This window comes from Finegoldia sp. BIOML-A2, assembly GCF_009678315.1.
GTDB lineage: Bacteria > Bacillota > Clostridia > Tissierellales > Peptoniphilaceae > Finegoldia > Finegoldia magna.
The window spans coordinates 1-57,671 of record NZ_WKZE01000009.1; the positions used below are offsets into that span (position 1 = coordinate 1).

A 57,671-nucleotide genomic window follows, 5' to 3' on the forward strand; every position below is an offset into this window, starting at 1 on the left:
AAGAAGGATTAAGATTTGCCATCAGAGAAGGCGGAAGAACAGTAGGAGCTGGCGTTGTTTCTAAAATTATAGAATAATTAATATACTAAGACTATTTAGCTCTCACTTAGGTGAGGGCTTTTTTATTGCAAATTTTAAGAATAAATTTGGAAAATAAAAATCAAAAATCTTTGCGAAATTATAGTTTATAAATTAACGAATAAACCCAAAAAAGAAAGATAGATAGTATAAAAGTACTAAAATGAGATATAATCTAATTTAAAAAATTAAACTTCTATTATGTAAAAATTACTTCATCCAATAAACATCAATTATAATTACATTATAAATATATATCCCGTAAACATATCAATTTTCGAGCAAATGTGATATAATAATAAACAAAAATAGGGGAATTTTATCTGAAAAGATAACGTTTTATATAAGAGTTGATTTTTACAAATTCACTCAATATAAAATTAGGGTTCACCTGCTATTCTCTAAGTAGTTAATTGCTTGTTAGTTATTATGTTGAATGTAAATTATTTCAACAATAACTATTGATTCTAGCTGGTAGATCATGTTTTAAATACCCATGTTATGCCATGTTAGACTTTGAAAAGATTTGAAAAGAAAGGAGGAAATATGAAATAGAAACACAAGCACTTTGGAAAAATTTTGTTGTTAGTATTATTAGCTGTCGCTTTTATCGTTTTTTCTGGTATAAAGCCAATCTATGCTAACATACTATTTGAAAAAAAGCAGGAAATATGAAAGAGAAACATAAGCACTTTGGAAAAATTTTGTTTTCAGTATTATTAGCTGTCGCTTTTATTGTTTTTGCTGGTATAAAGCCAATCTATGCTAACATACTAAGTCCAAAACAAGGAATCAATGAGTATCATTTCTATAATGACACAATAGAAAACAAAGATTCAGCTAAAGAAATACAAAAACAAATCATTCTTAATGGAAAAACATTATCTGATCCTGGCCATGTATTTAAAGACAAAGATAAAGTCTTTTTAAAATGGCAAGATGAAGAAGGTAACGAAATTAAATTTGATACGCCAATAGAGATTAAAGGTAACGACAAAAAAATAATTAAAGTTTACCCAGTTTTCAAAAGTCAAGTAGTAATAACCTACTATATAGTTGGCGATAAAAATGATAGAGTTTATATGACTGACACCATCAGTGATGCTGATTCTTATAAACTACCAGAAGATCCTACAATTTATGATGCTAATAAATACTTCGTAAATTGGTCAACATCAAAAGATGGAAAATCTGTCCCTTATGATGAGGAGTCATTGAAAAAAGATATTGCAGATGGAAAAACTGACATTAAACTCTATGCGATTACAGAGCTTAAATACAAGGCAACATTTATAACAGGAGACGGCGCAAGCTTCCAAGAACAAATACTTGCAGACGATGGTAGCCATCTTGAAAAAATGCCAGAAGCTCCTACAAGAGAAGGCTATGAATTTAGCCATTGGTCTTTGAAAAAAGATGGAGATCCTGTTGACCTTAATACTTTAGAATTAAGCAAAGACATTACTGTGTATGCTGTATGGAAACCAGTTGTAGTTGACTATAAATTTAAGGTTATGACCCAAAATATTGACGATGACGGCTACACCTTCCTTGGAATAATATCAGCAAGAGGACTTAATGGAGAAAAAACAAGCCTACCATTTAAAGGAAGTGAAAATCCAGATCCTAAGGTAGCCCCAACTGGTCCAATAGTTGAAGATATTAGTAAGCTATCAAAAAAAGATGGCCGCTTTAGCGATGGCTACAATAGTAAAGACGAAAACGGACAAATGGATCACACCTATACTAATCCTCAAACCCTAGATTATGAAGGTTTCCATTTAAACGAAGAAAAAACAAAACAAGCTTTTGAAACAATAAAAGCTGATGGCAGTACAGTTGTACCTGTCTATATGGATAGAAATGTTCATACTATATGGGTCTATAAAAATGCAAATAAAATTAGTTATTATCAACCTAATTGGGTTAATGCTACAGATGAAAATGGAAATATCCACGTAGATTTGCGTTACGGTCAAAGTTCTGAAACATGGTTTGACAAGCTAAATAAAGATTATATTTATTACATGGATAAAAGGATAGGATCTTTCTATACAAGAGCACCGGCAATGGGTGATAAAGATATTTATATGTATAGAGTTTATGCTAAGGGTACAAAATACCAACTACGCTTTGTTGAATGGGATCCAAGTAAATTTAATGCAAGTATAAACGGATCAGATCTTGCAACCTTGAAATCTACCCTTGGTACCATGAAAGAAATTGGTAAAAGAGTAAGCTTCCAAAACTCTGAGTGGTACTACGGAGGCAATTCTAGAGTCCATGAGCCATACCCAGGAATGACTCAACTAAATCCAACATTTACTTGGGTAGATAAAACTGACCATGTAGATGACATAGAAGGATTTGAGCCTAAAACTGGAGATATGTCACGTGATGGTTTGCAATCAGTAAATGTAAATAATCCAGCCTTTAGAGATTATATGTTTGCCGCAGGTAAAGGTCAACAAGCTTATCAAAACTACACAGGAACACCATATATAGAAGATGGCACTTATGTAGGTTTCTTATTCTACGAACGCAAAACTTATAATATAAATTATTACTCTGGAAGTAAAAAATTAGATTCAAAACCATACAAATATGAAGCTGATACAAGCGATTTTGGACTTGATTATGTAAAAGGAGAAACTACAAATTCTAAAGGTCAAGTATTCCAAGGTTGGTATGATGACTCAGAATTTAACGTAGAACACAAACATGAAGCTGGAGCAAAAATGCCTGCTCATAACATTACAGTCTACGCAAAATGGGATTCTCGTAAATACGAAGTAACCTTCCACACCAACCAAGATGACTATAAAAAAGATATAGAAAAAATAAGTGAAATTCCTGAAGATGACACTCTTTATGATGGACAATATAACGGTGGAAAAGTCAGCGAAGAGAATTTCCCTAAACCAATTCAACCAAAAGACGCAACAGAATTTTTAGGTTGGTATGAGAAAAATAAAAATGGTAGATTTGTAAAAGCAAATCTTCACAAACAAATTAAAAATAATGATACTCACTTATATGCTAAGTGGAAATATGCTTATTTAGAATTAAAATACGATTTGAACTTAGAAGCTAATGACGAAGTCGAAGGAAAAGCTCCAATAGATTCAAGCTCTTATATCACTGATGCCAAAGCACAAGTTCAAGATATTGGAAATGTAAAAGTAAATGGTGGCAAAAAAGTTTTCGTAGGTTGGAGTGAAACAAAAGATGGTTCTAGCGGACTAATTAAACCAAGTGAAACTGTCCTAATGGATAAAAATAAAACTCTTTACGCTCAATGGAAAGAAATAAAAGATTCATCACTTACAAAGGTAACATATGATCCAAACGGTGGTAAAGGTAATCAATATACAGTTAATGAAATAGTTGTAGAAGACTTCCATAAAGTCCTAGACAATGATAAAGATGAAAATCTTAAATACAGCCGTGAAGGATATGCCTTTAAAGGCTGGAGCAGAGATAAAAACGCAACAAAGCCTGAATTCCAAGCAGACGAAGAGGTCAATGTCAACAAACTAGAAGAAGATAAAAATAATTATATCTATGCTATCTGGGCTCCTATCATCAATTACACAACTGATGGTAATGGACAAGTTAAGGAAAGCGAAAACTTTGTAGATAAAACAAAAGAAGAAGTTGAACTTAAATCAAATCCAAAGGGCACAGAAACAAAAGCAAATGAAGGATATAAATTTAGCCACTGGACAGCTGATAAAGAAATCACATTAAAAGATGGAACAAAAATTGCTGCTGGAGAAAAAATTACTGAAGAACAATTAAAACAAGCAGTAATCACAGAACCTCTTACATTTAAAGCTAATTTTGTAAAAGATGAATTTAAAGTAACACACGAATTTAAAGTTGCCGAAGATTCTCCAGTAAAAGAAATGCCAGCTGATGTTAAAAAAGCTGTCGATGCTCAACTTCCAGCTGATAAAACAGCTAAAGATGGAGAAACTGTAACACCAACTGAGCCAGAAAAAACAAAAGTAGCAGATAAAGAAAATGATGGAACATGGACATTCGAAGGCTACAAAGATCAAAATCCAGATACAGAAGCAGTAGATGCAAAAGTAAATGGAAAAGATATAAAATTCGAAGGCGAATGGAAATTCACACCAAACAAACACAAAGTAACATACGAATATGTAAGTGGAACAGAAGGTAAAGAATTACCAGAAGCATTAAAAAATAAAGCACCAAAAGAAGTAACTGGAAAAGTCAAAGGTGATACAGTAACATCACCAGTTCCAACAGGCGATGAAGCTGCATTTAGAGATGACGCAAACAAGGGAACTTGGAAATTCAAATCATACGATAAGAATGAAGTAGAAATCACTAACCAAGACGAAAAAGTCACAGGAACATGGGAATTCACCCCAGATACAGAACCAGGAAAATACAACGTAACACACGAATTTAAAGTTGCAGAAGATTCTCCAGTGAAAGAAATGCCAGCTGATGTAAAATCAGCAGTTGATAGCCAACTTCCAGAAAATAAAACAGCAGAAGATGGCAAAACAACAACCCCAGGAGAATTAAAAGATCCAAAAGACGTAGAAGACAAAACAAATGACGGAGTTTGGAAATTTGAAGGCTTCAAAGATCAAGATAAAACTACAGATGAAGTAGATGCAAAAGTAAATGGAGCAGATGTAACATTCGAAGGCGCATGGAAATTCACACCAAACGAACATAAAGTAACTTACAAGTTTGAAAGTGAAGATCCAACAAAACCTCTTCCTGATGAAGTGAAAAATCTACTTCCAAATCCAGAAAAAGGAAAGGTTAAGGGTGATAAAGTAACACCAACAAAACCTGTTCCAGAATCAATCACAACTAAAGATGGAGTATGGACCTTTGTTAAGTATGACAAAGAAAGTGAAACTGTTGATAATAAAGATCTTGTATTTACAGGAACTTGGAAATTCTCTCCAAAACCTGATCCTGTAACCTACAATGTAAACCATCAGTTTAAGTCAGCAACAGAAGGAAAAGACCTTCCACAATCAGTAAAAGATCAACTTCCTGATCAACAAACAGGCAAAGAAGATGGAAGCGTTGTTAAACCAACAGCTCCAACACAAACAGAAGTAAAAGATACAGAAAACGATGGAACATGGACATTCGAAGGCTACAAAGACCTAGATACAACTACTGATGACGTAGATGCTAAGGTTGACGGTGCTGATGTAATGTTTGAAGGAACATGGAAATTCAAACCAAACGAACACAAAGTAACATACGAATATGTAAGTGGAACAGAAGGTAAAGAATTACCAGAAGCATTAAAAAATAAAGCACCAAAAGAAGTAACTGGAAAAGTCAAAGGTGATACAGTAACATCCCCAATTCCAACAGGCGATGACGCTGAATACAGAGATGATGCAAACAAGGGAACTTGGAAATTCAAATCATACGACAAAGATTCAGTAGAAATCACTAACAAAGACGAAAACGTAAAAGGAATATGGGAATTCACACCAGATCCAGAACCAGGAAAATACAACGTTACACACAAATTTGTAAGTAAAGATCCAAACAAAGAACTTCCACAAGCAGTAAAAGATTTAACACCAGCTCAACAAACTGGTAAGAAAGACGGTAGCACTGTAACTCCTACTGCTCCGGAACAAACAACAGTAAAAGATACAGAAAACGATGGAACATGGACATTCGAAGGCTTCAAAGATCAAAATCCAGATACAAAAGATGTTGATGCAAAAGTAAACGGAGCCGATGTAACATTCGAAGGCGAATGGAAATTCACACCAAACAAACACAACGTAACATACGAATACGAAAGTGGAACAAAAGGTGTAGAATTACCAGCCGAATTAAAAGCAAAAGCACCAGAAAAAGTAACTGGAAAAGTAAAAGGTGAAAAAGTAACATCCCCAGTTCCAACTGGAAAAGACGCTGAATACAGAGATGAAACAAACAAGGGAACTTGGAAATTCAAATCATACGACAAAGATTCAGTAACAATTTCTAACCAAGACGAAACTGTCACAGGAACATGGGAATTCACCCCAGATGTAGTTACAGAATACGTAGACGAAGATGGTAAGACTATTGCTCCTAAGCAAGATGGTACACAACCTAATAAAGACATTGAAGGATATGAATTTGTAAAAACTGAAAAAGATGATAAGGGAAATACAAAACATATCTACAAAAAGAAAACTACTCCTGCACCAGCTGTAGTTACAGAATATGTCGATGAAGATGGTAAGACTATTGCTCCTAAGGAAAATGGTAAACAACCTAATAAAGACATTGAAGGATATGAATTTGTAGAAACAAAAACTGATGAAAAAGGAAATACAAAACATATCTACAAGAAAGTAAAACCAACTCCAGAAGTAGTTACAGAATACGTTGATGAAGATGGTAATACTATTTCTGATAAGGAAAATGGAACAAAAGACAAAAAAGATATCAAAGGATATGAATTTGTAAAAACTGAAAAAGATGATAAGGGAAATACAAAACATATCTACAAAAAGAAGACTACTCCTACACCAGAAGTAGTAACAGAATTTGTCGATGAAGATGGTAAGACTATTGCTCCTAAGGAAAATGGAACACAACCTAATAAAGACATTGAAGGATATGAATTTGTAAAAACTGAAAAAGATGATAAGGGAAATACAAAACATATCTACAAAAAGAAAACTACTCCTAGTCCAACTGTAGAAACAAGATATGTAGACACAGAAGGTAATCAAATACTAGCTGATAAAGCGGGTACCCATGATCCATCAACTATAGAAGGATATCAATTAGTAAGAACAGACAAAGACGAAAATGGTAATACAATCCATGTTTATAAAAAAATCGCACCTGCTCCAAAAGTTGAGACAAGATATGTTGATGAAAATGGAAATCAACTACTTCCTCCAAAAGAAGGAGAACAAGGTTCAGTAGCTATAGATGGTTACAAATATATAAGAACAAGTAAAGATAATGATGGTAACACCATTCACACTTACAGCAAAACTCCTTTTGAAGGTGTAGAAACAAGATATGTAGACACAGAAGGTAATCAAATACTAGCTGACAAAACTGGTACCCATGATCCATCAACTATAGAAGGATATCAATTAGTAAGAACAGACAAAGACGAAAATGGTAATACGATCCATGTTTATAAAAAAATCGCACCTGCTCCAAAAGTTGAAACTAGATATGTTGATGTAAATGGAAATCAATTACTTCTTCCAAAAGAAGGAACACAAGCTCAAGAAACTATAGAAGGCTACGAATTTGTAAAAACCGAAACTGATGAAAAGGGTAATACAAAACACATCTACAAGAAGAAAGCTACTACTCCTACTACAGATGTAGTAACAGAATACGTGGATGAAAATGGTAAAACTATTGCTCCTAAGGAAAATGGTAAACAACCTAATAAAGACATTGATGGCTACGAATTTGTAAAAACCGAAACTGATGAAAAAGGTAATACAAAACACATCTACAAGAAGAAAGCTACTACTCCTACTACAGATGTAGTAACTGAATTCGTTGATCAAGAAGGAAATACAATTTCTCCTAAGGAAAATGGTAAACAACCTAATAAAGACATTGAAGGATATGAATTTGTATAAACTAAAACTGATGAAAAAGGTAATACAAAACATATCTACAAGAAGAAAACTACTACTCCTACTACAGATGTAGTAACTGAATTCGTTGATCAAGAAGGAAATACAATTTCTCCTAAGGAAAATGGTAAACAACCTAATAAAGACATTGAAGGATATGAATTTGTAGAAACTAAAACTGATGAAAAAGGTAATACAAAACATATCTACAAGAAGAAAACTACTACTCCTACTACAGATGTAGTAACTGAATTCGTTGATCAAGAAGGAAATACAATTTCTCCTAAAGAAAATGGTAAACAACCTAATAAAGACATTGAAGGATATGAATTTGTAGAAACTAAAACTGATGAAAAAGGCAATACAAAACACATCTACAAGAAAGTCACACCACCTACAGATGTAGTTACTGAATATGTAGACGAAGATGGTAAGACTATTGCTGATAAGGAAAATGGAAAAAAAGACAAAAAAGACATTCCTGGATATGAATTTGTAGAAACAAAAACTGATGAAAAAGGCAATACAAAGCATATATACAAGAAAGTCACACCACCTACAGATGTAGTTACTGAATATGTAGACGAAGATGGTAAGACTATTGCTGATAAGGAAAATGGAAAAAAAGACAAAAAAGACATTCCTGGATATGAATTTGTAGAAACAAAAACTGATGAAAAAGGCAATACAAAGCATATATACAAGAAAGTCACACCACCTACAGATGTAGTTACTGAATATGTAGACGAAGATGGTAAGACTATTGCTGATAAGGAAAATGGAAAAAAAGACAAAAAAGACATTCCTGGATATGAATTTGTAGAAACAAAAACTGATGAAAAAGGCAATACAAAACACATCTACAAGAAGAAAACTAATACTCGCCCTATAACTCAAGGCAATAATACAATAAATTCAAGCTCTCCAAATAAAAAAGGCACTCTAGTAAATACTGGGGACGGAGTTAATGCATCAACATATGAAATAATAATGTTAGCTATTGGAGGAGCTTTGACAGGAATTGGTATTAGAAAAAAGAAGAAAGAGGCTTAGAGTATTGAAGAAATCAGGCTTTCTGATTAGTTTAGGAGGAGTGCTAATGATTATTTCATTAGCACTTCTTTTTATAAACTTTAACAGATTAGAATCCAAAAAAAACAGTGCTATAAATTTGGAAAATGAATTTCAAAATAATAACACAAAAAATGAAAAAAACAAATTAAGTAAAGAAATAAAAAAAGAAAAAACAAAAAATGAAACAGGCGATAAAATTACTGATGAAAAGGCTATAGGAGTGCTCAGAGTAGATGATATAAAACTAATTTTGCCTATTTATATGAATACTTCAAGAAAAGCATTATCAAATGGATGTGGAATTGTCACAGATACAGACATGCCATCAAATAAAAATAATACAATGACTGTTTTAGCAGCTCATAGAGGTGGTAGAAACGAAGATTTTACATTTAAAAAAATAAATGAACTAAAGGATGGTTCTGTAATTAAAATTACAACAAAGACTCAAATTTTGTATTACGAAGTATATGGATACGAAATTATAGAACCAGATGATTGGAGTAGATTTATTAAAGAAGAAGATAAATCAAAGTTGTATTTAATGTCTTGTCATCCATATCCATACGATTCTCAGCGATTACTAATTAAATCTAAATTAGTAAAAAGCGTTTCAAATGATTAAGTTTATTTACTAACTACTATTTGTTTATTTAAGCGATAAATAATTGCGAAAAGTCTTCTGCACTAAACAGTGTGGAAGATTTTTTTGCATTAAATGAGGAAATTATTTCTTTTAAAATAAATTAACATAAAAAAATAGAGAAGAATTAAAAAATACTTGAGAAAAAGTTTATTTAAAATTAAAAAATCATAAAATGTGATTGGAAATAAAAAATAATGGGTAGAAAGTATATGAGGAGGATTATAATAACGGAGGAAATTATGAAAAATTTGAAAAAAATATTATTTACAATAATACTTATGTGCTTAACAATAAGTCCAACTTTAAAAGAAAACGTTTCATTAGCTGGTAGCGGAGTAAAACCTGCGGAACCAACAGTCGTTTATCAAAAGGAATATGGGCAAAATTATACTTTTCCAAAAGGAAAAGCGCCTAATTCTGTAATGTATGGAGAATCATCAATTACTGGATATAAAGGGATGCTATATAGAAGAAGAAAAATAACAGTAGACGTTACTAATAATAAAGAAACTTGGTACTATAGTGGAACTGTTTATCACTGCACTGGTGGTTCAATTTGTCCATTCCAATAAAATAAGATAAAAAATCAAGGTAACTAATATTTAATTAAAAATCCTCCTCATTACATATTTGAAAGGAGACAATATGTTTGAACTGAAAAAACTTTACAAGTCGTTAATCTTTCCTGTTGTAGTTATTATTTTTTGTGTGTATTCTTTTGTAACATTAAACAGCATAAAATATGAATATACTAATCAAGATTATGCATATCTTATACAAACTAGGAATACTTTTGAAAATACAATGATGGAGTCATTTGCAATCTCCAAATCTTCTGAAAACAAAGAGGAACAGCAGAAATATTTGGATTTTAGCAAGATGAATTTTAATTCTTTGCAGTACATAAAACCTTTGGAATACGATGTGAGTATGTTGATGGAAGAGACAAAAACTGCAAAGTATTCCTCAAAGACAGAGCATAATTTCTACAATGAATTATTGAGCCAATATGATGAGATAGAATCGTTCAAACAAAAAAACAACTTAAACAAGTTGTCTAATAATGAAATGTTTAGAGAATTGGATCCTTATTTTAATTTGGTTCGTGATGAAATTAACAGATATGGATTCTACACAACTACCAACAATTTTAGTTTTTTCAAATCTTTTGGTTTCCTGATGGAAAATGTCATGAATGATATTTTCTTGTGTGTGGTTTTTCTGATAGCTGTATTTGCTAATGAGATGAATTTCAAAAGTCTAAAATTAGACACTATTTCAGTTAGTTCCAAAAAATTAGTGTATGCAAGGCTTGTAAAGTATGTCGTATTTTTTGCGGTTGTAATCTTATCCATGATTGTGGGCAACATTATTTACTCTGCAGTCAATGGATTTCCAATGGGAAGCGCGAACGATATGATATTGAAAACTGTAACAAACCTAAAGACTAATTCACTTATAACAATGAATGTAAACTCAATGGTACTTGCTTTAAAATACATAGGGACGGGGTTTTTAATTTACAGCATTGCGATGATTTTGTATGAGATTTTCAGAAGGTACATGAAACAAAGTCTATCAATTATAGCTGTTTTATCGATTTACTGGATAATTTCATTGCTATCTAGAAAATATGATCTATCGTTTAGTTTAAATAGTTTTCATAATCTTGGTAATGTTTCAATAGCTGTTCCAATTGTATTAGCGTTATTGATTGTATGTTTAATACTAATTAACAATAACAGATACAAGTTGATTTATTATAATTTTTCTAAAACATACTCCGAAATCGATATCAAAAATATCTTGCAATTGGATTTTGCTAAAATTATGAGAAGCAAATTATATAAGTATTTTTGTTTACTAACTGTAGTGGTAGTTGTGTTATTCTGCTTCAATACGATAAAATTCAAAAACATAAAATCAAAAGATGATTTGCAGACCATAGACATCAGTATTGATGTTGCAAAGATTAACGTAAAGAACAATCCAAAAGACAAAGGTGATAAGCAAGAACTAATTAAATTGGAAAATTTCAAAAAATCTTATGTTAACAGAGCTGACAATCCAGCAGAATATTACAGTAATATGCTACTTTACCTGAATACTAAAAGGGGATCAGTTGAAGAAGGAATAGATCCCAGTACTTCTCGCTCTAATGAGAACAGGGTGAATTATTTTATTGATAACCACTTAAAGCCCGATTCAAGTTATGAACTTGTTAGCAATGAGATTGAACAAAGTTTATTATCTAATAAAAAACTAAGCTTGTATAAAACAAAACAACATGATCCTACTGAACAAAAAGGACTTATAGGAAATGTTATATCTATGTATGAAAATGGGATTATTCCAGCCTTTACGTTGATTATTTGTTTGGTGTTTACTCTTGAGTTTAAAAAGGAAAGGTCCAATGGAACTTTGAAGTTGGCTTTTGTTAATGAATGGAAAGAAGATGTCTGGAAATCAAAGCAGATTAATTCGTTTGTATTATCTGTCGGAATGTATATTGTGATTTTGGCAATTAGTATGATAATTGGATTATTTAACGGAGGACTTGGTGAGAAGTTGTATCCAGTGTTTTGCTACGATTACAGTTATAATGGTGTAGTAGAGGGTGTGTTCAGGGCATCCAGTGGTTTCATCTTGCCAATGATTTTGATAAATGTTTTGATAATTTTACTTGTGGTTAGTTTTTCAAATATGATGACTACATTCATCAAGAATGAAACTGTGAATATAATTGCTACAACTTTCTTGATTGTTTTGGGAATACTTATTAGCTATTTTGGAACTTTGGGTAAGTTTTTCCTATTGAATCCATTTAGTTCGTTAGATAGTTTGATGATATTAAAAGGCGGATACAATTATTTGAATGAGTTTAGTTTTTCTAATCCGATATATAATGTGATAATGATTGTATTTTATATTATATTGTTTAATTTGATATCAATGAAAAAAATGAAGGGGGATATTAATGCTTGAGATTAAAGGTCTGAACAAATCTTACGGTGAAAACGAAGTGTTAAAGGATTTGAATTTGAAATTAGATAAACCTGGTATTTACGCGTTAGTTGGACCAAATGGTATTGGTAAGACTACTCTGATGGATATAATTTCTGATTTGACGAAGTACGATTCAGGTGAGATTAAGGTTAATGATATAGATAATAAAAATCCGGAGATTTTCAAGTATTTATCCTATGCAAGAAGCTTGGATATGCTGTATGATAACTTGACAGGGTTGGATCATTTTATTTTCGCAAAGAACTCACGTCATGTTTCTGATGAAAAGTTTGAAGAGGTGTTGAATATTTTTAAGGTTCATAATTTTATGAAGAGAAAAGTTAGCACTTATTCTCTGGGTCAAAAACAAAAAACTTTGTTGACATATTTTTTCATGGGGGATTATGATATCTACATTATGGACGAGCCTGTAACTGGATTGGATCCTACTAGCGTTATTTTGCTTAGAAATTATCTTCTGAAATTAAAAGATGATGGCAAGATAGTTGTGTTGTCATCTCATACTTTGTCAGAAGTGGATAAGTTAACAGACGATGTAATGTTTCTGGTGGATAAAAAAATAGCGTTTGAGAATTTGTCTGAGATTTCAAAGGAACAATACAAGGTTGTAACATCCGATAGTGAAAACCAAAGGGTCGTCAATATTGTGGCTAAGAATGATTTGGACGATTCTTTGAAGAAATTTATGGCCGATGGTTTAATCATCGATTCGATTGAAAAATCAGATTATACTACAGAGGACAGATATATTGAATTGTACACAAAATAATTTGATTTTTTGACAAATAAATAGTATTGTTGTATAGGTAAGTGGTTTCATTTACCTATATTTTTATGTGAAAAAGGTGGTTTTTTGGTAAATTATTCTCAGTTGTACTTAACTATAATCAATTTGTTCTGTTTAATTTTTATTGGATTTTTGATAAGAAAGTTCAACATTGTAGACGATAATACTATGACGGGACTTAACAAGTTGATTTTTAATGTGTTTTTTCCTCTAAAAATTATGATGAGTTTTTACAAGGTGGATTTTGGGCAAAATCTCAGTGTAAAATATTTTGTATATTTGAATGTGGTGTTTGTATTTCATATTTTTCTTACTTATTTTTTGGCGAAAATTACCAATAAGGACAAATCTTATGTTGTACTAGAAGCCAATGCTATGAGTAGAGGCAATTTCATTATAATGTCGTTTCCAATATTGAGTGTTTTGTTTGGAGATGAGGGGATTGTCATGGCTGGAGCTATCACAGGAATTAGTCAGTTTTTCTATAATTTCTACACTGTAAGCCTGTACGAAGGATTGGTAGGTGAGAATAATTCTAAGAAAAAGTTGTTCATTAATGTGGTGAAGACACCTTTGATGATTGGGCTTTTCATAGGAATATTTTTGTATGTAACTAAGGTTAATTTGGTTTTCTTGGAAACTCCTTTGAGAAGTTTGGGAGATATTGCAGGAACCTTGGCTTTGGTGACTATGGGATACGGTTTGAATTTTAGAATAGATTTTAGAGAGATTAAATCAATTATGAAGGTTTCCATTGTAAAACTTTTGGTTCTTCCTTTGACAGGATTATTTATTGGAAAAATGTTCGGTTTGTCTGAAATTCAAAAGGTTGTTGCGTTGATTTTATTTGGGGCTCCTACGGCTGTTAATACTTATGTTTTCGCTAAAAGATATAAGCAAGATGATTCATTGGCTGGTTATTATGTTGTGAGTACGACAATTTTGTATTTATTCACTTTATTACTTTTAATTAAGCTGATTTAGATTGCTTTTTGTTTTTTAAAATGAGATAATATAAAATGTAAAAAACTATATAAGGAGGTAATATATGGATAAAAAGATCGCAGGTTTAAAAATTCCGTATTTTATAATCGCATGCGTAATAATCGTTATTTCATTCATATTTGATGTTCTACCAAATGGTATGGTTGGAGCATTTTTGTTTTTGATTGTATTTGGGGAATTGTTAAACTTAATCGGAAATCACACACCAATTATCAAGACATATTTGGGTGGTGGAGCTATTGTATCTATATTTGTTGGTGCGGCTATAACTTATTATAAATGGTTACCAGCTGAATCCATCAAAAGTATAAATACTTTTATGACTAAAGGAGGATTCCTTGATTTCTATATCGCAGCTTTAATCACAGGTTCAATTCTTGGTATGAATAGAAAGTTGCTTATCAAAGCAGCTATTAGATATTTACCATGTATTTTGGGTTCTGTAATTATGGCATTACTTTTAGTAGGTGGTGTAGGTTTGTTGTTCGGAAAGAGTGTAGGTGAGTCTATCGCATACATCGGTATCCCAATTATGGGTGGTGGAATGGGAGCAGGTGCTGTACCTATTTCTAAAGTTTTCGAATCAGCATTGAATATTCCGTCAGAAACTATTTTGAGTAAGCTTGTTCCAGCAGTTGCTTTGGGTAATGCTGTGGCAATTGTTGCAGGTGGTTTGTTGAACAGATTAGGAAAAGTAAAACCAAGTTTAACGGGTAATGGACAATTAGTTAGAAGTAATGATGATAGTTTGAAAGCTGAAAAGAAAGAAAATATAATCTTAGAAAATGTTAAAGATTACGGCGCAGGTATTGTAATTGCAACAGCATTTTTCACATTTGGAGCGATACTAGCATTTTTGTTCGAAAAGCTCGGTATCAAAATTCATTCTTATGCTTGGATGATTATTTCTGTAGTTATCGTTAAAGCAGCAGGAATTGTTCCTGAAAAAATCGAACACGTTGCTGAAGGTTGGTACAATTTCGTTGCCAAAAACTTCACAGCAGCATTGATGCTTGGTATTGGTATGGCTTACACTAATTTGGGACAAATTTTCGAAGCATTTACACCAAGCTATGTAATTCTTGTTCTTGCAGTTATCATAGGAGCTATCATTGGTGCTGGTATCGTAGGATATTTCGTAGGATTCTATCCAATAGAAACAGCTCTTACAGCAGGATTATGCATGGCTAACATGGGTGGTACTGGTGATGTTGCTGTTCTTACGGCTGCAGATAGAATGGAACTTATGCCATTTGCGCAAATATCTTCTCGTTTGGGAGGAGCGTTAATAATTTTATTGGCATCTGTTTTGGTTCCAATATTTTTCTAAATCAATTGAGGTATTTTAAATAATACCTCTTTTTGTTTGGAATAGTTGGGCTTTAGTGTTAAAATTATATTGTAATAATGTAATTCAACAATTTTGTTGAAAGTTATATGAAAATTTATGAGGTGAAAAATGAATATCGAAGAAATCAAACAAAAAGCTCTTGAACTTCACGAAAAAAATCAAGGGAAATTAGAAGTAGTATCTAAAGTAAAAGTTAATGACGCTATGGATTTGGCGTTGGCTTACACTCCTGGTGTTGCTGAACCTTGTAAGAAAATTCACGAAGACAATGAGCTTGCATATAAATATACAAATAAAGGAAATATGGTTGCTGTTGTAACTGATGGTTCTGCAGTTTTAGGTTTGGGAAATATTGGTGGAATCGCTGGTATGCCTGTTATGGAAGGTAAATCAGTTTTATTCAAAGAATTCGGTAATGTTGATGCATTCCCAATTTGCTTGAACACACAAGACACTGAAGAAATAATCAGCACTGTGAAAGCAATTTCTCCTTCATTTGGTGGAATTAATCTTGAAGATATTGCAGCTCCAAGATGTTTTGAAATCGAAAAAAGATTAATCGAAGAATTAGATATTCCAGTATTCCACGACGACCAACACGGTACTGCTGTTATTGTATTATCTGCAGTTATCAATGCGTTGAGAATCGTTAAGAAAGATATTTCTGATGTCAAAATCGTAATCAGTGGTGCAGGGGCAGCTGGTATTGCAATTTCTAACTTGTTAACATTGGCAGGTGCTAAGAATAATTTAATCTTAAACAGCCGTGGAATTATCGATCCTGATGATGAAAAACTTGACGAAGCTAGAAGAGAAATCGCCAGAACAACTAATCCTAATAAAGTTAAAGGAGATTTGAAAACTGCTATGGAAAATGCAGATATTTTCATCGGGGTTTCCGCTCCTGGAATTTTAAAAAAAGAAATGGTATCTTCAATGAACCACGATGCTATTGTTTTAGCGATGGCTAACCCAGTTCCAGAAATCTATCCTGACGAAGCAAAAGAAGCAGGAGCAAGAGTAGTTGGAACAGGTAGAAGTGATTATCCTAACCAAGTTAACAATGTATTGGTATTTCCTGGAGTATTCAGAGGAGCATTAGATGCAAAAGCAGATAAGATTACTGACGATATGAAATTATCAGCAGCTTATGCAATAGCTCACATGGTTGAACAACCAACAGAAGAAAGAATTTTGCCAGAAGCATTTAACAAAGATGTTGCAAGAAATGTTGCAAACGCAGTTAAAAAATCTTGGGAAGAAAAGAAAGTTATTAAATAGGAGAAAATTATGATAGATATAGTTGATAGATTTATTGAATACGCGAAGATTTATACTACAAGTGATGAAGCAAGCGAAACTTGTCCATCAACATCTAGACAAAAAGATTTGGGTAATCTTTTGGTTAAGCAATTAAAAGAAATGGGAATTGACAATGCTCACATGGACGAAAATGGATATGTGTATGCATCGTTAGAATCAAACTTGGATAGAGAATCAAAATCTATCGGTTTCATTTCTCACATGGACACTGCTCCAGATATGTCAGGAGAAAATGTAAAACCACAAATCTTAGAATACAAAGGTGGAGACATCAAATTATCCGATTCTGTAACTACTACTGTGGAAGATTTTCCATTTTTAAAAGATTTGGAAGGACAAACTTTAATTCATACAGATGGAACTACACTTTTGGGTGCTGACGATAAATCTGGTATTGCAATTATAATGGATGCTGTGAATAAATTATGCGAAAACAAAGATATTAAACATCCAACAATTAAAATTGGATTTACTCCTGATGAAGAAATAGGAAGAGGAGCTGATTTGTTCGATGTAGAAAAATTCGGCGCTGATTTTGCATATACTTTGGATGGTGGCCCAATTGGAGAATTGGAATACGAAAACTTCAATGCAGCAGGTGCGACAATAACTATTCACGGCAAAAATGTTCATCCTGGTAGCGCAAAAAATACTATGATTAATTCACAATTAATTGGTATGGAATTATTCAATGAACTTCCTGTTGCTCAAAGACCAGAACACACTGAACATTATGAAGGATTTTATTTGTTGACATCATTCGAAGGATCTGTTGAAAATACTGTTATGAAATTCATAATCAGAGATCACGACAAGAAAAAATTCGAAGAAAAGAAATCTTATTTGGAAAAATTAGTAGAATTCTTGAATGTGAAATACAACAACGCTATCGAACTTGACATGAAAGATAGCTATTACAACATGAAAGAAAAAATAGAACCTGTAATGGAAATTGTGGATTTGGCTTATAAATCAATGGAAGATTTGGGAATAAAACCATTAGTTCAACCAATCAGAGGTGGTACTGATGGAGCACAATTATCATACAAAGGACTTCCATGTCCGAACATTTTCACTGGAGGATATGCATTCCACGGAAAGCACGAATTATTATCTATCGACCAAATGAAAAAAGCATCGGATTTGGTTTTGAAAATAATAGAAAATTATTCAAAATAAAATATCAAGTAGCTTCTAGTAAATCTAGAAGCTATTTTTTTATTGAAAAATGTTTTAAATGAAAATAAATTTTGCTATAATCTAATTAGGAGGGAAATATGAAAAACGATGTTTTAATTGACGATCAAAAGAAAAAATCTCTTACAGTGACCAATCTAATTTGGATGGGATTCACAGTTGTATGGGGTTTTGGAAATGTTGTTAATAACTATGCCAACCAAGGTTTGGCAGTTATTACAAGTTGGATATTCATAATGGCTTTGTATTTTATTCCTTATTCATTGATGGTTGGAGAACTTGGTTCAACTTTCAAAGAAGGACAATCAGGACTTAGCTATTGGATAAAACAAACAATGGGACCATTACTAGCTTATTTGTCCGGCTGGACTTATTGGGTAGTACATATCCCATATTTAGCACAAAAACCACAAAACTTAATGGTTGCAGGTTCATGGGCGATTTTTAGAAATCCTAAAATGGTAAAATCTTTAAATCCAATTGTACTACAAACATTAGTACTAATAATATTTTTATTATTTGTGCTTTTAGCTGCAAATGGTATTAAATCTATAAAAGTTTTAGGTTCAATTGCCGGTACTGCAAGTTTTGTGATGGGTATTTTATTTATTTTATTAATGTTGGCAGCTCCTGCATTAAGAGGAGTAGAAGTTGCATCTCCTAATATGACGAGCATCAAAACTTATCTGCCTAACTTTAATTTGCATTATTTAACCACAATATCCATGCTAGTGTTTGCCGTAGGTGGTTGTGAAAAAATCTCACCTTATGTAAATGATACACAAGATGCAGGTAAAAACTTCCCAAAAGCTATGTTGATTATGGCTTTGATGGTAACTGTATCTGCGATTTTGGGTTCAGTTGCAATGGGGATGATGTTCGATACAACAAATGTTGCAAACGACTTAAAAATGAATGGTGCTTATTATGCATTTGAAAAGTTGGGACAATATTATGGAATAGGTTCATCACTTGTGATAATATATGCTTTGACAAATTTTGCTGGACAAGCTGCAGCTTTGGTTATGAGTATCGATGCACCACTTAAACTTTTATTGAGTGAAGCAGATGCAAAATACGTTCCAAACTTCTTGAGAAAAATCAACGACAAAAAAGTTCCTGTTGGTGGATACAAATTAACTACTATTTTGGTTAGTATTTTGATAATTATTCCAGCTTTGGGAATTGGAAACTCAAATGAATTGTACAACTGGTTGTTGGATTTGAACTCAATAGTAATGCCAATGCGTTATATGTGGGTATTTGCAGCATATTTTGCTTTGAAACACTATCTAAATGAAAAACAAGGTGTAGAATATAGATTTACAAAATCAAAATCATTCGGTAAATTTATCGCCGGTTGGTGTTTTGTATTCACAGCATTTGCATGTATATTAGGGATGATTCCAAAAGAAGGAGAACCATTCACAAGTCAATGGAATTTCAAATTGATGCTTAACATTTTGACTCCAGTGGTATTGTTGGGATTGGGACTAATATTGCCATCAATTGCTAAAAAAGAACAAGCTAAAAATATTTAAAAATATTTTTATAATCTAACTAGAAATAGCTTCATTTAAAATTTTAAATGAGGCTTTTTTTATTGTTGATTTATCTTAAATTTTCTCAATTGAAATTGACAAATTACATATGATATAATTAATTGTTAGAAGTAGATTAAATGTTTAAATTTAAAGATTTAGACTAATAAATATAAAAATAAAAATAGGAGAAAAAATTGAAAATTGTTACGGTAGTTGGTGCTAGGCCACAATTTATAAAAGCGGCCATGGTATCAAAAGAGTTAAGGAAAAATTATGATGAAGTAATGATACATACTGGTCAACATTTTGACTATAATATGTCCGAAGTTTTCTTTGAAGAAATGAATATTCCTTATCCAGATTATAATCTTGGAATTTCTGGGGGAACCCACGGCGAAATGACTGGTAAAATGTTAATTGAAATCGAAAAAATATTGATTAAAGAACAACCAGACATGGTTTTATTATACGGAGATACGAATTCCACATTGGCAGGAGCATTGTCAGCTGTGAAGCTTCATATTCCGATTTGCCATGTTGAGGCTGGTAATAGATTGGGTACACTTGATAATCCAGAAGAAGTAAACAGAATTATGACTGATCATTCTTCTAAAGTTTTATGCTGTTGTACTGAATCTGCGCTTGATTTTTTGAAAAAAGAAGGATTGGAAGATCGAGCGACTTTAGTTGGAGATCCAATGTACGATGCTTTCTTGGAATATTCTAATCAAGTTGGCGATGAAATTCCTGAAAAAATGATTGATTTGGATGGAGAAGAAGTAGATCTTCCAGAAAGTTTTTACTACTTAACTTGTCATAGAGCAGAAAATACTGCATCTATAAAGCCTTTGTCAGAAATACTTGCTGCTATGGAAGAATTGGACGAAAAATGTATATATCCAGTTCATCCTAGAAACCAAAAAATGGTACAAGAGCTTTCTAAAAAACACAAATATACAAATATAATTTTTTGCAAACCAGTGGGATACATGATGAGTGTGTACTTGGTTAATCACGCGAAGAAAATTGTGACTGATTCTGGTGGATTACAAAGAGAAGCTTACTTTGCGAGAAAACAATGTGTGACTATTTTTGATCATATTGTGTGGCCAGAAACTATGACTGAAAAGAGAAATCAATTATCTAAACCAAACAAGGACGAGATTTTGAAATTATTAAATGAAAAAGTTGATTTTGAAAATTACGATTATCCTTTTGGTGATGGCCATTCTAGCAGAAAAATTATTGAATGTATCAAAAATTACTTTAATCAATCAGAGGAAAATTAATGAATATTTTATATATTAACCATTACGCTGGTTCTCCAGAAATGGGGATGGAGTTTAGAACATATTATTTGGCTAATGAATGGGTAAAAATGGGTCATAATGTGACAATAATCGCTGGAGATTATTCCCATTTGAGAAGAAAAAATCCTGAAGTTACAGAAGATTTTCAAACAGAAATTATCGACGGGATAAAATACGTGTGGATAAAAACTGGAGAATACGATGGAAATGGCGTAAAAAGAGCTATGAGTATGTTCAGATTCGTGTCTACACTCAAAAAAAATGCTAAAGAAATTATCGGAAATGAAAATCCTGATGTTGTAATAACTTCTTCAACTTATCCATTGGATACATTTGCTGGTCAAAAGATGAAAAAAATCAAGAAGGATATCAAATTGGTACATGAAATTCACGATATGTGGCCAATAACATTGATAGAAGTGGGGAATATGCCAAAATATCATCCGTTTGTAGTGATGATGCAAATAGGAGAGAATTCTTTTTGCAAGAACTCGGATTATGTGTGCTCATTGCTTCCAGCAGCAAAGGACTATTTGATTAAGCATGGAATGAAGGCTGAAAAATTTTTCCACGTTTCTAATGGTATAGTGGAATCTGAATGGGAAAAATACGATAAAATTCCAGAAGATTATGTCAAAATTTTCGACAAAATCCACAGTGAAGGCAAGAAAGTTATATGCTTTTTTGGAAGTCACACAAAATCATATTGTTTAGATAATTTGGCAAAAGCTGCTATTGACAATGAAAACGTGGCAGCAGTGTTCATAGGTGGTGGAATTTACAAGAAAGAATTGATGGAAAAATACTCCAAATACGAAGATAGTATTTATTTCTTGGATTCTATTCCTAAGACATCAATTCCAGATTTGTTCAATTACATTGATGCGACTTATGTTGCTGCGATGGATAATGATATGTTCAGATACGGAGTATGTATGAACAAATTATTTGACTCAATGATGGGCGCAAAGCCAATTATCTATGCAATTAATGCTCCTAATAATTATATTGTAGATTATAATTGTGGGATAAATGTTGAGTCTGAAAACTTGGAAGAATTGAAAAAAGGAATAAAAAAGTTTGTGAATTTAGATGAAGAAACATTAAACCAAATGGGCAAAAATGGTAGAAAAGCCATTGAAGAAAACTTCACTTATCACAAATTAGCAGAAAAATTTTTAAAAGGATTGGAATAACATGTGCTAGTCGGTTGTCAAAAGATAGCCGACTATTTTTGTGATATAATATAGACTGATTAAAATTAAGGAGTGGTTATGTTTACATTAAGAGATTTCAAAAGTCCAGAAACATTGGATGAAGCTTATGAGTTATTGATGAAATCAAAAATGAATAAAATTTTGGGTGGATGTCATTTTCTTAAAGCAGGCTGTCGTTCTTACAATGTTGGGATTGATTTGTCAAAATTGGATTTAAATTACATAAATGTTGAAGACGATGAAATAAAAATCGGAGCAACTACTACATACAGAGATTTGGAATACAATGATTTCTTAAAAGAATTTTGCGATGGAATTATTCCTAAATCTTTGAAAAGAATTGTGTCAACTCAACTAAGAAACACTGCCCAAGTTGGAGCAAGTGTGTTTTCAAGATATGCATTTTCTGATTTTTTGCCTATTTTATTATTACTAGATGCTAAGGTTAGATTGTACAATAATGGTGTAATGAGTGTTGAAGAATTTTTGAATTCTGATATAAAGAAGGACTTATTAGTTGAAGTTATGATTCCTAACAGAGATGTCCACTGCACTCAAATTGTTCAAAGAATTTGTTGCAAGGATTTTCCAATTGCTATTGTAAGTATTTCTAAAATCGATGAAAAATATAAGGTAGTATTTGGAGCGAGACCTCAAAAAGCAATGATTATGAGAGATGTTTCTGATGAGATTAATACTAATGGATTTGATAGGGAAAAGACATTGGAATTAATCGATGAATATATAGGGTCAAATAATAAAGCGAAGAAAAAATACAGAAAACTTTTATTTGTTGGATTATTGGGAAAAGCGTTAGGTGAATTGCAATGATTATAGAATTAAATGTTAATAATAAAAACCATATAGCTAGTGTTGATTGCGATACTACTTTATACAATGTGCTTCGCGATTTGGGTTATAAATCGGTTAAGTGTGGTTGTACAACATCAAATTGTGGTCTTTGTACTGTGTGGATGGACGATGTTCCAGTACTTTCTTGTTCTGTTTTGGCGTTAAGATGTGAAGGAAAAAAGATTACAACTTTGGAAGGAATATCAGATAGCCAAAGAAAATTCGGAGAACTTTTGACTGAAGAAGGTGGGGAACAATGCGGTTTTTGTTCACCGGGGTTCATTATGAATGTTTTGAGTTTGAAGAAAACTATCAAAAATCCTACAGATGAAGAAATCGAAGATTATTTGATGGGTAATTTATGTAGATGTACAGGTTATGCTTCTCAAATGAGAGCTATTAAGAAATATTTGGAGATTGATGATGAAGATAAATAAAGATTTCAAAAAAATAGATTCAAGCTCATTAGTTACTGGAAAACCTGTCTATACAGAAGATTTGAAAGATCCTAATGCGTTGATAATTAAGCTGATGAGAAGTCCGTATGCAAGATGCGAAATATTAGAAATAGACAAATCAAGAGCAGAAGCGATGGATGGAATTGTGGCAGTGTACACTTATGAAGATGTTTTCGACAATAAATTCACTTTGGCAGGACAATCTTATCCAGAACCTAGCCCTTATGATATGTCGATTTTGTCAAAAGAAATTAGATATATGAGAGAGCCTGTGGCAATCGTAGTTGGAATTAACGAAAAAGTGTGTAATCAGGCTATGAAGAAAATTAAAATCAAGTATGATGTTAAAGAACCATTACTTGATTACACAAAAGCTATAGACAACGAAATTGTTGTACATGAAGAAGATGTATTCTTTAATGGGCCAACTAAAGTTTTTGGTTACGATACAAAAAGAAATCTAGTTGGTGAAAAGAAAGAATCTTGGGGAGAAGATGTTGACAAGGTAATGAGTGAATGTGATGTCGTATTAGAAGATACTTTTACAACAAAGGCACAAGCGCATTGCATGATGGAAACATACAGATCTTATTGTTACATGGATCAATTTGATAGATTGTGTTGCATTACATCTACACAAGTTCCATTTCACATCAAAAGACAATTATCCGTTGCTTTGGGAATAAGTGATTCAAGAATAAGAATTATAAAACCAAGAGTAGGCGGGGGATTCGGTGGAAAACAAACAAGTGTCACAGAAATTTATCCAGGATTTGTAACTTTAAAAACAGGACGACCATCGATTCTTGTATTTGACAGAGAAGAAACTTTTGAAGCTTCAAACTCACGTCACCAAATGAAAGTGAAAGTTAAAATAGGCGCCAAAAAAGACGGGACGATTGAAGCGTGTGACATTTATGCGTTATCCGATCAAGGAGCTTATGGGTATCACGCATTTACCACTTTGAACTTGGTTGGAAACAAAACACTTCCATTGTACAGTAGAATGAGGGCTGCTAGATTTTTCGGACAAGTTGTTTACACAAATAAACTTCCTGGTGGAGCTTTTCGTGGTTACGGTGCAGTTCAAGGTACATTTGCATTAGAATCTATGGTAAACAAATTAGCCAAAGAATTAAACATGGATCCAGTTGAACTAAGACTTAAAAACACTGTTCGTGAGGGAGAAAAAACTCTGGCTTACGGAATAGATGTCAAAAGTTGCAAATTAAATGAATGCATTGAAAAGGCAAGAGAAATGATTGAATGGGATAAATATTATCCTTTCAAAGAAGAAAAAGACAAAATAATTTCAGTTGGAATGGCAATTGCACAACAAGGAAGTGGAATTCAAAACGTTGATACTTCAACAGTTGAAGTTAGATTAAATGAACAAGGTGATTATACATTGTTGATGAGTCCTACAGATGTTGGGCAAGGAACTGATTCAATCATGGTGAATTTGGCAAATGAAGTGTTGCAATGCGGAATGGACAATATTATTCCAATAATTGCAGACACTGATATAACGCCATTTGATCCAGGAAGTTACGCATCAAGTGGTGTGTATATAACAGGAAGTGCAGTTGTACGTGCGTGTGAAAATTTGTTAAACAAAATCAAAAAACGTGTTGCAATGAAATTTGAAACTTCTGTTGAATGGTTAGAAATTAGAGATCAAGCAGTTTATTTGCAAGATAAAAAATTAATTGCAATCAAAGATTTGGCGAGAGATTTGTCCACTGGGCCAAACGGTATGCAATTAATCGGCGTGGGAAATTTTGATTCAAAAACATCACCACCACCATATATGGCTGGATTTGCAAAAATAAGTATCGACAAATTAACAGGAGAAATCAAAGTAGAAGATTATGCAGCAGTGGTCGATTGCGGAACTGTGATGAATACCAAATTAGCGACAGTTCAAGTCGAAGGCGGAATTGGGCAATCTATAGGATATGCATTGTACGAAGACTCGTTGTGGGATGATGAAGGAAGATTAAAAGAACATTCATTTATTTCGTATAATTTGCCTTCAAGAAAAGACATTGGAAATATTCATGTTGATTTTTGCGAAAGTTATGAACCGACAGGTCCATTCGGAGCAAAATCAATTGGAGAAATAGTTTCGAACACACCTGCACCAGCGATTAATGGAGCGATATTAAATGCACTTGGTTGCACCTTTGATACTCTTCCAATAAAAGCTGAAGATGTTTTATTAAAAATGTATGAATAGAATTTAGGTCAGAGGTTAATAGCCTCTGATTTTTTTGCGAGAAAATGTTACAAAAATTAAATAAGTTATATATATAATTCGATAATAAAAATTTAATAATATTTTCACAAAATATCAAACGATTTTCATTAGTATTATTAGGGAAATGTATTTTCTGATATAAAAATTGTTTCGAAAAAAATTAGTAAAAAAAATCAAAATTGCTGAATAATGTCCATAGTGAATTAAATAAAATTTACAAAAGTTAAAATTAAATTTGAAAATTGTGCTCAATATACTATAATATATAACTATAAAATAAAAAGGGGTGTTTAGATGAAATTTGTAGCATTAGCAGTTACTTTAGTATTGTTTGCTTTATTGATGTTCATGGCTAAGAAGAAAATGAATTTTGGTACAAGAACAATTGTAGCTGCAATTCTAGGTATTATAGTAGGATTTATTTTCAAAGGAAACACAGAATATGTAAAAGTATTTGGATCTATTTATGCTAATTTATTATTTGCAATAGTAATTCCATTATTATTCACATCAATTGTTAGTACTGTAGTTTCTTTGGAAAGTATAGAAAAAATGAAGAAAATCGGAACAAAAACAATTGGTATTCTAAGTTTACACAATGTTTTAGGTTCACTTATAGGTTTGATTTTAGGGGTTGCATTTAAAATTGGACAAGGAAGTTCATTGACTGTAGCTGCAGGTGCGAAAGCCAAGGAAGTTCCAACTTTTGCAGAAACTTTTGTGAATTTCTTTCCAAACAACGTAATAGGAAATGCAGCAGAAGCAAAAGTAGTTCCTATAATTATTTTCTCAGTTCTTTTGGGATTAGCTATATTGCAATTAGAAGAAAGAGGAGAAGGAGAAAGGGCAAAACCATTTTTAGATTTTATCGACTCAGCTGCAGCAGTAATTTTTAGATTTACAGGAATGATTATAGACTTCACTCCATATGCTGTATTAGCTTTGATGGCGAACGCTGTTAGTAGGACAGATATGGCTAGCATGATGCCTTTGATTGTTGTGCTGATATTGACTTATGTTGCATCAATTTTTCACTCATATATAACAACTGGTGCACTTTTAGCGATTTTTGCAAAGGTAAATCCTATCAAATTTTTCAAAAAATTCTGGCCAGTTCAATTGATTGCATTCTCTACACAATCTTCTGTAGGATGTATTCCAGCGAATACTGATAACTTAAAAGATAAATTAGGTGTTTCTGAAAAGATAGCAACATTTGTTGCATCAACCGGTTCAACTGTTGGTATGCCAGGTTGTGCAGGATTTTGGCCTGTGTTATCTGCGATTTTGACAATTAATGTTATGGGAATTCACTACTCATTCGGACAATACGTAATGCTAATATTAGTAGCGTTGGCAGTATCATTGGGTACAGTTGGAGTTCCAGGAACTGCAACAATTACTACTACAGCAGTATTCGCAGCAATGGGTCTTCCTGTTGAAATGGTTGTATTGATGAGCCCTATATCAATGCTTGCAGATATGGGTAGAACTGCTACAAATGTTACCGCAGCAGGTTCTTCAGCAGTTATAGTTGCAGCAAGCGAGGGAGAATTAGACAGAGAAGTTTTTAATTCATAATTTTTACAAATAATTTATAATACGATAATAAATTAGCAACCTTTACACATTTACTGATTAGTATTATAATCAAATTAGTAAATATTAGAAAGGGAATTGTAAATATGACAGAAAAAGCAAAATCTTTTTTTGAGTGGTTATTTGTAATAGGAATTGCCATTGTGTTGGCATTATTGCTTAGAAATTTTGTAATTAGTACAACTCATGTTGAAGGAAATAGCATGAATCCTACAATTGAGAATGGAGATCGGATTTTCGTCAACAGAATGGGGATTTTTAAGAACAAATTAAAACGAGGTAATATTATAGAACTTCACGCACCGGATAAATCTGGTCGTGACTATATCAAAAGAATTGTAGCATTACCAGGAGATACTGTTGAATTAAAAAACAATAAAGTATACGTTAATAATGAACAATTGAATGAAAATTATACAAGTAGTCAAACGACTCTTGTTTCAGGAAATGAAACAAAATGGGAATTAGGAGAAGATGAGTATTTTGTATTGGGGGATAACAGACTCCCTCGAGAATCAAACGATAGCAGAATATTCGGACCGATAAAGAAAAAGGCGATAGTTGGTAGAGCTTTTTTGAGATATTTTCCATTTAATAAATTCGGTGTATTATAAGAAAAACTAATCTTGGATTTTCCAAGATTAGTTTTTTCAATTGGTATTAGTTTGAATTTTGCTGAATTGTACCGCTTCTGTACGCTTCAATTAAACTTTCCAAATCTTCGATAAGTTCTAGGATTTCTTCTCCTTCGTCTGTATCTTTTATGAGCATTCTTTTTGGAAATTCTTCTGTTATTGTAACTTCTGGAGTGTATGCGCCGTGAACTGATTCCATAACTTTGAAATTCTTGTGTTTTGCTATTGCTAAGTGATGCGAGTTAAATGTCAACGTATAGCCGGCAATACCTGTTTTCTTTTGGTAAGCTTCTGAAATTCCGCCATCTATTACATAAGTTTTTCCATTAGCTGATACTGGTTTTTCTCCATTTATACTTTTTACAGGCACGTGTCCATTAATTATGTGAGAAGTTTCAGGATTCATATTGAATTCTTCAAATATTTTGTCGGCATATTTTTCCATCTTACTTAAATTAAAATAAGGATTACTTACTTCCTTTCTAACATCTTTGTCAGTAATGAAGAAGTTTTCAAATGTTGATATTTTACTTTTTCCAAACATAGGAGATTTTGGGCCACACCACATATACCAGAAAAAGTCCAACGCTGTTTGTCTGTCTGGGTCATTATCATCCATGTTTTTCGCTGAATTTATAATTCCTTCGAAGAAATCCAAAAGTGATTTACCACTGTACGTATTGGATTGATATGTGAATTCTTCGAAACTTCCATCCTTATTCATAGGGATACATCCATGGAAAAGCAAATTGCTGTTTGCGATTTTGTACACTGAACCATATGAGAACAAAAAGTCCATGTGCTCTTTTAATCTGTGACTTGTTCTGAATGATTTTGAAATGCATTCGATAACTTCTTGTTCACTTGGTGTTAATTCGAGAGGATTTTCAGGATCAATTGTAGGGAATTTAATATCCAAGAGCGCATGAGGCTTGCCATTTGCATCCTTGTAAATTCCGTTTTTAAAATCAATTCGTTCAAGATATAATCTGTCTAATTGTTCAAATTCTGGATTTCTCTTAAAAAGTTGGTTTTCTAATTTGAATTGAATTATAGAAATAGCCTTGTGCATTCTTGCTGCGTGAAGCAAATCAGTTTCTGAGTGTTTGTTATCATCTAAGATTCTAACTTTGAATCTTTCACATGGATCATCGTAATATGATTCATCTGCCAATGTCGACAATAATCTCAAATTAATTCCGTAACCATCTTCCAAAGATTGAAAATTATTGTAACTTATTGCATTTCTAACTACGTTACACGCATTCACATAACTACCAAGATAAGCTCCAATCCATGTAACATCGTGGTTACCGTATTGAATATCCACATCTTTTTTAGCAATAAGAGTATCCATAATAATGTCCGGTCTTTTTCCTCTGTCGAAAATATCTCCGACAATGTGCAGCCAGTCAATGTTCAAATCTTGAATTAATTCACACAAAGTTATTATAAAATCTTCACTAACTTCTATTTTAATGATGCTATCTAAAAGTTGATTAAAATATTCTTTCTTATTCAAAGATTCGTATTGAATGTTAAGCATTTCATCTATCAAATCTCTGTAGTAAAAGGGAGTTTGATTTCTGACTTTTTGTCTAGAATATTTACTGGCAACCCTTTTTGCTATTCTTATCAGATAAAAAATCGTATCTCTAATCCATGTTTCTGTATATTCATCGTTTTCCTTTGTAATATTGATTATTGTTTTAGGATCGTAAATTAAATTGGCCAACTGATTTTTTCTTGATTCAGATAATTTGTCTTTGAATTCAAGATCAATTTTAATTCTGGTATTACCAGAAGCACTTTTAATAATTCTATTGAAACTATCGTATTGTCCGTGTAAATCAGATAAAAAGTACTCTGTACCTTTTGGCAACACAGACAAAGAAGTCAAACTTATTATTTTGTTAGCAGCCTGTTCAATCGTAGGAAATTCTTTTGCAAGTAATTTCAAATATTTTAAATTGTTCAATTTTCTACCTCCATAATACTATTATATATGAACTTTGAAAAAAAGAAATAGTTTGCCTATTGAAAAATGATTACAAATTTGATATAATTATAAGCGTAAAGATTTGTTAAATAACAAACAAATATTTTTTTACTTATTAATCCTACAACATTAGTAGGAAATAAAAAAAGGAGGAAACATAATGAGTAAAATAGTTTTAATTGGAGCTAACCATGCAGGTACAGCTTGTGCGAACACAATATTGGATAATTACAAAGATGAAGAATTAGTAATTTTTGATCAAAACTCCAATATTTCTTTCTTAGGTTGTGGAATGGCATTGTGGATTGGAAAACAAATTAAAGGTCCAGAAAAATTATTTTATTGTAGCAAAGAAGTTTTCGAACAAAAAGGTGCTAAGGTTCACATGGAAACAAAAGTAGACAACATTGACTACGACAAAAAAATTGTTTATGCAAAGGACAAAGACGGAAAAGAAATTCAAGAATCTTACGACAAATTGGTATTAGCTACAGGATCTCAACCAATTTTACCAGACATAGAAGGAATGGATTTGGAAAATGTTCAAAAAGTTAAAATTTTCCAAGATGCACAATCAGTCATCGACAAGATAAATCACGAAGAAATCAAAAAAGTTGTAGTAGTAGGAGCTGGCTACATAGGAACAGAACTTGCAGAAGCTTTCAAGAGATTAGGAAAAGAATCTACATTAATTGAACATGGTGATACAGTGTTAAGAGGCTATTACGATGATAAATTCTGCAAAAAAATGGAAGATAACCTAAGAGATCACGGTGTAAATTTAGTATTTAATGAAGAAGTTGTAAAATTAGAAGGAACTGATGGAAAAGTAAATAAGGTTATAACTGATAAAGGTGAATATGATTGTGACATGGTAATAATGTCAATTGGTTTCAAACCAAACAGTTCACTTGCACAAGATCATTTGAAATTAAACGATAAAAAAGCAATAATCACTGACAAACATCAACAAACTTCTGATGAAAATGTATTTGCAGTTGGAGATTCAACAGTTATTTTCAACAACGCAACAGGAAAATTTGAATACGTTGCATTAGCTACAAACGCTGTAAGAAGTGGTATAGTAGCTGGTCACAATGTTTGTGGAACAAAATTAGAATCAAACGGTGTGCAAGGTTCAAACGGAATTAAGATTTACAATTTGTGCATGGTATCAACAGGTTTGACAGTTAGAAATGCTGAAAAATTGGGAATGGAAGTTGAATACACTGATTTCACAGATTTACAAAAGCCACCATTTATGGAAGAAAATAACAAAGAAGTTACTATCAGAATTGTTTACGACAAAAATTCACGCGAAATCAAAGGATGTCAAATAATGAGTGAATATGATATTTCAATGATGATTCACATGTTCAGCTTGGCAATTCAAGAACACGTTACAATCGACAAACTAGCTCTAACTGATATATTCTTCTTGCCACATTACAACCAACCATACAACTATGTAACTATGGCAGCTATTCAAGCTTTATAATCAAAAAAATTAGCGACTACTTTAATTAGTAGCCGCTTTTTTGTTTAGCCAAGAGCAACATCTAAAATCATCATTATAATAAATCCAATTACAATTCCATAAGTTGCTTGGCGTTCATATCCGTTGCTGTGAGTTTCAGGAATGATTTCGTCGCTAATTACAAAAAGCATTGCGCCTCCGGCAAAAGCCAAAATAAATCCTAAAATAGGTGAGAACCAAGTTACAAGTCCGTAACCCAAAAACGCACCAATTGGTTCTACTAATCCTGTAAATAATGCAATTAAGAATGCTTTTTTGACTGTGTAATTTTCTCTAACCAAAGACAAAGCAACAGCCAAACCTTCAGGCATATTTTGTAGGCCAATTCCTATTGCGATTGGAAGCCCGTTTGCCACTGAATCTCCACCAAAGCCAACTCCAGTTGCCATACCTTCTGGGAAATTGTGAATTGTAATCGCAATTACAAACAACCATATTTTTTTCAAAGAATCTGAAGGATTTCCTTCAACTCTTTTGTCTAATAAATGCTCATGCGGAGAGTATTTGTCGATTATATCCAAAAACACAGCTCCCGCTAAAATTCCTAGTGAAGAGATTATAACCCCTCTAAAGCCTCCACCGTTTTCTTCAATACTAGGTAAAATCAGAGAAAAACAAGTTGCAGAAAGCATGACACCTGCAGCTGCCCCTAAAAATACATCTAACTTACCTTGACTTACGTTTCTTGTGAAAAAAACAGGGATTGCTCCTACTCCGGTTAGAAGACCAGGAACTATTAACCCTAACATTGTCAATAAAAATGGGTCAATATTTTTCATCATTAAATCCCCCTTCAAAAATTTTAAAAATAAAATTTCTAATACTATTTTACTATGAATTCAAGAAATATCAAATATGATATAATATTAAAAGATTTAGGATATTTTTGAATGAAAAATTTCAAAAAATTACTCGTAGTTTGAAAAATGAAACGAGGTATTTATGCAAGCTATTTACAGAAAATATAGACCAGATACTTTTGATAAAGTTTACGGTCAAAAACATATAACTGATATTTTAAAAAATCAAATCGAAACGAAAAATATTTCTCACGCGTATATTTTTTCTGGTTCAAGAGGAACAGGTAAAACTAGTTGTGCGAAAATCTTTGCAAGAGCTATCAACTGTTTGAATTTACAAGATGGAAATCCTTGCAATAAATGTGAGAATTGTATGAGTTCTTTGGAAGAATCCACATTAGATATCGTAGAAATGGATGCTGCTAGTAACAGAAGAATTGACGATATTAGAGAACTGCGAGATAAAGTAATTTATCCACCTACAAAATTAAAGTACAAAGTTTATATTATAGACGAAGCACACATGATTACTAATGAAGGATTTAACGCTTTACTTAAAATCATGGAAGAGCCACCAAAACATTTGGTGTTCATATTAGCTACGACCGAAATCGATAAAATTCCTCAAACAATTTTATCAAGATGTCAACGCTATGAGTTCAAGATGATTAATGCTAAGGATATTTCAGACAATATCAAATATATTCTGAATGATTTGAACAGAAAAATGGACGATGATGCGATTGAACTTATTGCAAACAAAGCTGATGGTGCAATGAGAGATGCATTATCTATTTTAGATCAAGTCTTAAGCATTGAAAAAGAAAATATAACAAAACAAGATATAAATGATATACTCGGTATTGTTGACAATACAGGAATTTTCAAGCTTGTAAATAGCATCATAAAAAAAGATGCAACAGAAGTTTTGGATAATTTGTATACAATATCACACAACAAGCCTGTAGAAAATGTTATGGGTGAATTGTTAAATCATTTTAGAAACTTGTTGCTATCAAAAAATGGCCTTGACAATATCAGACAGAACAACACTCAATACAATGTTGAGTATAATGCGCAATCTGAATTGATTACGAATAGGCAAATAGTCGAAAGTATGTCGATTATCATAGAGCATCAGAAAAAACTTAAACAGGCAGACAATCAAAAAGCTCTTCTTGAAATTTTGGTAATGCGCCTAATAGATTACATTGATTACGATGATTTGATTGCCAGAGTGAATACTTTGGAAGATAAGCTCAAAAATATTGAACAAAATGGGATAAAAATCAATTCTTCACAAAAATTAGTCGAATTTGATGAAAAAATCGATAAAAACATAGAAATTTCACAAAAATCTTCAGAAAAAGCAGAAAAATCAGATGAATTATCCAATAAAAATGATATAATAAAGACTGATGAAAAAATCGACGACACGGATGAAGACGAAATTGTCGAAAATGAGGATTCATTTGTAAAACTAAGAGAAGTTTTAAGAGACTTCGATAAAATTCCAAAAGAACTAGCTAATGATATTAAAGCTAGTTTGGATAATGATAAGTTGATTTTGAAAACTAACCAGTTGTATATGTACACTTTGCTTCCTCACAAAAAAGTTATCGAACAATTACTAAAACCTCATTACGATTTCAAGGTTTTAGATTTACAAATTGATGATGAAGCAGAGAAAAAAGCAAATGAAAATGTTAAAAAATTACAAAATTTGTTTGGAGAAAATGTCCAAATAATCGAAAAATAGGAGGAATTATGGGAAATAAATTTAGAGGCGGAATGCCTGGTATGGGAAATATGGGTAACATGATGAAACAAATGCAAAAAATGCAAAGACAAATGGAAGAAACTCAAAAAAGATTAGAAGAAACTGAAGTTACTGCAACTAGTGGTGGCGGAGCTATTGAAGTTGTAGCAAACGGAAAAAAAGAAATAGTTTCTATTAAAATAGATGAAGATTTGGTAAAAGATGGCGATGTTGAAATGCTTCAAGATATGGTTATGGTAGCTGTTAATGACGCTATCAAAAAAGTATTGGACATGAGTGAGTCTGAACTTGGTAAAATCACTGGAGGAATTAATATTCCAGGATTCTAAATAAGGGGGGATAATTTTGTCACTATACCCTAAAGCAATGGACGAATTGATTAAAAACTTGTCCAATTTGCCAACTATTGGCAGAAAAAGTGCGAAAAGGTTAGCTTATAGAATTATAGATATGGATCCTAAGAAAGTCGACGAGCTTGTAGAAAGTATTGTAAATGTGAAGACTAATATTAGACCGTGTGCTAATTGTGGAAATCTTACTGATAAAAAATTGTGTGATATTTGTTCCAATCAAAAAAGAGATAACAGTGTCATAACCGTAGTTGAAGATTCAATGAATGTAATATCAATTGAAAAAACTGGCGAATACAATGGGAAATATCACGTATTAGGAGGATTATTATCTCCAAGAGATAATATTGCTCCGCAGGATTTGAATTTGGAAAATTTGTTTTTGAGATGTAAAAAAGATTATGTAAAGGAAGTTATCCTAGCATTATCACCAACAACTAACGGAGATTTGACAACTAACTTCATAATAGAAGTTCTTAAAAATGAAGAATATAACGTAAAAGTTTCCAGAATTGCGATGGGAGTACCATTGGGAGCTAATTTGGAATATTATGACGAAATGAGCTTGTACAAAGCTATTTTGGATAGAAGAGAAATAAAATAATCATAATCTGCAAATCTTGTAGATTATGATTTCTTACGTTTAAATGTTTGTAATAAAAATGGAATGGAGGAAAATTTAATGGATTCAAATAGAATTAAAGAAGCAATCAAATTTTCGTCTCCAATTATGTTGGGATATATTCCTATAGCGATGGCTTTTGGTTTGTTGTGCAAAGGTCAAAACATTAGCATGTTGGATTCGACTTTGTTTTCTTTTGTTTTCTATTCTGGAGCAGCACAATTCATGGCAGTTGAATTAATGGGTGCTGGAGTAGGTATGTTTTCCATCGTGTTGTCGGTATTTTTATTAAATTTGAGATTGTTCATAATGTCGACTTCTTTGGGGATTCATACACAAAAAATAAATCCGAAAGCACTTCCTGTAATAGGATTTATGTTGACAGATGAAGCATTTTCGGTAATGAGTTTTAATAAAGAAAAGCTCAACACAGAATTTGCGTTGGCCGTAGAATTAGGACCTTATTTGGCTTGGGGAATATTTACGCCGGTTGGATATTTGATAGGACAATTAATGCCAAAATCAGTCCAAACATCATTAGAAGTAGGACTTACTGCGATGTTTATCGCACTTGTAGTACCATCTATTAAGAAAAGTTCCAATGGTTTGGTAGTTAGTTTGATAGGCGTTGTAACTTATGCAATTATTTTTTATTTGAAATTTATACCATCTGGATGGGATATAATCTTAGCAATTTTATTATCATCATACATCGGATTGAAAGTAATTATGAAAAGAGGTCAAAATGTATAATATAATTTTAATTTTATTATGTAGCTTAGTTACAGCTGTTCCTAAGATAATACCTCTTAAATATTTAAAAGGAAAACAACTTTCTAGACAAACCGCTGAATTTTTAAACATAATACCATATACATCATTAAGTATTATGGTAATAAGAGGAATTCTGACAGCTTCAAGTGAAATGTTAATTCCTACAATTGTAGCTTCAATCGTAGCGATTATTATAGCTTATTTGAAAGAAAATGTTGGTCTAACAATTATATTAGCAGTTCTAACAGCATTTGTTTGTTTGAAATTTTTCTAAAAAAATACCTTCTGTAGCTCAAATTCGAGCCGCAGAAGGTTTTTGTTTTTATTTTACTTTTCTTATATTGCAATGTTGTCTTTTGAAAACTGGAAATCCTGAAATTGGATCGAAGATTTCGTTGTCAATTAACATATTAATGTTCGCATCTTTCCAATTGTCATCTTGGCTGAATGAACCACCGCCGACATTTATTTCCAAATCGTGACGGTTTGACATATTATTAGTAACTGCTTGAAGGATTACACTTGCTCTATCATTGTAGACTTCAACTAAATCCATATTTTCTATTCCCAATTCTTTCGCATCATCTTCATTCATTATAACTTGTGGATATTCTTGGTGTTTCAATAATCCATCGATGTTTAAGTGTTGTGTTCTAAATGTCGTATGAATTCTTGCGCCTGTGTTCATAGTAAATGGATATTTGGATAATTTATCTGATTTTTCTTGCTCATTTTCAAATCCGTCTTCATAAACAGGAATAGGTGAAAATCCATACTTTTCTAAAAGTTTTGAGTGGATTTCGATTTTCCCGGTTTCTGTATTAAATGAATCGTATTTTTCATAAGACACTTCAGGTTTTTTGTCGAAATGATATACACCATTTTCCTTCAATTCTTTTAAAATTTCTGGTGTGTGATAAAAAGATTTATCTAATAATTCATCGAAATTTTCTGGATAATATTCACCAAATCCTAATGCATCTGCAATTTTTTTCAAAATAAAAATATTTGGAAGAGAATTGCCCAAAGGTTCGACTAATTTTTCTGTGATTTCGATGTGGTCGGGATATATTGCGTAGCGGTCTTCTTCGTAATAAGTTGTAGCAGGGAGGATGACATCTGCAAAGTATGCATCTTCAGTCATAAATCTGTCGCAAGTTACGAAGAAATCCAAACTTTTTAACGCTTCTCTATAAAGTTGACTGTTAGGATAATTTACAGACATACATGAGCCCAAATTAATTAGACCTTTTATTGGATAAGGATCGGATTCTAATATTGCTTGTGGAAGTTTCGTAAATTGTGGTTGACCGATTAATTTATCAAAAAGAGGGAATTCTTTTGAACCGATTTTTTCGATATTTTGTGCGTTGTTTGGTGGGTTTTGTACCCTCTTAATTGGCTTGTTCTTATTAATCAAAAGTCCGCCCTTGACATCTAAGTTTCCCAATAAGCTCCATAAAATATACATTGAACGTATTGTTTGAACTCCGCAATGTGAATATTCGAGTCCTGTGTATGATTTAAGAGCAACTGTGTTGTCAAAGAGTAAGTTTGCCAACTCTTTTATCTTATCAACTTCAAGTCCTGTGATTTCTGATGTTTTTTCCAAATCAAATTGTTTAAAATATTCTTTGAATTCATCGTATCCGTAAGTGTGTTTTTCGATAAAATCTTGGTCGAGTTTATCTTTTAAGTAATTTAGTATTCCGAGGATTAGCACCATATCAGTTCCGCTATTGACGATGTATTTGTAATCAGCATATTCGATAATATCTGAATTATAATGGTCAACGGCTATGATTTTCATTCCTTCATTTTTTCTTTTTACCATATTATTGTAGAAAAATGGAGGGGAATCTGTTTTAGGATTGGCACCCCACACACAAAGCATTTCAGTGTTTTGCAAATCGCAAACTAGATTTGGTGCACTTAATCCAAAAACTGTTTGAGGAGCAAATATGCCAAACGATACAAAACATAATGAGCCAACTGATCCGTTGTTCGGACTTCCAATTGGAGACAAAAATCCTCCGTTATCACTGTTAGGCATTTGAATTGAAATAAAATCGTTCGTAGTTGTATCAAATGCACCTCTACCAAAATGGCTTGCAATTGATTTTGCGCCATATTGTTCGATTATTTTAGAACATTTTTCTTTAATAAGTTCCATCGCTTCATCCCATGAAGCTTTTTTGAATTCTAGTGTTCCCTTCTCACCAGTTCTGATCAAAGGATCAGTCAATCTGTCTTCTGAGTTTAATATTTCGTCTGAATACAATCCTCTTAAACAAAGAGCGGAAGGTTTTTCATCTGATTTTTTGATGGATTTTATCCTTCTAGCGTCCATGTCGCATTCTACATGGCATTGACATGGACAAATTCCACAAATAGTTTTAATTTTTCCCATTGCATCTCCTATTATTATTTAAAATTTTTTATTTCGAAAATATAATACACGCATTCTTCATATGGGTGAATATTTTCGATAATTTGTATACATTTTTTGATATTATTTTCTGTTGTGCGAAATTCTAATTTGATTTCGTCAACTTGGTTGATAATATTTTTTTCGCCAGAAAAATTATTTGCTAAATCATTGGGCATAAAATGACCTTTTACTTTCGATGTTGTATAACAATAATCGTAATTTCCTATGGTTATAATTTTCTCATCGCCTAGTTTTCTTATTAACAAATCTATGTAGTCTTCTGGTATGTACACATCTACTTTATAAGTTATCATAAAAACTCCTTTTGTTCATGTTTATATATTTTTCGTTCGGGTATATATATTTTATCAAAGAATTTAACGAAAAGGAGATTATTATGGATTTAAAATTGTATTACAAAGAAACTTGCCCATTCTGCAAGAAAGTTTTAAGATTTATAGAAAAAAAAGGAATTAAGGATGTTGAATTAGTAGACATCAAAGCTGACGAAGCTAATGAAAAATACCTTATTGAAAAAGGTGGACAAGACCAAGTACCTTGTCTTTTTATTGATGGCAAACCAATGTATGAATCAATGGATATTATAAAATTCTTGGATGAAAAATTCCAATAAAATTTTGAACAATAGAAATTTTGCTCTCACATTTGTGGGAGCTTTTTGTTTGTCAAAATCAAAAATTATTACAATTAATCGTCATTTTTAAAAATTCACATGATTTGTGATAGAATAAATATCGTAATAAAAAAAGTAGCAAATCTTTGGGATAGATTTGCTACTTAAATAACATTGGCAAGTTCATATTAGGAGGATGAACAACCATTTATTCTTATCATTATAATATCATAGAATTAAACTTAATAAGTTACAAATTTATTACGATTTAGGGAATTGAGGGGAATATGAGAGTAGGAATTATTGGAGCAGGAGCTAGTGGGGTTTTTGCGGCATTAATTTTAAAACAAAATTACATAGACACGACCGTTATTGAAAGAAACGCCAATGCTTTGAAGAAAATTTATGCAACTGGTAATGGTAGGTGCAATTTTACTAACAGAAATGTATCGTATAAGAATTATCATGGCGAAAATCCAAAATTCACAATAAGTGCTATTAAAAAGTTTGATAATTACGATGTTATAGAATTTTTCAATGATATGGGAATTCCTGAAGTTGAGCTTGAAAATGGAAAAATTTTTCCAAAAAGTTTGCAAGCTTCATCAATAGTGAAGCAAATGATGTGCTTGGCAAATCATCTCGAAGTAGAATTTATTTTCGATAGTTTTGTTGATGACGTTAGAAAAAACGGAGATGTATTTGAAGTAAAATCCAACGGTTCATTATATAAGTTTGATTATTTGATAATAGCTTGTGGATCGAAGGCTTACAAAAAAAGTGGCTCCGATGGTAATGGATACATTCTGATGGAGAAATTGGGACACAATATCGTGAAAACTCATCCAGGAATTGTGCAATTGAGACTTAATGGAGATAGTTTCAAGAAAATGAGCGGCACCAAATTCAAAGCTAATGCAAAGTTAGTTGTAGATGAGAAGGAAGTTTTCGAATTTTATCATGATGTTTTGTTCACTGATTATGGAATTAGTGGGCCAACTATTTTGCAATTATCAGGAGAAGCAATCAGAGCTAAAAACAAGGGATTAGATGTCAAAATAAGAATTGACACTGTAGATTTGGATGAAAACAAATTGTATGAGCATTTAATCTACATAATATCTTTAAATTATTATAAGAAAATAAATGAGCTGTTGGTCGGTTTGATTAACGACAATTTGATTGAAGAAGTTTTGAATCAAGCGAATATCGAATACGATATTAATGTGTGTGAACTTAGTAAGGAAGAAATCTACAAATTAGCACACACTCTTAAAAATTTGGAATTTAGTGTTAGTGGATACAAGGATGAAGATTCTGGTCAGATAACTTGCGGAGGAGTTGACACAGATGAAATCAATCCTTCTACTATGGAATCAAAAAAAATTAAAAATCTGTATATTATTGGTGAAATTATGGATGTCGACGGGGATTGTGGTGGATATAATCTTCAATGGGCTTTTTCGTCGGCGTATTCTTGTGCGATGTCTATAATTAAAAAGGAGAACTAAATGAATAAAATGCAAAGAAAACTTATTGACTTAGATAACCACGGTCAAAAAGTTAGAGTAGGTTTGGTTGGTTGTGGCAAAATGGGATCTGGTCTTGTGAGTCAGTTGAGTAGAATCAAAGGAATGAGACCTTCCGTTATTATAGACAGACACGTCGACAAGTGCGTGAATGCTTTGAGAAAAGCAGGTGTAAAAGATGTGGATATTATCAAAACAACTGATTTGAAAGTTGCAGAAAATGCTATTAAAAATAATTCTTTTGTAGTAAGTGATGATTATACTTTGAGTTACAAATTAGATATGATTGATGGAATAATCGATGCGACAGGAAATCCTCCATTTGGAACACAACTTGCAGTAGAAAGTATTGAACACGAAAAGCATACTATTTTATTAAATGTAGAATGTGATGCTGTTGTGGGACCTATCTTAAACGAAATGGCGAAGAAAAAAGGTGTTGTATACACAGGATCTGCAGGAGATGAGCCAGGAGCTATAATTCAATTGTCGGATTTTGCACTTGGGCTGGGATTTAAATTATTAGCTGTAGGTAAAGGCAAGAATAATCCATTGGATAATTATACTAATGAAGATATTTTGAGAGAAGAAGCTTTGTCAAAAGGATTGGTTCCAAAAATGTTGACATCATTTGTAGATGGAACTAATACTATGATCGAACTTAATGCTGTGGCAAATGCGCTGGGATTTACTCCGGATGTTTTGGGTTGTCATGGAATTACAACAAATATTCACGATATCGCAGACGAATTTAAATTAAAAGAACAAGGCGGAATTTTAAATAATTACAATATAGTTGATTTTGCATTTGGGGTTGCGCCTGGAGTTTTTGCAATTGTAACTCACGATACTAACGAAGTTCACGATTTAATGGAATATTTGTCAATGGGTAAAGGACCTAACTATACTTTGTACAGACCATATCATTTGACAAGTTTGGAAACTCCTCTTACAATTTATGATGCAATTGTAGAAAAAGAACCGACAATTTATCCAAAATACGGACAAGTTTCCGATACAATTACAGTTGCAAAAAGAGATATCAAAAAAGGGCAAACAATCGAAGGTATTGGTGGACACGATTGTTTCGGTAAAATTACATCTCACAAACATCAAATGGAGAATAATTTGTTGCCAATGCCAATCATAACAGAAAAAACAACTGCAAAAGTTGATATACCAAAAGACACATTGATTACTTACGACATGGTTAATTTAGATGAAGATCATATAATTACAAAACTTCGTAAGAGACAAGATGAATTGGGATTATAAAATTAAAAAATAAATTTATTATCAGTCGATAAAAAGTTTTTCAGACTTTGAAATATCGGCTGATTTTTATTTTTAAATTTAATTTTTATAAAGTTTTGACAATGGATTTTAAAAGTGTTAATATCAATTTGTAATGTAATAAATAAACGTTTTTTGGGGGTTAATATGGATTACAGATTAGAGTCTGATAGTGTTGGTGAAAAGCAAGTTCCAAAAGATGCATATTACGGTGTGCAATCTTTAAGAGGAATGGAAAATTTCCCAATAACAGGAAGAACTTTACATGAAGAATTAATTTATGGATTGACAATAGTTAAAAAAGCTTGTGCTATAGCAAATCACAGAGCAGGAATCATGAGAGAAGATGTCAAAAACGCAATCGTTTACGCATGCGACAAAATTCTTCAAGGAGAATATCACGATCAATTTTTGACTGATCCAATTCAAGGTGGAGCCGGTACAACTGCAAATATGAATGCAAATGAAGTTATTGCAAACATTGCCAATGAAAAACTTGGCGGCGGATTGGGAACTTATGAATATGTTCATCCAAACGATCACGTTAATATGAGTCAATCCACAAACGATGTTTTTCCAACTGCTGGTAAGATTGCAACTTTAAGGCTACTAATAAAAGCTTTAAATGAATTAAAGCAATTAGAAATTTCTTTGTTAAATAAATCAGTGGAATTTGATGATGTACTTAAAATGGGACGTACTCAACTTCAAGATGCAGTTCCAATTAGATTGGGACAAGAATTCCACGCCTATTATTCAGTGATCAAAAGAGATATCAAAAGAATTAGAAGGTCATCAGATCAAATTGAATCGATAAATATGGGAGCAACTGCGATTGGTACAGGAGTAAATGTAGACAAAGTTTACTTCACAAATATAGTTCCTATTCTAGCAGAATTAACTGGATTTGATTTGCATCAAGCAGAAGATTTAATAGATGGAACTAATAACCTTGATGGTCTTGTAGAAATATCTTCAGCAGTAAAATCAACAGCCGTAAGTTTGTCAAAAATGGCAAGTGATTTGAGATTAATGAGTTCAGGACCAAAAACAATGGTAGGAGATATTGAACTTCCAGCAAGACAAAACGGTTCATCAATTATGCCAGGAAAAGTAAATCCTGTAATTCCAGAAGTTGTTAACCAAGTTGTATTCAGAATTATTGGTAACGATAATACAATTACAATGTGTGCAGAACACGGACAATTGGAACTTAACGCATTCGAACCAGTTTTGTTCGATAGTTTATTTGAATCTATATCTATATTGACTAATGCAGTGAAAACTTTCAGAGAAAACTGCATAATTGGTATCAAACCAAACAGACAAAAACTTTCAAACGACGTCGAAAAATCAGTAGGAATAGTTACAGCATTAGTTCCTCATATCGGATACAAAAAATCTGCTGAAATCGCAAAACGTGCATTGAGTACAGGAATCACAGTTAGAAATATCGTATTGGACGAAAAAATCTTAACAGAAGATGAATTAAAGGAAATCCTTGATCCAATAGCAATGACAATGCCAGGAATTGCAGCAGAATATTTGATTAAACAAAAACAACAAGCTTACATCGAAAAAAAGAAACTAGAAGACAAGGAACAAAAAGCAAAAAAATAAATTTAAGTTGACAAAATCCTGTTATCATATATTTGATAACAGGATTTTTTATTACGAACTAAAAGATTTACATTATTTTAAATTTGCTAATATGTTATAATTTATCTAGGTGATATGATGAAAAATAATACTAAAAATGCAGACAATGTTATATTGGCGATATCAAATGTTTTGATGGTGGTTTTCGTATCTACTTTGCTTAGAGGCCACAACATAATATCGTTGTTAATTTTACTTGCGTGGGCAGTTTATGCGTCGCAAAATAAAATGATTTTACCAAAAAGTCTTGAAAGAAAAAGAACAAAATTCGAATACGGAAGTTTTATCGTTTTGTTAATAGGTTTTATGTTGATTTATTACCATCCTAATAAGGTATATGTGTTCTTAACATATCTTACATTTTTAATTTACAACACACTTTTGTGGATGAATATGATTAGAATGAGAGCTATTAATAAAGAAAATAATAAGAAATCTAATAAGAAGAAATAAAGAGGTATATAATGAAAATTATGGTTATAGGGCCTGGCAGATGGGGAAGTTTCATCGCTTGGTATTTAAAAAAAATTGGTCATGAAGTTTTGTTGTATGGTTTGAATGGAACTGAAGATTTCGAAAACTTTAAGAAAAGTCGTAGCAATGGAATTATTACTTTGCAAGATGATTTGGAATTAACCGATGATATCACAAGATCAAAAGAATGTGATGTTATTCATGTTAGTATAAATGCACAAGGTTTTAGAAATGTGTGTGAAGAACTTAAGTCAATTGGAATTAAGGATAAAATTATCGTTACTAATATGAAGGGAATTGAGATTTCGTCTGGAAAAAGATTATCAGAAGTCTGCAAAGAAATTATGGATGGATCTAACAAAGTCGCAGCTTGGATTGGCCCAGGTCATCCACAAGAATTTTACCGCAATGTTCCAAATTGTATGGTAATTGATTCAGAAGATGAAGATGTGAAAGAATTGTTGATTGAAAATTACAGTTCAGATTTGATTAGATTTTATTATGGCCAAGATTTGATTGGAAATGAAATCGGCGCAGCTTACAAAAACGTAATTGGAATTGCTGCGGGAATGTTGGATGGAATGAAAATAAGTTCTTTGAAGGGAGCTTTAATGAGCAGAGGTTGTAGAGAAGTCGCAAGGTTTATTAAAGCTTCGGGAGGTAAAGAGCTCAGCGCGTACGGACTTTGTCACTTGGGAGATTATGAGGCTACAGTTTTTTCACAATATTCGCACAACAGAATGTTCGGTGAAATGTATGCAAAATCAGAAAAATACGACAAATTAGCTGAAGGATACTACACTGTAAAAGCTATTAAATTACAAGCAGACAAAATGAATTTGGATTTACCGATTAACAATGCAGTGTACAAAGTTTTGTACGAAAATTCGAAATGCGAAGAAGAAATCGACAAATTATTCAGTAGAAGTTTGAAAAAAGAATTTTATTAGCAAAAAACAAATTAGAAGTGCAAAAAAGCACTTCTTTTTTTGATTAAAATGCTTGACAAATGGATTTTAAGTTTATATAATATACAAGTCAAGTAAAAAGGTTGACGGTGATTGAATGGAAAAATTATTAAATATTACCATGATGTTTGATTATTATGGTAAATTGCTTACGAAAAGAGAATACGATGTAATTGACAAATACTACAATGAGGATTTGTCATTAAATGAAATTGCTCAAATTTGTGATATTTCAAAACAAGCTGTAAGTGATAGTTTGAAAAGAGCTGAAAATAAGCTTTATGAATACGAACAAAAACTTGGCTTGATTGAAAAATCAAAAAAGAGTCATCAATTTCTTAGAAAAATCAGAAATGATCTTTTCTCTTTGTCACCAGAAATCAAAAGCAAAGAAATTGAAAATATCATTATAGATATAGAAGATTTCTTAAATGATTTAGAGGATGTGGAAAATGATATTTGAAAATTTGTCCGATAAATTACAAAATGCCTTGTCAAAATTGACCAACAGAGGAAAGCTAACAGAAAAAGATATAGATGTTGCAATGAGAGAAGTTAAACTTGCTTTATTGGAAGCGGACGTTAACTATAAAGTTGTTAAAGATTTTATATCTCAAGTAAAAGAACGTGCTATCGATTCTTCTGTTTTGGAAAGTCTTACTCCAGGTCAACAAGTTATTAAAATAGTTAATGAAGAATTAACTAAAATGATGGGTGAAAAGGAAGAAAAACTTAACGTTTCACCAATGAAACCTACAGTAATTATGCTTTGTGGTTTGCAAGGGGCAGGTAAAACAACTCATGCCGGAAAACTTGCATTGAATTTGAAAAACAAAAACAAAAGCGTCTTACTTGTAGCGTGTGATATTTACAGACCTGCTGCCATTAAACAACTTCAAGTTGTTGGTGGAAAAGTTGGGGTAGAAGTTTTTGAAATGGGACAAACAAATCCCGTTGAAATTTCAAAAAAAGCAATCGAAGAAGCTAAGAAAAAGAACATTGATTATGTAATTATAGATACTGCCGGTCGTCTTCACATTGACGATACTTTGATGGATGAGCTGAAAAATATTAAACAAGAAGTGAATCCTTCAGATATTTTGTTAGTTGTAGATGCGATGACTGGACAAGATGCAGTGAATGTTGCAGCTAAGTTTAACGAGGATTTGGATATTACAGGAATTATCCTTACTAAGTTAGACGGTGATGCAAGAGGTGGTGCTGCTTTATCAATCAGACAAGTAGCTGATAAGCCTATTAAATTTATAGGTGTAGGTGAAAAACTTGGAGATTTAGAGCCGTTCCATCCGGATAGAATGGCATCACGTATCTTGGGTATGGGAGATGTTCTTAGCCTTATCGAAAAAGCACAAAATCAATTTGACGAGAAGAAGGCAAAAGAATTAGAGGAAAAGATTAAAGCTCAAAGTTTTGACTTTAATGATTTTCTTGACCAAATGCAGCAAATCAAGAAAATGGGACCTATGCAAGATATTCTTGCAATGATTCCTGGCGTGGATAGTAAGATGCTTAAACAAGTGAATTTCGATAACAAAGAATTTGATAAGATTGAAGCAATTATTAAATCTATGACCAAAGAAGAAAGAGAAAATCCAGATATCATTAGTATATCTAGAAGAAAAAGAATTGCTAAAGGATGCGGTCAAGATCAAGTAGCGGTTAACAAACTTTTGAAACAATTCAAAGAAATGAAAGTTATGATGAAAAATATGGGAGCGCTACAAAAGAAATTTGGTAAAAAAGGTAAAATGAAAATGCCTTTTTTTAGATAATAAGTTATGGAGGTAAATTATGTCAGTAAAAATTAGATTGAAAAGAATGGGAGCAAAGAAGAAACCATTTTATAGAATAGTTGTCGCAGATTCAAGATGTCCTCGTGATGGTAAATTCATCGAAGAAATCGGATATTACAACCCATTAGTTGAAGAAAAAACTGTTAAAGTTGATAGCGAAAAAGTTCAACAATGGATTAAAAATGGTGCAAAACCTACAGATACAGTAGACAGATTATTTAAAAATAATGGAGTTTACGAAGCAAAATAATAATACAAGTTGGGAGTTGTCATGGAAAAATTAGTTAAAACAATTGCTACTGCGTTAGTTGATAATAAAGAAGCAGTTGAAGTAACATCAAGACAAGACAAACATACGGTTATTATAGAAATTAAAGCAGATTCCAAAGATTTGGGAAAAATTATAGGAAAAGAAGGGAAGATTGCCAAGGCAATTAGAACTATTACTAAGGCAGCGGCTATTAAGAGTGGCGAAAAAGTTGTCGTAGATATTTTGCAATAATGGAATATATAGCTGTAGCAGAAGTGCTCAATACTCACGGTATTAAAGGATGTCTTAAAATGAGACCGTTGACTGATAATATCGAAAGATTTGACGAAGATATTTGTTATTATCTCGGGGATAAAAAAGTTAAGGTCAATATTCAAAATTATAGAATGTACAAGGGTTTTTTGTACATTGATTTTGAAGAATTTAACGATATTAATGAAGTTCTTGAATTCAAAAAACAGTTTTTATATATAGATGAAAAAGACAGATACGAATTGAAAGATGGAAGCTTTTACATTGACGATTTGATAGGATTGAAAGCTTATAGTAATGGTGAATACATCGGAGATTTGGTTGAAGTTTTGAGCGTTTATAGTAATGATGTATATGTAATTAAAAATGATGAAAAAGAATTTATGATACCTGCTGTAAAAGAGTTCATTAAAAAAATAGATTTAGAAAATGGATTAATCGATGTAGTTATAATTGAGGGTATGTGATGAAATTTATAATTCTCACATTATTTCCAGAAAGTTTTGATTACTTAAAATCATACGGCGTCATAGGAAAAGCAGTCCAAAACAATCTCATTGAACTTGAAGTGGTTAATATTAGGGATTACACTAAAAATAAACACAAAAAGGTAGACGATGAGATATATGGTGGCGGAGCTGGGATGCTTATGACTTGCCAACCAATTTATGACTGCTTGGAAGATGTGAACAAAAACAAATCAAAAGTTGTGTTTATGTCTCCTCAAGGGAAAGTTCTTAATCAACAAAAGTGTATCGAACTTTCAAAAGAAAAAGAAATAGTCATTCTTTGTGGCCATTACGAAGGTGTCGACAGCAGAATCATCAATCATTATTGTGATGAGGAGATTTCTATTGGAGATTATGTGATGACTGGTGGAGAATTAGGAGCTATGGTTCTTATAGATTGTGTAAGCCGAATGATTAACGATGTTTTGGGAAATGATGAAAGTTATAAGACAGATTCGCACTACAATTTATTGCTACAGGAAGATTCCTACACAAGACCCAGAGTATTTAACGGATATGAAGTTCCTGAAGTTTTATTATCAGGAAATCACGAAAAAATCGAACAGTGGCGAGAAAAATCAAGACTAAACAACACTAAACTTAAAAGAGAAGATATATATCAGAAATATCTGAAAGAAAAAAACCAAGGAGGATCATAATGGATATTATAAAAACATTAGAAGATGAACAATTAAGAGAAAATAAGTTCGACTTTCATGTTGGCGATACTGTAAAAGTAGACTACCTTATCAAAGAAGGTAACAAAGAAAGAGTTCAAGTTTATGAAGGAACTGTAATTAAAATGCAAGGAACTGGACTTAGAAGAACTTTCACAGTAAGAAGATTAGCTTACGGTGTAGGAGTAGAAAGAACTTTCTTAATCAACTCACCAAGAGTAACTAACGTAAGATTAGTTAGAGAAGGTAAAGTAAGAAGATCAAAATTATTCTACTTAAGACACAGAGAAGGTAAAGCTGCTAAAGTTAAAGAAAAACAAAAATTCTAAATTGAGTGCTGAGGTTTTCTCAGTACTTTTTTTAGATGGAAAGGAAATAACATGGACATTAATAATATAAACTGGTATCCAGGGCACATGAAAAAAGCTATTGACAAGATAAAAGAAAACATGAAACTTGTCGACATAGTTTTGGTTCTTGTGGATAGCAGAATTGTAAGATCATCCATGAATCCAGTTATAGAAGATATCTTAAAGGATAAGCCGCAATTGATTTTATTGAACAAGATGGACATGGCAGATCCTAAAATTACACAAAACTGGATTAATTATTTTGCAAAGAAAAATATAACAGCACTTCCGATCGATAGCAAAAACGGTAAAAATTTGGATAAAATTGAGCCTGCAGCTAAAAAGATTTTAGAAGATGTACTTGCTAATAGAAAAGACAAAAACATAAAATCAGAAATTATTAGAATGATGATAGTTGGTATTCCAAATGTTGGAAAATCTACTATAATCAACAAATTATCCAACAGACAATCTGCCAAAACAGGAAACACTCCAGGTGTTACAAGGACTAATCAGTGGATTAGAATAAAAGGCAAGATGGAATTGTTGGATACACCAGGTGTTTTGTGGCCAAAATTCGAAGATAATGAAATTGGCCTGAATTTGGCATTTACTGGAGCTATCAAAGATGAAATTTTGGATGAAGAAAACTTAGCGTACAAGCTCATCGAGAAACTAATGAGTATTGATCCACAAATTTTAGAAAAAAGATATTCGATTGATACGCAAAGCAAGGAAACAATCGAAATAATGGATGATATTGCTATAAGACGTGGCTGTTTGTTAAAAGGAAAAAATATTGATTATTCTAAAGTTTCATCAATAGTTATAGATGAATTTAGAAAAACAAAGTTAGGAAGAATTTCATTAGAAGATGTTTGCGATTGATTATAACGAATTTGAGGAAGAATTAATTTGTGGCGTAGATGAAGTTGGAAGAGGACCATTAGCAGGTCCTGTTGTGACATGCGCAATTATTATGCCTAAAAATTGTGAGATAATAGACGGAGTCACTGACTCAAAAAAGCTTTCTGAAAAAAAGAGAATTAAATTCAAGGATATGATTTTGGATCAAGCTTTGGCATATAGTGTAAATTTTGTAGATCAAAGTGTGATTGATGAGATTAACATCAAGCAAGCCACGAGATTATCCATGAAAAGAGCTGTAGAAAGTTTGAAAACAAAGGACAATAAATTCATAAAACCTGATTTGATTGTAATTGATGCAGAAATTATTGACACAGATATTAAACAAATGTCATTTGTCAAAGGTGACGAAAAATTATATCCGATTTCTTGTGCATCAATTGTAGCAAAGGTTATAAGAGATGAGTACATGAAGGATATGGATACTATCTATCCACAATACGGCTTTGAAAAACACAAGGGATACGGAACTAAACTTCACAGAGAAATGATACTTGAACATGGAGAGTGTCCACTTCATAGAAAAACTTTTTTGAGGAAATTATATGAAAATGGAAAAAAACCGAGGTAAATTTGCCGAGGATTACGCTTGTGAATATTTAATAGAAAAAGGTTACGAAATTATTGACAGGAATTATTCCGAGAGAATTGGGGAACTAGACATAGTTTGCATTTACGAAAATTATTTGGTAATAGTTGAAGTAAAAGCAAGGACTGATGACAAGTTCGGCGCTCCTTCTGATTTTGTAACTTTGGGAAAACAAGACAGAATAAGAAAAACAACAGAAATTTATATCGACAAAAATGATTTGTACGATTATCAGCCTAGATTTGATGTGATAGAAATTTATTTGGATAATTTCAAATTAAATCACTATATTGACGCATTTTAATATTGACAATGGGCTAGTATTTTTATATAATATCAAGGTCAAGCAAATATATTGACACAAAGAGGTTTTAATATGTATAAAGTAGCAGTGCTTACAGTATCAGACAAGGGTTCTCAAGGAAAAAGAGAAGATTTAAGTGGTAAAAAAATTATAGAAATTATCGAAAAAAACGGCTATAAATTAGAAAAATATGATATTGTAGCAGATGAAAAAGAACTTATAAAAGAAAAATTAATCGATTATTCCAATGAAAATATTGAGTTGATTTTGACTACGGGTGGAACTGGATTTTCAAAAAGAGATGTAACTCCTGAGGCTACATTAGAAGTTTCAGAAAAACTTTGTTTGGGAATTAGTGAAGCGATTAGAAATTATTCGATGACTATTACAAAAAGAGCAATGCTTTCAAGAGCTGTTTCAGTTATTAGAAAAAACTCCCTCATAATAAATATGCCGGGTAGTCCTAAGGCTGTTGAAGAAAGTTTGGAATACATAATTGATACGTTAGATCACGCTTTGAAAATTTTACAAGGCGATGCATCAGAATGTGCGAGAAAATAGTTGTTCATAATTAATTAGTAATGTATAATATATGATAGATAATTGTAGGAGGTATATATGATACAAGCAGGAGATTTTAGAAAAGGCACAACTTTTGAAATGGATGGAGATGTATGGCAAATTATAGATTTCCAACACGTTAAACCAGGAAAAGGTGCAGCTTTTGTAAGAACAAAAATCAGATCAGTTATGACTGGTTCAAACAGAGACATGACATTCAATCCTAACGAAAAATATGAAGAAGCTAGAATTGAAACAAGAGAAATGCAATACTTATACAACGATGGAACTTTATATTATTTCATGGACCCAGAATCTTATGAACAATTACCAATTGATAAAGTTAGTGTTGAAGAAGCTATTCTTTATATAAAGGAAAATGATATGGCAACAATCAAATTTTTCAAAGGTAAAGCATTCCAAGTTTCTCCGCCAAACTTTGTTGAGTTAGAAATCACTCAAACAGAACCTGGTATTAAAGGTAACACTGCAACAGGAGCTACAAAACCAGCTACTGTAGAAACAGGCGCTACAGTTAACGTACCTTTATTTGTAAACGAAGGAGATAAAATTAAAATAGATACAAGAACTGGAGAATATTTGTCAAGAGTATAGTATTTATTGACTTTTCAACGCATTTATGATAAAGTAGTACGGTGGATTTTGTCCATACTAATAGAGGAGGTCTAATATGAGAGATAAAGTAATTTTAGAATGTACTGAATGCAAGAGCAGAAATTACACTACTAAAAAGAATAAAAAACTTCACCCTGATAGAGTGGAAACTAACAAGTATTGTAAATTCTGTAAAAAGCACACTCTACACAAGGAAACAAGATAGGAGGAGCTTATGGCAGCGAAAAATACGCAAAATTCTAATCAAAAATCAGCCCAAAAAAATCAAGGATTTTTGAAAGGCGTGAAGACTGAATGGAATAAAATTGTCTGGCCGACACCAAAGGAAACTTTAGAATACTCAATAGTAGTAGTTATAATTTCCTTTATAGTTGCATTAATCGTATACGGATTAGATACTGTGTTCCAACGTTTAATTGGACTATTTATTTAGAAAGGAACAGTATCCACAATGACCGAAAAAAATAACACATTTATTGAAAATGCAACTGAAGATTTTAAGGAACGTGCCAAAGAGGGAAAATGGTATGTAGTACATACTTACTCTGGACACGAAGGTAAAGTAAAAGTTAATATTGAAAAAATGGTAGAAAATCGTGGTTATATCGACGATATATTTGAAGTAGTAGTACCTACTGAAGAATATGTTTCAGAGGTCGGTGGAGCTAAAAAGTTAAAAGAAAGAAAGATCTTCCCCGGTTATGTTTTCGTTAAGATGACAATTACCGATGTCTCATGGTATTTAGTTAGAAATACCAGAGGTGTTACAGGATTTGTAGGACCAGAATCCAAACCTGTAGCAGTTAGTGAAAAGGAAATCCAAAAATTCGCTCTTAAAAATCAATCTTACTCTAAAAAAGAAATTGATGTTAATGTAGGAGACAATGTGAATATTGTTTCTGGAGCATTTAGCGATCAAGTAGGTATTATTGAAGAAATAAATACTGAAAAAGCTATCTGTAAAGTTTTAATTTCCTTGTTCGGCAGAGACACATCTGTTGAAATTAGCTTTGATGATATCGAAAAAATATAAATTTGAATATAAGTTATTTAATTAATTTCATATAGATCGATGTGGGAGGTTAGCCCCGATAACCACAATAGTTTAAGGAGGAACTAATATGGCTAAAAAAGTACAAGCAATAGTAAAGTTACAAATTCCTGCAGGTAAAGCAACACCTGCACCACCAGTAGGTACAGCACTTGGACCTCATGGTGTTAATATAATGCAATTTACAAAAGAGTTTAACGCAAAAACTCAAGACCAAATGGGAATGATTATTCCAGTTGTTATGACTGTATACCAAGATAGATCATTCACATTTATAACAAAAACTCCACCAGCACCAGTTCTTATTAAAAAAGAATTAGGATTAAATTCTGCTTCAGGAGAACCTAATAAAACTAAAGTTGGACAATTAACTAAAGAACAAGTTAAGAAAATTGCTGAAATTAAAATGCCTGACTTAAATGCAGCAAACTTAGAATCTGCTATGAGTATGATTAAAGGTACAGCAAGAAGTATGGGAGTTACAGTAGAAGAATAGTGGGAGATTTAGTTCGTTAGAACCACAAGGAGGATTATATGGCAAAAAAAGGTAAAAAATATCAAGAAAGTGCAAAATTAATTGATAGAACAGTTGAATATAAATTAGACGAAGCAAGTAAATTAGTTGTTGAAACTGCTAAAGCTAAATTTGACGAATCAGTAGAATTACATGCAAAATTAGGTGTAGATAGTAGACACGCTGACCAACAAGTTCGTGGTACTATCGTACTTCCTCATGGTACAGGTAAAGACCAAAAGGTAGCTGTATTTGCAAAAGGTGAAAAAGCTGAAGAAGCAAAAGCTGCAGGAGCAGATTTTGTAGGAGCAGAAGATTTAGCAGAAAAAATCCAAAAAGAAGGTTGGTTAGGATTTGATGTTGCAGTGGCTACTCCAGACATGATGGGTGTAGTAGGTAGAATTGGTAGAATCTTAGGACCTCAAGGTTTAATGCCAAACCCTAAAGCTGGTACAGTAACTATGGATGTTACAAGTGCAATCAAAGAAATCAAAGCTGGTAAAGTTGAATATAGAACTGACAAGAGCAATATTATTCACGTTCCAGTTGGTAAAGTTTCTTTCGGAGAGGAAAAAATTGCTGAAAACATCAATGCGTTAATGCAAGCAATATTGAAAGCAAAACCAGCTTCATCAAAAGGTAAATATATTAGATCTTTAACAATTGCTTCAACAATGGGCCCTGGAATCAAGGTTAATCCATTACAATTTGCGAAAGAATAATATAAACAAGAATTTATTAGCCACCGTTAAGGTGGCTTTTCTTAAATACAGAGGGAAAAATGAAATTATTAAAAGAAGATAAAAAGAAAATTCAAATAGGGATAATAATATTAATTGTTCCTGTCATTTTGGCATACCTTTTGTTCAATGGGAAATCAATAGGAAATGCATTGGGCACTTTTATGGCGATTATATCCCCATTTATTATTGGTGCGGCATTAGCTTTTGTCCTAAATATGCCTATGAATTTTATTGAGAATAAAATTTTTAAAAAATGGACTTCTAAACCGGGTCTAAAAAGAGCAATATCTCTGTTAATGAGTTTAGTAATAGTTAGTGCAATAATAGCATTTGTAGTGATACTTATAATTCCTAATTTTTTAGAAGCTATTAAATCACTAATCCAAGGAATTCCGGTATTGGTTGAAAAGCTAAGAAAATATCCAGAGGTTGCAAAACAATTAGATAAAATTTACGACACATACGCTATCACAAATACTCATGATTTGGTTGTAAAATTGAAACCTTACTTAACCAAAAATGGATTGGATATATTGAACAATGTGTTTTTTGGAATTAGCACAGTGTTTTCTGTTGTACTTAGTTTTGTAGTGTCGTTCACATTTGCTATTTATTTATTATTTTCAAAAGAAACTTTGAGAAGACAATTTACAGAATTGGCGTATGTTTTCTTCAGTGGAAAAACTGCAAACAAGATTTTAATTTTCTTTAAGGTGGCTTACGAAAAATTTTATTCTTTTTTCAAAGGTCAATTTATCGAAGCGTTTATGCTTGGATTTATGTGCTTTATAGGAATGTATTTGTTGAAGATACCAAACGCTGCAACTGTAAGTGTGCTAATTGGTTTTGGAGCATTAATTCCATTGGTTGGAGCTATACTAGGAGCTGCATTGGGAGCTTTGATTATTTTAATTGAATCTTTTTCAAAAGCTATTATGTTTGTGATTTTCATAATTGTACTTCAACAATTTGATGGCAATGTAACTTATCCTAGAATTGTGGGATCGTCTGTAGGGCTACCATCTATTTGGGTGCTAGTTGCAGTTACTATAGGTGCAGCATTAAGCGGTATTGTTGGAATGCTTATTTTTGTTCCGATATTTGCAACAATCTATGAATTATTGTACAGATATAAGAAAAAGAAATTGAAAGATAAAAACATCTGTATTATTGAAGAAAAATAATAAAAAAGTGTTGACATATTCATAGAATATGATATAATAATCAAGTAATTAATTTGGGCTACCGAAGACAGTAGGGACTATTAAAGTTTAATCATCCTACAGAGGAGCATAAGATATGAGTTTATCAGTCTTTCTGTCTTTGGATGGAAAGACTTTTTTAGTGTAGCCTTTTTCATGGAGGTGAAATAATGAAAGAACACGTTTTAAATCAAAAGAAAGCTGTTGTTGATGAAATTAAAGGACATATTAATGATGCTAAATCAATGGTTATCGTTGATTATAGAGGATTAGATGTTAGCGAAGCAACAGAATTAAGAGAAAAATTCAGAAATGAAAATGTATTATTCAAAGTATACAAAAACACAATGATGAATTTTGCTTTTAAAGAATTGGGATTTGATGGATTCTTAGATTACTTATCTGGTCCTAACGCGGTTGCATTCAGTATGGATGATCCAATCGCTGCAGCTAGAATAGCTAAAGAATTCGCAGCAGATCACGAAAATTTAGAAATTAAAGCAGGTTATTTAGGAGACAAATTCTTAGATGTTGAAGGTGTAAAGAAAATCGCATCTATCCCTTCAAGAGAAGTTCTTCTTACAAAAATGCTTGGAAGCTTCAAAGCTCCAGTATCAAAATTTGTATATTTAGCAGATGCTATTGCTAAATCAAAAAAAGAAGGTTCAGAAGAAGCTGAATCAAACGAAACTACTGAAACAGTAGAAGAATAATTAATTTAAATAAAATTTGGAGGTAAAAAATGTCAATAGATGAAATCTTAGAAGCAGTTGAAGGCTTAACTGTTCTTGAATTAAATGAATTAGTAGAAAAAGCAGAAGAAAAATTTGGAGTATCAGCAGCAGCTCCTGTAGCAGCAGCAGGTGCAGCACCAGCAGCAGGTGGAGCAGCAGCAGAAGAAAAATCAGAATTTGATGTAATTTTAGCATCAGTTGGTGACGCTAAGATGAAAGTTATCAAAGCAGTTAAAGACTTAACTGGATTAGGATTAAAAGATGCTAAAGCTATCGTAGACGAAGCTCCTAAAGCAATTAAAGAAGGCGCTTCTAAAGAAGAAGCTGAAGAATTAAAAGCTAAACTTGAAGAAGTTGGAGCTACTATCGAATTAAAATAGTCGATAAATTTATGGAGAGGTTATGTATAATAGCCTCTCTTTTTTGATTGCTTGACAAATCATTTGTTTATGATATTATTTTAATATATTGATAAAATGACTATGATGAGATGAGTATGTAATAATTTTTTTAAAGAGAGTCTTAGTTTGGTGGAATAAGATATTAGATTACTGCAGAATATGGTCTTTGAGTTTGAAAAGTTGAATAGCTTATGCTTTTAAATTTTTCCGGGAGCATCCGTTATCAAATGCTAGGCATTAAAGTGCCAAACAATGAGAGAATATTTTATATTCTAAAATTAAGGTGGTAACGCGGATTTTCGCCCTTATATGATGTATGTCATATAAGGGATTTTTTTATTTTATTGTAGTTTTATTTAGGAGGGAAATTATGTCAGAAGAAAAGAAATCATATTATATTACTACTCCGATCTATTATCCAAGTAGTAATTTACATTTGGGTCATACTTATACAACAATTATTGCGGATACTTTGAAGAAATTCAAAAAAATTCAAGGCTACGATGTGTTTTTGACTACAGGTACTGATGAACACGGTCAAAAGTTGTATGAAAAAGCAAAAGAAAAAAATATGGGTGATAATCCATTAAATTATATCGATCCAATTGTACAAAGTGCCAAGGATTTGTGGAAAAAACTAGACATAGACATAGATAGTTTTGTCAGAAGTACAGACAAGGCTCACGAAAAAAATGTTCAAGAAATTTTTCAAAAATTATACGATAAGGGAGATATTTACAAGTCTACTTACAAGGGACATTATTGTGTCGATTGTGAAGCTTTTTGGACAGAATCACAACTAAAGGATGGAAAGTGTCCAGATTGTGGACGTGATGTTCACTATCACGAAGAAGAATCGTACTTTTTCAGATTATCAAAATACAAAGATAGAATTTTACAATTGTACAAAGACAACCCAGATTTTTTGAAGCCAGAATCTCGTAAGAACGAAATGGTGAATAACTTTTTAAGTGGTGAATTGGAAGATTTATCCGTATCTCGTACAAGCTTTGACTGGGGAGTTAAGGTTCCATTTGATGATAAGCATATTATTTACGTGTGGATTGATGCGCTTAGCTGTTATTTGACAGGGATTGGATATGGACAAGATGAAGAATTATTTGATAAATTCTGGCCATGCGATATTCACTTGGTTGGAAAAGAAATTGTAAGATTCCACACAATTATTTGGCCAGCGTTGTTGATGGCGTTGGATCTTCCATTGCCAAAGAGAGTTTTCGCTCATGGATGGATTTTATTCAATGAAGATAAGATGAGTAAATCAAAGGGAA

At 32.2% G+C, this 57,671-nt stretch carries 55 protein-coding genes, 1 pseudogene and 2 other annotated features (1 of these 58 running past the window's edge); of the genes and pseudogenes, 52 read left to right on the plus strand and 4 right to left on the minus strand.

The window, feature by feature from the left end:
- The 19 genes and pseudogenes from GKF99_RS07140 to lepB form a co-directional block, all read left to right on the plus strand.
- A pseudogene (locus GKF99_RS07140) lies at positions 1-77 on the plus strand (elongation factor Tu); the annotation flags it as partial.
- Positions 78-749: 672 nt separating this feature from the next.
- Entirely contained in the window at positions 750-7,712 is a 6,963-nt protein-coding gene (locus GKF99_RS07145; RefSeq protein ID WP_154273009.1) for an SHIRT domain-containing protein, read from the plus strand.
- 435 nt (positions 7,713-8,147) lie between these two features.
- The gene (locus GKF99_RS08645; RefSeq protein WP_347233080.1) at positions 8,148-8,762 is read left to right on the plus strand and encodes a MucBP domain-containing protein; all 615 of its coding nucleotides are present in this window, start codon (positions 8,148-8,150) and stop codon (positions 8,760-8,762) included.
- A gap of 46 nt (positions 8,763-8,808) precedes the next feature.
- Complete coding sequence (locus GKF99_RS07175) at positions 8,809-9,408, plus strand: class C sortase (RefSeq protein ID WP_154273010.1); 600 nt, start codon at positions 8,809-8,811, stop codon at positions 9,406-9,408.
- 260 nt (positions 9,409-9,668) lie between these two features.
- Complete coding sequence (locus tag GKF99_RS07180) at positions 9,669-10,001, plus strand: hypothetical protein (protein ID WP_241673587.1); 333 nt, start codon at positions 9,669-9,671, stop codon at positions 9,999-10,001.
- A 73-nt stretch (positions 10,002-10,074) separates the two neighbouring features.
- Complete coding sequence (locus tag GKF99_RS07185) at positions 10,075-12,414, plus strand: hypothetical protein (protein WP_154273011.1); 2,340 nt, start codon at positions 10,075-10,077, stop codon at positions 12,412-12,414.
- Complete coding sequence (locus GKF99_RS07190) at positions 12,407-13,225, plus strand: ABC transporter ATP-binding protein (RefSeq protein ID WP_154273012.1); 819 nt, start codon at positions 12,407-12,409, stop codon at positions 13,223-13,225. Before GKF99_RS07185 ends, GKF99_RS07190 begins: the two co-directional genes overlap by 8 nt.
- 84 nt (positions 13,226-13,309) lie before the next feature.
- Complete coding sequence (locus GKF99_RS07195; protein WP_154273013.1) at positions 13,310-14,227, plus strand: AEC family transporter; 918 nt, start codon at positions 13,310-13,312, stop codon at positions 14,225-14,227.
- A gap of 64 nt (positions 14,228-14,291) precedes the next feature.
- Positions 14,292-15,578 (plus strand): 2-hydroxycarboxylate transporter family protein, encoded by a 1,287-nt coding sequence (locus GKF99_RS07200; protein WP_102164381.1) that lies wholly within the window; start codon positions 14,292-14,294, stop codon positions 15,576-15,578.
- Between the two features lie 129 nt (positions 15,579-15,707).
- Entirely contained in the window at positions 15,708-16,880 is a 1,173-nt protein-coding gene (locus tag GKF99_RS07205) for an NADP-dependent malic enzyme (protein ID WP_154273014.1), read from the plus strand.
- A 9-nt stretch (positions 16,881-16,889) separates the two neighbouring features.
- Positions 16,890-18,101, plus strand: coding sequence for a peptidase T (gene pepT, locus GKF99_RS07210; protein WP_154273015.1), 1,212 nt, complete (start codon positions 16,890-16,892; stop codon positions 18,099-18,101).
- Between the two features lie 98 nt (positions 18,102-18,199).
- The gene (locus GKF99_RS07215; RefSeq protein WP_154273016.1) at positions 18,200-19,660 is read left to right on the plus strand and encodes an amino acid permease; all 1,461 of its coding nucleotides are present in this window, start codon (positions 18,200-18,202) and stop codon (positions 19,658-19,660) included.
- Positions 19,661-19,857: 197 nt separating this feature from the next.
- Positions 19,858-20,952, plus strand: coding sequence for a UDP-N-acetylglucosamine 2-epimerase (non-hydrolyzing) (wecB, locus tag GKF99_RS07220; RefSeq protein WP_154273017.1), 1,095 nt, complete (start codon positions 19,858-19,860; stop codon positions 20,950-20,952).
- Positions 20,952-22,169 carry a glycosyltransferase family 4 protein gene (locus GKF99_RS07225; RefSeq protein ID WP_154273018.1) on the plus strand — a complete coding sequence of 406 codons (1,218 nt, stop codon included), beginning with the start codon at positions 20,952-20,954 and terminating at the stop codon, positions 22,167-22,169. The genes wecB and GKF99_RS07225 overlap by 1 nt, the downstream gene beginning before the upstream one ends.
- 78 nt (positions 22,170-22,247) lie before the next feature.
- Positions 22,248-23,021: an FAD binding domain-containing protein gene (locus GKF99_RS07230; protein ID WP_154273019.1), complete on the plus strand. Its 774-nt coding sequence runs from the start codon at positions 22,248-22,250 to the stop codon at positions 23,019-23,021.
- A complete protein-coding gene (locus tag GKF99_RS07235) occupies positions 23,018-23,479 on the plus strand; it encodes a 2Fe-2S iron-sulfur cluster-binding protein (RefSeq protein ID WP_094205448.1) in 462 nt (153 codons plus the stop codon). Before GKF99_RS07230 ends, GKF99_RS07235 begins: the two co-directional genes overlap by 4 nt.
- Entirely contained in the window at positions 23,466-25,739 is a 2,274-nt protein-coding gene (locus GKF99_RS07240; RefSeq protein WP_241673588.1) for a molybdopterin cofactor-binding domain-containing protein, read from the plus strand. The genes GKF99_RS07235 and GKF99_RS07240 overlap by 14 nt, the downstream gene beginning before the upstream one ends.
- A gap of 315 nt (positions 25,740-26,054) precedes the next feature.
- The gene (locus GKF99_RS07245; protein WP_154273021.1) at positions 26,055-27,341 is read left to right on the plus strand and encodes a dicarboxylate/amino acid:cation symporter; all 1,287 of its coding nucleotides are present in this window, start codon (positions 26,055-26,057) and stop codon (positions 27,339-27,341) included.
- A gap of 104 nt (positions 27,342-27,445) precedes the next feature.
- Positions 27,446-27,973 (plus strand): signal peptidase I, encoded by a 528-nt coding sequence (gene lepB, locus GKF99_RS07250; RefSeq protein ID WP_002835354.1) that lies wholly within the window; start codon positions 27,446-27,448, stop codon positions 27,971-27,973.
- A 46-nt stretch (positions 27,974-28,019) separates the two neighbouring features.
- Here the strand turns inward: lepB and GKF99_RS07255 are convergent, their stop codons facing one another.
- Positions 28,020-29,972, minus strand: coding sequence for a fructose-1,6-bisphosphatase (locus GKF99_RS07255; protein WP_154273022.1), 1,953 nt, complete (start codon positions 29,970-29,972; stop codon positions 28,020-28,022).
- Positions 29,973-30,153: 181 nt separating this feature from the next.
- Here GKF99_RS07255 and GKF99_RS07260 point away from each other — a divergent pair, with 181 nt between their 5' ends.
- Positions 30,154-31,491 (plus strand): FAD-dependent oxidoreductase, encoded by a 1,338-nt coding sequence (locus GKF99_RS07260; protein WP_154273023.1) that lies wholly within the window; start codon positions 30,154-30,156, stop codon positions 31,489-31,491.
- Positions 31,492-31,535: 44 nt separating this feature from the next.
- Here the strand turns inward: GKF99_RS07260 and GKF99_RS07265 are convergent, their stop codons facing one another.
- Positions 31,536-32,312, minus strand: coding sequence for a ZIP family metal transporter (locus tag GKF99_RS07265; protein ID WP_094206949.1), 777 nt, complete (start codon positions 32,310-32,312; stop codon positions 31,536-31,538).
- A 160-nt stretch (positions 32,313-32,472) separates the two neighbouring features.
- On the opposite strand from GKF99_RS07265, the gene dnaX reads away from it, so the two are divergent.
- The 5 genes from dnaX (at position 32,473) to GKF99_RS07290 (ending at position 36,130) form a co-directional block, all read left to right on the plus strand.
- The gene (gene dnaX, locus GKF99_RS07270; protein WP_154273024.1) at positions 32,473-34,089 is read left to right on the plus strand and encodes a DNA polymerase III subunit gamma/tau; all 1,617 of its coding nucleotides are present in this window, start codon (positions 32,473-32,475) and stop codon (positions 34,087-34,089) included.
- 8 nt (positions 34,090-34,097) lie between these two features.
- Positions 34,098-34,439, plus strand: coding sequence for a YbaB/EbfC family nucleoid-associated protein (locus GKF99_RS07275; protein WP_002838638.1), 342 nt, complete (start codon positions 34,098-34,100; stop codon positions 34,437-34,439).
- 16 nt (positions 34,440-34,455) lie between these two features.
- Positions 34,456-35,064, plus strand: coding sequence for a recombination mediator RecR (gene recR / locus GKF99_RS07280; RefSeq protein WP_094208426.1), 609 nt, complete (start codon positions 34,456-34,458; stop codon positions 35,062-35,064).
- Between the two features lie 78 nt (positions 35,065-35,142).
- A complete protein-coding gene (locus GKF99_RS07285; protein WP_094206952.1) occupies positions 35,143-35,835 on the plus strand; it encodes an AzlC family ABC transporter permease in 693 nt (230 codons plus the stop codon).
- Positions 35,828-36,130 carry an AzlD domain-containing protein gene (locus GKF99_RS07290; RefSeq protein ID WP_002838595.1) on the plus strand — a complete coding sequence of 101 codons (303 nt, stop codon included), beginning with the start codon at positions 35,828-35,830 and terminating at the stop codon, positions 36,128-36,130. The genes GKF99_RS07285 and GKF99_RS07290 overlap by 8 nt, the downstream gene beginning before the upstream one ends.
- 48 nt (positions 36,131-36,178) lie before the next feature.
- Here GKF99_RS07290 and GKF99_RS07295 read toward each other — a convergent pair whose 3' ends face one another.
- Positions 36,179-38,266 (minus strand): molybdopterin-dependent oxidoreductase, encoded by a 2,088-nt coding sequence (locus GKF99_RS07295; protein ID WP_154273025.1) that lies wholly within the window; start codon positions 38,264-38,266, stop codon positions 36,179-36,181.
- Between the two features lie 14 nt (positions 38,267-38,280).
- On the minus strand, positions 38,281-38,601 hold the full coding sequence (locus GKF99_RS07300) for a hypothetical protein (protein WP_094206955.1): 321 nt from the start codon (positions 38,599-38,601) through the stop codon (positions 38,281-38,283).
- Between the two features lie 83 nt (positions 38,602-38,684).
- Between GKF99_RS07300 and GKF99_RS07305 the strand changes: the two genes are divergently transcribed.
- From GKF99_RS07305 to metG, 27 genes are all read left to right on the plus strand, one after another.
- A complete protein-coding gene (locus tag GKF99_RS07305) occupies positions 38,685-38,921 on the plus strand; it encodes a glutathione S-transferase N-terminal domain-containing protein (protein ID WP_035109230.1) in 237 nt (78 codons plus the stop codon).
- A 287-nt stretch (positions 38,922-39,208) separates the two neighbouring features.
- The gene (locus GKF99_RS07310; protein ID WP_094224523.1) at positions 39,209-40,432 is read left to right on the plus strand and encodes an NAD(P)/FAD-dependent oxidoreductase; all 1,224 of its coding nucleotides are present in this window, start codon (positions 39,209-39,211) and stop codon (positions 40,430-40,432) included.
- A complete protein-coding gene (locus GKF99_RS07315) occupies positions 40,433-41,725 on the plus strand; it encodes an NAD(P)-dependent oxidoreductase (RefSeq protein WP_154273026.1) in 1,293 nt (430 codons plus the stop codon).
- Between the two features lie 165 nt (positions 41,726-41,890).
- Entirely contained in the window at positions 41,891-43,363 is a 1,473-nt protein-coding gene (locus tag GKF99_RS07320; RefSeq protein WP_094224525.1) for an aspartate ammonia-lyase, read from the plus strand.
- A gap of 117 nt (positions 43,364-43,480) precedes the next feature.
- A complete protein-coding gene (locus GKF99_RS07325) occupies positions 43,481-43,855 on the plus strand; it encodes a hypothetical protein (protein ID WP_102164544.1) in 375 nt (124 codons plus the stop codon).
- 11 nt (positions 43,856-43,866) lie between these two features.
- Positions 43,867-44,826, plus strand: coding sequence for an NAD(P)H-dependent glycerol-3-phosphate dehydrogenase (locus tag GKF99_RS07330; RefSeq protein WP_154271919.1), 960 nt, complete (start codon positions 43,867-43,869; stop codon positions 44,824-44,826).
- 115 nt (positions 44,827-44,941) lie between these two features.
- Positions 44,942-45,307 (plus strand): YlxM family DNA-binding protein, encoded by a 366-nt coding sequence (gene ylxM, locus GKF99_RS07335; RefSeq protein ID WP_002835331.1) that lies wholly within the window; start codon positions 44,942-44,944, stop codon positions 45,305-45,307.
- Positions 45,297-46,637, plus strand: a complete 1,341-nt coding sequence (gene ffh / locus GKF99_RS07340; RefSeq protein WP_094206960.1) for a signal recognition particle protein — start codon at positions 45,297-45,299, stop codon at positions 46,635-46,637. Before ylxM ends, ffh begins: the two co-directional genes overlap by 11 nt.
- Before the next feature lie 19 nt (positions 46,638-46,656).
- Positions 46,657-46,908: a 30S ribosomal protein S16 gene (rpsP, locus tag GKF99_RS07345; RefSeq protein ID WP_002835329.1), complete on the plus strand. Its 252-nt coding sequence runs from the start codon at positions 46,657-46,659 to the stop codon at positions 46,906-46,908.
- 21 nt (positions 46,909-46,929) lie between these two features.
- On the plus strand, positions 46,930-47,160 hold the full coding sequence (locus GKF99_RS07350) for a KH domain-containing protein (RefSeq protein ID WP_002835328.1): 231 nt from the start codon (positions 46,930-46,932) through the stop codon (positions 47,158-47,160).
- Positions 47,160-47,648 (plus strand): ribosome maturation factor RimM, encoded by a 489-nt coding sequence (gene rimM, locus GKF99_RS07355; RefSeq protein WP_002835327.1) that lies wholly within the window; start codon positions 47,160-47,162, stop codon positions 47,646-47,648. The genes GKF99_RS07350 and rimM overlap by 1 nt, the downstream gene beginning before the upstream one ends.
- Complete coding sequence (gene trmD / locus GKF99_RS07360) at positions 47,648-48,349, plus strand: tRNA (guanosine(37)-N1)-methyltransferase TrmD (RefSeq protein WP_002835326.1); 702 nt, start codon at positions 47,648-47,650, stop codon at positions 48,347-48,349. The genes rimM and trmD overlap by 1 nt, the downstream gene beginning before the upstream one ends.
- A complete protein-coding gene (gene rplS / locus GKF99_RS07365; protein ID WP_002835325.1) occupies positions 48,349-48,696 on the plus strand; it encodes a 50S ribosomal protein L19 in 348 nt (115 codons plus the stop codon). Before trmD ends, rplS begins: the two co-directional genes overlap by 1 nt.
- Positions 48,697-48,747: 51 nt before the next feature.
- Complete coding sequence (gene ylqF / locus GKF99_RS07370) at positions 48,748-49,605, plus strand: ribosome biogenesis GTPase YlqF (protein WP_154273027.1); 858 nt, start codon at positions 48,748-48,750, stop codon at positions 49,603-49,605.
- Positions 49,592-50,215 (plus strand): ribonuclease HII, encoded by a 624-nt coding sequence (locus GKF99_RS07375; protein WP_154273028.1) that lies wholly within the window; start codon positions 49,592-49,594, stop codon positions 50,213-50,215. The genes ylqF and GKF99_RS07375 overlap by 14 nt, the downstream gene beginning before the upstream one ends.
- Positions 50,190-50,537, plus strand: coding sequence for a YraN family protein (locus GKF99_RS07380; protein ID WP_172976432.1), 348 nt, complete (start codon positions 50,190-50,192; stop codon positions 50,535-50,537). Before GKF99_RS07375 ends, GKF99_RS07380 begins: the two co-directional genes overlap by 26 nt.
- A gap of 72 nt (positions 50,538-50,609) precedes the next feature.
- Positions 50,610-51,098, plus strand: coding sequence for a MogA/MoaB family molybdenum cofactor biosynthesis protein (locus GKF99_RS07385; protein WP_154273029.1), 489 nt, complete (start codon positions 50,610-50,612; stop codon positions 51,096-51,098).
- Positions 51,099-51,155: 57 nt separating this feature from the next.
- Complete coding sequence (efp, locus tag GKF99_RS07390) at positions 51,156-51,713, plus strand: elongation factor P (RefSeq protein WP_094224529.1); 558 nt, start codon at positions 51,156-51,158, stop codon at positions 51,711-51,713.
- 76 nt (positions 51,714-51,789) lie between these two features.
- Positions 51,790-51,939, plus strand: a complete 150-nt coding sequence (gene rpmG / locus GKF99_RS07395; protein ID WP_002835319.1) for a 50S ribosomal protein L33 — start codon at positions 51,790-51,792, stop codon at positions 51,937-51,939.
- A 9-nt stretch (positions 51,940-51,948) separates the two neighbouring features.
- Complete coding sequence (gene secE / locus GKF99_RS07400) at positions 51,949-52,167, plus strand: preprotein translocase subunit SecE (protein ID WP_094205471.1); 219 nt, start codon at positions 51,949-51,951, stop codon at positions 52,165-52,167.
- A gap of 18 nt (positions 52,168-52,185) precedes the next feature.
- Positions 52,186-52,767 carry a transcription termination/antitermination protein NusG gene (gene nusG / locus GKF99_RS07405; protein WP_002838609.1) on the plus strand — a complete coding sequence of 194 codons (582 nt, stop codon included), beginning with the start codon at positions 52,186-52,188 and terminating at the stop codon, positions 52,765-52,767.
- An 88-nt stretch (positions 52,768-52,855) separates the two neighbouring features.
- Positions 52,856-53,281 carry a 50S ribosomal protein L11 gene (gene rplK / locus GKF99_RS07410; RefSeq protein ID WP_002835316.1) on the plus strand — a complete coding sequence of 142 codons (426 nt, stop codon included), beginning with the start codon at positions 52,856-52,858 and terminating at the stop codon, positions 53,279-53,281.
- 38 nt (positions 53,282-53,319) lie between these two features.
- Positions 53,320-54,021: a 50S ribosomal protein L1 gene (rplA, locus tag GKF99_RS07415; RefSeq protein WP_002838605.1), complete on the plus strand. Its 702-nt coding sequence runs from the start codon at positions 53,320-53,322 to the stop codon at positions 54,019-54,021.
- A 59-nt stretch (positions 54,022-54,080) separates the two neighbouring features.
- On the plus strand, positions 54,081-55,226 hold the full coding sequence (locus tag GKF99_RS07420) for an AI-2E family transporter (RefSeq protein ID WP_094208433.1): 1,146 nt from the start codon (positions 54,081-54,083) through the stop codon (positions 55,224-55,226).
- Positions 55,227-55,269: 43 nt separating this feature from the next.
- Positions 55,270-55,394, plus strand: a sequence feature (ribosomal protein L10 leader region).
- A 20-nt stretch (positions 55,395-55,414) separates the two neighbouring features.
- On the plus strand, positions 55,415-55,957 hold the full coding sequence (gene rplJ / locus GKF99_RS07425) for a 50S ribosomal protein L10 (protein ID WP_094224531.1): 543 nt from the start codon (positions 55,415-55,417) through the stop codon (positions 55,955-55,957).
- A gap of 29 nt (positions 55,958-55,986) precedes the next feature.
- Positions 55,987-56,358: a 50S ribosomal protein L7/L12 gene (rplL, locus tag GKF99_RS07430; RefSeq protein ID WP_094205474.1), complete on the plus strand. Its 372-nt coding sequence runs from the start codon at positions 55,987-55,989 to the stop codon at positions 56,356-56,358.
- Between the two features lie 93 nt (positions 56,359-56,451).
- Positions 56,452-56,689, plus strand: a binding site (T-box leader).
- A gap of 60 nt (positions 56,690-56,749) precedes the next feature.
- Positions 56,750-57,671: the start of a methionine--tRNA ligase gene (metG, locus tag GKF99_RS07435; protein ID WP_154273030.1), read on the plus strand. Its footprint extends 1,076 nt past the window's final position; 922 of the gene's 1,998 nt are visible here — the first part of the coding sequence; it begins with the start codon at positions 56,750-56,752; its stop codon lies beyond the right edge, outside the window.

What these genes read in the sequence shown, in the direction of transcription:
- GKF99_RS07310 (WP_094224523.1), top strand. Translation starts at nt 39,209, where the DNA reads ATGAGAGTAGGAATTATTGGAGCAGGAGCTAGTGGGGTTTTTGCGGCA.
- rplJ (WP_094224531.1), top strand. Translation starts at nt 55,415, where the DNA reads ATGAAAGAACACGTTTTAAATCAAAAGAAAGCTGTTGTTGATGAAATT.
- GKF99_RS07305 (WP_035109230.1), top strand. Translation starts at nt 38,685, where the DNA reads ATGGATTTAAAATTGTATTACAAAGAAACTTGCCCATTCTGCAAGAAA.
- rpmG (WP_002835319.1), top strand. Translation starts at nt 51,790, where the DNA reads ATGAGAGATAAAGTAATTTTAGAATGTACTGAATGCAAGAGCAGAAAT.
- GKF99_RS07185 (WP_154273011.1), top strand. Translation starts at nt 10,075, where the DNA reads ATGTTTGAACTGAAAAAACTTTACAAGTCGTTAATCTTTCCTGTTGTA.
- lepB (WP_002835354.1), top strand. Translation starts at nt 27,446, where the DNA reads ATGACAGAAAAAGCAAAATCTTTTTTTGAGTGGTTATTTGTAATAGGA.
- GKF99_RS07385 (WP_154273029.1), top strand. Translation starts at nt 50,610, where the DNA reads ATGTATAAAGTAGCAGTGCTTACAGTATCAGACAAGGGTTCTCAAGGA.
- rpsP (WP_002835329.1), top strand. Translation starts at nt 46,657, where the DNA reads ATGTCAGTAAAAATTAGATTGAAAAGAATGGGAGCAAAGAAGAAACCA.
- ylqF (WP_154273027.1), top strand. Translation starts at nt 48,748, where the DNA reads ATGGACATTAATAATATAAACTGGTATCCAGGGCACATGAAAAAAGCT.
- GKF99_RS07180 (WP_241673587.1), top strand. Translation starts at nt 9,669, where the DNA reads ATGAAAAATTTGAAAAAAATATTATTTACAATAATACTTATGTGCTTA.
- GKF99_RS07260 (WP_154273023.1), top strand. Translation starts at nt 30,154, where the DNA reads ATGAGTAAAATAGTTTTAATTGGAGCTAACCATGCAGGTACAGCTTGT.
- GKF99_RS07375 (WP_154273028.1), top strand. Translation starts at nt 49,592, where the DNA reads ATGTTTGCGATTGATTATAACGAATTTGAGGAAGAATTAATTTGTGGC.
- secE (WP_094205471.1), top strand. Translation starts at nt 51,949, where the DNA reads ATGGCAGCGAAAAATACGCAAAATTCTAATCAAAAATCAGCCCAAAAA.
- rimM (WP_002835327.1), top strand. Translation starts at nt 47,160, where the DNA reads ATGGAATATATAGCTGTAGCAGAAGTGCTCAATACTCACGGTATTAAA.
- GKF99_RS07175 (WP_154273010.1), top strand. Translation starts at nt 8,809, where the DNA reads ATGATTATTTCATTAGCACTTCTTTTTATAAACTTTAACAGATTAGAA.
- GKF99_RS07420 (WP_094208433.1), top strand. Translation starts at nt 54,081, where the DNA reads ATGAAATTATTAAAAGAAGATAAAAAGAAAATTCAAATAGGGATAATA.
- GKF99_RS07145 (WP_154273009.1), top strand. Translation starts at nt 750, where the DNA reads ATGAAAGAGAAACATAAGCACTTTGGAAAAATTTTGTTTTCAGTATTA.
- GKF99_RS07275 (WP_002838638.1), top strand. Translation starts at nt 34,098, where the DNA reads ATGGGAAATAAATTTAGAGGCGGAATGCCTGGTATGGGAAATATGGGT.
- GKF99_RS07235 (WP_094205448.1), top strand. Translation starts at nt 23,018, where the DNA reads ATGATTATAGAATTAAATGTTAATAATAAAAACCATATAGCTAGTGTT.
- GKF99_RS07320 (WP_094224525.1), top strand. Translation starts at nt 41,891, where the DNA reads ATGGATTACAGATTAGAGTCTGATAGTGTTGGTGAAAAGCAAGTTCCA.
- ffh (WP_094206960.1), top strand. Translation starts at nt 45,297, where the DNA reads ATGATATTTGAAAATTTGTCCGATAAATTACAAAATGCCTTGTCAAAA.
- GKF99_RS07240 (WP_241673588.1), top strand. Translation starts at nt 23,466, where the DNA reads ATGAAGATAAATAAAGATTTCAAAAAAATAGATTCAAGCTCATTAGTT.
- GKF99_RS07205 (WP_154273014.1), top strand. Translation starts at nt 15,708, where the DNA reads ATGAATATCGAAGAAATCAAACAAAAAGCTCTTGAACTTCACGAAAAA.
- pepT (WP_154273015.1), top strand. Translation starts at nt 16,890, where the DNA reads ATGATAGATATAGTTGATAGATTTATTGAATACGCGAAGATTTATACT.
- dnaX (WP_154273024.1), top strand. Translation starts at nt 32,473, where the DNA reads ATGCAAGCTATTTACAGAAAATATAGACCAGATACTTTTGATAAAGTT.
- GKF99_RS07265 (WP_094206949.1), bottom strand. Translation starts at nt 32,312, where the DNA reads ATGATGAAAAATATTGACCCATTTTTATTGACAATGTTAGGGTTAATA.
- ylxM (WP_002835331.1), top strand. Translation starts at nt 44,942, where the DNA reads ATGGAAAAATTATTAAATATTACCATGATGTTTGATTATTATGGTAAA.
- GKF99_RS07380 (WP_172976432.1), top strand. Translation starts at nt 50,190, where the DNA reads ATGAAAATGGAAAAAAACCGAGGTAAATTTGCCGAGGATTACGCTTGT.
- rplS (WP_002835325.1), top strand. Translation starts at nt 48,349, where the DNA reads ATGGATATTATAAAAACATTAGAAGATGAACAATTAAGAGAAAATAAG.
- GKF99_RS07295 (WP_154273025.1), bottom strand. Translation starts at nt 38,266, where the DNA reads ATGGGAAAAATTAAAACTATTTGTGGAATTTGTCCATGTCAATGCCAT.
- rplL (WP_094205474.1), top strand. Translation starts at nt 55,987, where the DNA reads ATGTCAATAGATGAAATCTTAGAAGCAGTTGAAGGCTTAACTGTTCTT.
- GKF99_RS07200 (WP_102164381.1), top strand. Translation starts at nt 14,292, where the DNA reads ATGGATAAAAAGATCGCAGGTTTAAAAATTCCGTATTTTATAATCGCA.
- GKF99_RS07325 (WP_102164544.1), top strand. Translation starts at nt 43,481, where the DNA reads ATGAAAAATAATACTAAAAATGCAGACAATGTTATATTGGCGATATCA.
- GKF99_RS07285 (WP_094206952.1), top strand. Translation starts at nt 35,143, where the DNA reads ATGGATTCAAATAGAATTAAAGAAGCAATCAAATTTTCGTCTCCAATT.
- efp (WP_094224529.1), top strand. Translation starts at nt 51,156, where the DNA reads ATGATACAAGCAGGAGATTTTAGAAAAGGCACAACTTTTGAAATGGAT.
- GKF99_RS07350 (WP_002835328.1), top strand. Translation starts at nt 46,930, where the DNA reads ATGGAAAAATTAGTTAAAACAATTGCTACTGCGTTAGTTGATAATAAA.
- GKF99_RS07230 (WP_154273019.1), top strand. Translation starts at nt 22,248, where the DNA reads ATGTTTACATTAAGAGATTTCAAAAGTCCAGAAACATTGGATGAAGCT.
- rplK (WP_002835316.1), top strand. Translation starts at nt 52,856, where the DNA reads ATGGCTAAAAAAGTACAAGCAATAGTAAAGTTACAAATTCCTGCAGGT.
- GKF99_RS07225 (WP_154273018.1), top strand. Translation starts at nt 20,952, where the DNA reads ATGAATATTTTATATATTAACCATTACGCTGGTTCTCCAGAAATGGGG.
- nusG (WP_002838609.1), top strand. Translation starts at nt 52,186, where the DNA reads ATGACCGAAAAAAATAACACATTTATTGAAAATGCAACTGAAGATTTT.
- GKF99_RS07190 (WP_154273012.1), top strand. Translation starts at nt 12,407, where the DNA reads ATGCTTGAGATTAAAGGTCTGAACAAATCTTACGGTGAAAACGAAGTG.
- trmD (WP_002835326.1), top strand. Translation starts at nt 47,648, where the DNA reads ATGAAATTTATAATTCTCACATTATTTCCAGAAAGTTTTGATTACTTA.
- GKF99_RS07330 (WP_154271919.1), top strand. Translation starts at nt 43,867, where the DNA reads ATGAAAATTATGGTTATAGGGCCTGGCAGATGGGGAAGTTTCATCGCT.
- GKF99_RS07215 (WP_154273016.1), top strand. Translation starts at nt 18,200, where the DNA reads ATGAAAAACGATGTTTTAATTGACGATCAAAAGAAAAAATCTCTTACA.
- GKF99_RS07290 (WP_002838595.1), top strand. Translation starts at nt 35,828, where the DNA reads ATGTATAATATAATTTTAATTTTATTATGTAGCTTAGTTACAGCTGTT.
- GKF99_RS07300 (WP_094206955.1), bottom strand. Translation starts at nt 38,601, where the DNA reads ATGATAACTTATAAAGTAGATGTGTACATACCAGAAGACTACATAGAT.
- GKF99_RS07245 (WP_154273021.1), top strand. Translation starts at nt 26,055, where the DNA reads ATGAAATTTGTAGCATTAGCAGTTACTTTAGTATTGTTTGCTTTATTG.
- GKF99_RS07315 (WP_154273026.1), top strand. Translation starts at nt 40,433, where the DNA reads ATGAATAAAATGCAAAGAAAACTTATTGACTTAGATAACCACGGTCAA.
- rplA (WP_002838605.1), top strand. Translation starts at nt 53,320, where the DNA reads ATGGCAAAAAAAGGTAAAAAATATCAAGAAAGTGCAAAATTAATTGAT.